The sequence below is a fragment of the Paraburkholderia sp. RL17-383-BIF-A genome (assembly GCF_046028015.1).
GTDB lineage: Bacteria > Pseudomonadota > Gammaproteobacteria > Burkholderiales > Burkholderiaceae > Paraburkholderia.
The window spans coordinates 57,672-114,523 of record NZ_JARESR010000026.1; the positions used below are offsets into that span (position 1 = coordinate 57,672).

Annotated in this window: 53 protein-coding genes and 4 tRNA genes (2 of these 57 cut by a window edge); 14 read left to right on the forward strand and 43 right to left on the reverse strand. The window is 62.3% G+C overall.

The features are described 5' to 3' along the window. From phoR to P0D71_RS25665, 11 genes are all read right to left on the reverse strand, one after another. On the reverse strand, positions 1-20 hold the start of the coding sequence (phoR, locus tag P0D71_RS25615) for a phosphate regulon sensor histidine kinase PhoR (protein WP_091792612.1). 1,294 nt of this gene lie to the left of the window's left edge; 20 of the gene's 1,314 nt are visible here — the first part of the coding sequence; its start codon is at positions 18-20; its stop codon lies beyond the left edge, outside the window. A 131-nt stretch (positions 21-151) separates the two neighbouring features. Then, the gene (phoB, locus tag P0D71_RS25620) at positions 152-853 is read right to left on the reverse strand and encodes a phosphate regulon transcriptional regulator PhoB (protein WP_091792611.1); all 702 of its coding nucleotides are present in this window, start codon (positions 851-853) and stop codon (positions 152-154) included. A gap of 26 nt (positions 854-879) precedes the next feature. Further along, complete coding sequence (gene phoU / locus P0D71_RS25625; RefSeq protein WP_091792610.1) at positions 880-1,584, reverse strand: phosphate signaling complex protein PhoU; 705 nt, start codon at positions 1,582-1,584, stop codon at positions 880-882. A 28-nt stretch (positions 1,585-1,612) separates the two neighbouring features. Continuing rightward, positions 1,613-2,461, reverse strand: coding sequence for a phosphate ABC transporter ATP-binding protein PstB (gene pstB, locus P0D71_RS25630; protein WP_091792609.1), 849 nt, complete (start codon positions 2,459-2,461; stop codon positions 1,613-1,615). Between the two features lie 17 nt (positions 2,462-2,478). Next, the gene (gene pstA / locus P0D71_RS25635) at positions 2,479-3,375 is read right to left on the reverse strand and encodes a phosphate ABC transporter permease PstA (protein ID WP_091792608.1); all 897 of its coding nucleotides are present in this window, start codon (positions 3,373-3,375) and stop codon (positions 2,479-2,481) included. Beyond that, positions 3,372-4,373, reverse strand: coding sequence for a phosphate ABC transporter permease PstC (pstC, locus tag P0D71_RS25640; RefSeq protein WP_408185379.1), 1,002 nt, complete (start codon positions 4,371-4,373; stop codon positions 3,372-3,374). The genes pstA and pstC overlap by 4 nt, the downstream gene beginning before the upstream one ends. Positions 4,374-4,509: 136 nt before the next feature. Beyond that, the gene (pstS, locus tag P0D71_RS25645) at positions 4,510-5,541 is read right to left on the reverse strand and encodes a phosphate ABC transporter substrate-binding protein PstS (protein ID WP_091792606.1); all 1,032 of its coding nucleotides are present in this window, start codon (positions 5,539-5,541) and stop codon (positions 4,510-4,512) included. Between the two features lie 390 nt (positions 5,542-5,931). Next, positions 5,932-7,290, reverse strand: a complete 1,359-nt coding sequence (gene glmM / locus P0D71_RS25650; RefSeq protein WP_408482720.1) for a phosphoglucosamine mutase — start codon at positions 7,288-7,290, stop codon at positions 5,932-5,934. A gap of 28 nt (positions 7,291-7,318) precedes the next feature. Beyond that, complete coding sequence (gene folP, locus P0D71_RS25655) at positions 7,319-8,131, reverse strand: dihydropteroate synthase (RefSeq protein WP_286161911.1); 813 nt, start codon at positions 8,129-8,131, stop codon at positions 7,319-7,321. A gap of 170 nt (positions 8,132-8,301) precedes the next feature. Further along, complete coding sequence (gene ftsH / locus P0D71_RS25660) at positions 8,302-10,191, reverse strand: ATP-dependent zinc metalloprotease FtsH (protein ID WP_006051983.1); 1,890 nt, start codon at positions 10,189-10,191, stop codon at positions 8,302-8,304. Between the two features lie 189 nt (positions 10,192-10,380). Next, positions 10,381-11,043, reverse strand: a complete 663-nt coding sequence (locus P0D71_RS25665; protein WP_091792604.1) for an RlmE family RNA methyltransferase — start codon at positions 11,041-11,043, stop codon at positions 10,381-10,383. A gap of 202 nt (positions 11,044-11,245) precedes the next feature. On the opposite strand from P0D71_RS25665, the gene P0D71_RS25670 reads away from it, so the two are divergent. Continuing rightward, a complete protein-coding gene (locus P0D71_RS25670) occupies positions 11,246-11,773 on the forward strand; it encodes a YhbY family RNA-binding protein (RefSeq protein ID WP_408482722.1) in 528 nt (175 codons plus the stop codon). A 146-nt stretch (positions 11,774-11,919) separates the two neighbouring features. On the opposite strand, the gene P0D71_RS25675 is transcribed toward P0D71_RS25670, so the two are convergent. From P0D71_RS25675 to gloB, 7 genes are all read right to left on the reverse strand, one after another. After that, a complete protein-coding gene (locus P0D71_RS25675; protein ID WP_091792602.1) occupies positions 11,920-12,429 on the reverse strand; it encodes a DUF4149 domain-containing protein in 510 nt (169 codons plus the stop codon). 20 nt (positions 12,430-12,449) lie between these two features. After that, positions 12,450-12,926 carry a transcription elongation factor GreA gene (gene greA, locus P0D71_RS25680; protein ID WP_091792601.1) on the reverse strand — a complete coding sequence of 159 codons (477 nt, stop codon included), beginning with the start codon at positions 12,924-12,926 and terminating at the stop codon, positions 12,450-12,452. 151 nt (positions 12,927-13,077) lie between these two features. Next, complete coding sequence (gene carB / locus P0D71_RS25685; protein WP_091792600.1) at positions 13,078-16,332, reverse strand: carbamoyl-phosphate synthase large subunit; 3,255 nt, start codon at positions 16,330-16,332, stop codon at positions 13,078-13,080. A 204-nt stretch (positions 16,333-16,536) separates the two neighbouring features. Beyond that, positions 16,537-17,691, reverse strand: a complete 1,155-nt coding sequence (carA, locus tag P0D71_RS25690) for a glutamine-hydrolyzing carbamoyl-phosphate synthase small subunit (RefSeq protein ID WP_408482724.1) — start codon at positions 17,689-17,691, stop codon at positions 16,537-16,539. A 502-nt stretch (positions 17,692-18,193) separates the two neighbouring features. Further along, entirely contained in the window at positions 18,194-19,438 is a 1,245-nt protein-coding gene (locus tag P0D71_RS25695) for an MFS transporter (protein WP_408482726.1), read from the reverse strand. Positions 19,439-19,650: 212 nt separating this feature from the next. Further along, positions 19,651-21,345 (reverse strand): transglycosylase SLT domain-containing protein, encoded by a 1,695-nt coding sequence (locus tag P0D71_RS25700; protein ID WP_408482728.1) that lies wholly within the window; start codon positions 21,343-21,345, stop codon positions 19,651-19,653. A 156-nt stretch (positions 21,346-21,501) separates the two neighbouring features. Then, positions 21,502-22,293 carry a hydroxyacylglutathione hydrolase gene (gloB, locus tag P0D71_RS25705; RefSeq protein WP_408482730.1) on the reverse strand — a complete coding sequence of 264 codons (792 nt, stop codon included), beginning with the start codon at positions 22,291-22,293 and terminating at the stop codon, positions 21,502-21,504. Positions 22,294-22,312: 19 nt separating this feature from the next. Here gloB and P0D71_RS25710 point away from each other — a divergent pair, with 19 nt between their 5' ends. From P0D71_RS25710 to P0D71_RS25730, 5 genes are all read left to right on the forward strand, one after another. Beyond that, positions 22,313-23,179, forward strand: a complete 867-nt coding sequence (locus P0D71_RS25710) for a class I SAM-dependent methyltransferase (RefSeq protein ID WP_408482732.1) — start codon at positions 22,313-22,315, stop codon at positions 23,177-23,179. Then, positions 23,176-23,622, forward strand: a complete 447-nt coding sequence (gene rnhA / locus P0D71_RS25715; protein ID WP_091792593.1) for a ribonuclease HI — start codon at positions 23,176-23,178, stop codon at positions 23,620-23,622. The genes P0D71_RS25710 and rnhA overlap by 4 nt, the downstream gene beginning before the upstream one ends. An 80-nt stretch (positions 23,623-23,702) precedes the next feature. Continuing rightward, positions 23,703-24,437: a DNA polymerase III subunit epsilon gene (gene dnaQ, locus P0D71_RS25720; protein ID WP_408353677.1), complete on the forward strand. Its 735-nt coding sequence runs from the start codon at positions 23,703-23,705 to the stop codon at positions 24,435-24,437. Positions 24,438-24,485: 48 nt separating this feature from the next. After that, positions 24,486-24,560: transfer RNA gene (locus P0D71_RS25725), tRNA-Val, on the forward strand. 589 nt (positions 24,561-25,149) lie between these two features. Then, positions 25,150-27,027, forward strand: a complete 1,878-nt coding sequence (locus P0D71_RS25730; RefSeq protein WP_408482735.1) for an ABC transporter ATP-binding protein — start codon at positions 25,150-25,152, stop codon at positions 27,025-27,027. A gap of 185 nt (positions 27,028-27,212) precedes the next feature. On the opposite strand, the gene P0D71_RS25735 is transcribed toward P0D71_RS25730, so the two are convergent. The 4 genes from P0D71_RS25735 to P0D71_RS25750 form a co-directional block, all read right to left on the reverse strand. Further along, positions 27,213-27,677 (reverse strand): DUF2214 family protein, encoded by a 465-nt coding sequence (locus P0D71_RS25735; RefSeq protein ID WP_408185390.1) that lies wholly within the window; start codon positions 27,675-27,677, stop codon positions 27,213-27,215. Positions 27,678-27,828: 151 nt separating this feature from the next. Continuing rightward, on the reverse strand, positions 27,829-28,683 hold the full coding sequence (locus P0D71_RS25740) for a hypothetical protein (RefSeq protein WP_091800193.1): 855 nt from the start codon (positions 28,681-28,683) through the stop codon (positions 27,829-27,831). A 250-nt stretch (positions 28,684-28,933) separates the two neighbouring features. Continuing rightward, a complete protein-coding gene (locus P0D71_RS25745; protein ID WP_091792589.1) occupies positions 28,934-29,998 on the reverse strand; it encodes a glycosyltransferase family 4 protein in 1,065 nt (354 codons plus the stop codon). 405 nt (positions 29,999-30,403) lie between these two features. Then, positions 30,404-30,700: a hypothetical protein gene (locus tag P0D71_RS25750; protein ID WP_408482763.1), complete on the reverse strand. Its 297-nt coding sequence runs from the start codon at positions 30,698-30,700 to the stop codon at positions 30,404-30,406. Between P0D71_RS25750 and P0D71_RS25755 the strand changes: the two genes are divergently transcribed. Then, positions 30,656-32,527: an ABC transporter ATP-binding protein gene (locus P0D71_RS25755; RefSeq protein ID WP_408185392.1), complete on the forward strand. Its 1,872-nt coding sequence runs from the start codon at positions 30,656-30,658 to the stop codon at positions 32,525-32,527. The two genes, P0D71_RS25750 and P0D71_RS25755, sit on opposite strands and share 45 nt — an antisense overlap. 140 nt (positions 32,528-32,667) lie before the next feature. Here the strand turns inward: P0D71_RS25755 and otsA are convergent, their stop codons facing one another. Continuing rightward, positions 32,668-34,125: an alpha,alpha-trehalose-phosphate synthase (UDP-forming) gene (gene otsA, locus P0D71_RS25760; protein WP_408185393.1), complete on the reverse strand. Its 1,458-nt coding sequence runs from the start codon at positions 34,123-34,125 to the stop codon at positions 32,668-32,670. 55 nt (positions 34,126-34,180) lie between these two features. Then, positions 34,181-34,930, reverse strand: coding sequence for a trehalose-phosphatase (gene otsB / locus P0D71_RS25765; RefSeq protein ID WP_091792587.1), 750 nt, complete (start codon positions 34,928-34,930; stop codon positions 34,181-34,183). A gap of 382 nt (positions 34,931-35,312) precedes the next feature. Between otsB and P0D71_RS25770 the strand changes: the two genes are divergently transcribed. Genes P0D71_RS25770 through P0D71_RS25780 form a run of 3 tightly spaced genes read left to right on the forward strand, consistent with a single transcriptional unit; the run spans position 35,313 to position 37,346 of the window. Further along, positions 35,313-35,972, forward strand: coding sequence for an SCO family protein (locus P0D71_RS25770; protein WP_408482737.1), 660 nt, complete (start codon positions 35,313-35,315; stop codon positions 35,970-35,972). Between the two features lie 18 nt (positions 35,973-35,990). Next, positions 35,991-36,452, forward strand: a complete 462-nt coding sequence (locus P0D71_RS25775) for a copper chaperone PCu(A)C (protein ID WP_091792585.1) — start codon at positions 35,991-35,993, stop codon at positions 36,450-36,452. Between the two features lie 9 nt (positions 36,453-36,461). After that, positions 36,462-37,346: a cytochrome c oxidase assembly protein gene (locus tag P0D71_RS25780; RefSeq protein WP_408185396.1), complete on the forward strand. Its 885-nt coding sequence runs from the start codon at positions 36,462-36,464 to the stop codon at positions 37,344-37,346. A gap of 68 nt (positions 37,347-37,414) precedes the next feature. On the opposite strand, the gene P0D71_RS25785 is transcribed toward P0D71_RS25780, so the two are convergent. From P0D71_RS25785 to uvrC, 10 genes are all read right to left on the reverse strand, one after another. Beyond that, the gene (locus P0D71_RS25785; protein WP_408300311.1) at positions 37,415-37,909 is read right to left on the reverse strand and encodes a GNAT family N-acetyltransferase; all 495 of its coding nucleotides are present in this window, start codon (positions 37,907-37,909) and stop codon (positions 37,415-37,417) included. 93 nt (positions 37,910-38,002) lie between these two features. Continuing rightward, entirely contained in the window at positions 38,003-38,983 is a 981-nt protein-coding gene (locus tag P0D71_RS25790) for a sensor domain-containing diguanylate cyclase (RefSeq protein WP_091792582.1), read from the reverse strand. A 189-nt stretch (positions 38,984-39,172) separates the two neighbouring features. After that, positions 39,173-39,931, reverse strand: coding sequence for a TraB/GumN family protein (locus P0D71_RS25795; RefSeq protein WP_408482739.1), 759 nt, complete (start codon positions 39,929-39,931; stop codon positions 39,173-39,175). Between the two features lie 48 nt (positions 39,932-39,979). Beyond that, positions 39,980-40,378, reverse strand: coding sequence for a hypothetical protein (locus P0D71_RS25800; RefSeq protein WP_408482741.1), 399 nt, complete (start codon positions 40,376-40,378; stop codon positions 39,980-39,982). A gap of 104 nt (positions 40,379-40,482) precedes the next feature. After that, entirely contained in the window at positions 40,483-41,217 is a 735-nt protein-coding gene (locus P0D71_RS25805) for a hypothetical protein (RefSeq protein ID WP_408482743.1), read from the reverse strand. 504 nt (positions 41,218-41,721) lie between these two features. Further along, positions 41,722-41,795: transfer RNA gene (locus tag P0D71_RS25810), tRNA-Cys, on the reverse strand. A gap of 105 nt (positions 41,796-41,900) precedes the next feature. Then, positions 41,901-41,976 (reverse strand) — tRNA-Gly (locus P0D71_RS25815). A 63-nt stretch (positions 41,977-42,039) separates the two neighbouring features. Continuing rightward, positions 42,040-42,115: transfer RNA gene (locus P0D71_RS25820), tRNA-Gly, on the reverse strand. Between the two features lie 228 nt (positions 42,116-42,343). Further along, positions 42,344-42,937: a CDP-diacylglycerol--glycerol-3-phosphate 3-phosphatidyltransferase gene (pgsA, locus tag P0D71_RS25825; protein WP_091792578.1), complete on the reverse strand. Its 594-nt coding sequence runs from the start codon at positions 42,935-42,937 to the stop codon at positions 42,344-42,346. A gap of 132 nt (positions 42,938-43,069) precedes the next feature. Next, complete coding sequence (gene uvrC / locus P0D71_RS25830; RefSeq protein WP_408482745.1) at positions 43,070-45,268, reverse strand: excinuclease ABC subunit UvrC; 2,199 nt, start codon at positions 45,266-45,268, stop codon at positions 43,070-43,072. A gap of 263 nt (positions 45,269-45,531) precedes the next feature. On the opposite strand from uvrC, the gene earP reads away from it, so the two are divergent. Both earP and efp read left to right on the forward strand, forming a co-directional pair. After that, positions 45,532-46,725 carry an elongation factor P maturation arginine rhamnosyltransferase EarP gene (gene earP / locus P0D71_RS25835; RefSeq protein WP_408482746.1) on the forward strand — a complete coding sequence of 398 codons (1,194 nt, stop codon included), beginning with the start codon at positions 45,532-45,534 and terminating at the stop codon, positions 46,723-46,725. Between the two features lie 409 nt (positions 46,726-47,134). Continuing rightward, positions 47,135-47,692: an elongation factor P gene (efp, locus tag P0D71_RS25840; RefSeq protein WP_115102259.1), complete on the forward strand. Its 558-nt coding sequence runs from the start codon at positions 47,135-47,137 to the stop codon at positions 47,690-47,692. Here efp and P0D71_RS25845 read toward each other — a convergent pair. After that, a complete protein-coding gene (locus tag P0D71_RS25845; protein WP_408300298.1) occupies positions 47,689-47,862 on the reverse strand; it encodes a hypothetical protein in 174 nt (57 codons plus the stop codon). The genes efp and P0D71_RS25845 overlap by 4 nt on opposite strands. Positions 47,863-47,974: 112 nt before the next feature. On the opposite strand from P0D71_RS25845, the gene P0D71_RS25850 reads away from it, so the two are divergent. Together P0D71_RS25850 and P0D71_RS25855 are read left to right on the forward strand one after the other, a co-directional pair. After that, a complete protein-coding gene (locus P0D71_RS25850; protein WP_062127806.1) occupies positions 47,975-48,181 on the forward strand; it encodes a CsbD family protein in 207 nt (68 codons plus the stop codon). Between the two features lie 312 nt (positions 48,182-48,493). After that, entirely contained in the window at positions 48,494-49,870 is a 1,377-nt protein-coding gene (locus P0D71_RS25855; RefSeq protein WP_091792573.1) for a sigma-54-dependent transcriptional regulator, read from the forward strand. 104 nt (positions 49,871-49,974) lie between these two features. On the opposite strand, the gene nagZ is transcribed toward P0D71_RS25855, so the two are convergent. The 8 genes from nagZ to lepA form a co-directional block, all read right to left on the reverse strand. Further along, complete coding sequence (gene nagZ, locus P0D71_RS25860; protein WP_408482748.1) at positions 49,975-51,003, reverse strand: beta-N-acetylhexosaminidase; 1,029 nt, start codon at positions 51,001-51,003, stop codon at positions 49,975-49,977. A 70-nt stretch (positions 51,004-51,073) separates the two neighbouring features. Next, positions 51,074-51,505, reverse strand: a complete 432-nt coding sequence (gene acpS, locus P0D71_RS25865) for a holo-ACP synthase (protein WP_408300293.1) — start codon at positions 51,503-51,505, stop codon at positions 51,074-51,076. A 22-nt stretch (positions 51,506-51,527) separates the two neighbouring features. Further along, positions 51,528-52,292 (reverse strand): pyridoxine 5'-phosphate synthase, encoded by a 765-nt coding sequence (pdxJ, locus tag P0D71_RS25870; protein WP_091792570.1) that lies wholly within the window; start codon positions 52,290-52,292, stop codon positions 51,528-51,530. Further along, the gene (recO, locus tag P0D71_RS25875) at positions 52,289-53,209 is read right to left on the reverse strand and encodes a DNA repair protein RecO (protein WP_091792569.1); all 921 of its coding nucleotides are present in this window, start codon (positions 53,207-53,209) and stop codon (positions 52,289-52,291) included. The genes pdxJ and recO overlap by 4 nt, the downstream gene beginning before the upstream one ends. Then, positions 53,196-54,095, reverse strand: a complete 900-nt coding sequence (gene era, locus P0D71_RS25880; RefSeq protein ID WP_408185409.1) for a GTPase Era — start codon at positions 54,093-54,095, stop codon at positions 53,196-53,198. Before era ends, recO begins: the two co-directional genes overlap by 14 nt. 54 nt (positions 54,096-54,149) lie before the next feature. Continuing rightward, positions 54,150-55,448 carry a ribonuclease III gene (gene rnc, locus P0D71_RS25885; protein ID WP_408482751.1) on the reverse strand — a complete coding sequence of 433 codons (1,299 nt, stop codon included), beginning with the start codon at positions 55,446-55,448 and terminating at the stop codon, positions 54,150-54,152. A 174-nt stretch (positions 55,449-55,622) separates the two neighbouring features. Next, positions 55,623-56,516, reverse strand: coding sequence for a signal peptidase I (lepB, locus tag P0D71_RS25890; protein WP_408482753.1), 894 nt, complete (start codon positions 56,514-56,516; stop codon positions 55,623-55,625). Positions 56,517-56,534: 18 nt separating this feature from the next. Then, positions 56,535-56,852, reverse strand: partial view of a translation elongation factor 4 gene (gene lepA / locus P0D71_RS25895; RefSeq protein ID WP_091792565.1) — the 3' portion only. 1,476 nt of this gene lie beyond the right edge of the window; 318 of the gene's 1,794 nt are visible here — the last part of the coding sequence; its start codon lies off the right edge, out of view; its stop codon occupies positions 56,535-56,537.

The following is a 56,852-nucleotide window of genomic DNA, read 5'->3' on the forward strand; positions in this document are numbered from 1 at the left end:
CGCGCCCAGATGATGTTCATGGTCTAGCGATCGAAGAAAAAAGCCTATGCGCCGGAATCGGAATCGCGGCGCCTAACGTAGCGAAGAGTGACGACGAGCAGCAAAGATCACGTACCTGATGCAGGCGGCCCCAACGCCGCCAGCGCAAGCGTCAGGCGCTCTTCGCGAGCCGGTAGCCGCTGCCGCGCACCGTCTCAATCATAGCATCGCACCCGGCCGGCTTGAGGGCCGCACGCAGGCGTTTGATATGCACGTCGACCGTGCGCTCTTCGACGAACACGTGATCGCCCCACACCTGATCGAGCAATTGCGTGCGGCTGTGCACGCGCTCCGGGTGCGTCATGAAGAAGTGCAGCAGACGGAATTCGGTCGGGCCGAGATCGAGCTTGATCTCGCTGCCTTCCGCTGCAGCGGCCACGCGGTGCGTCGCCGGATCGAGCTTGAGACCGTTGATCGCGACCACGTCTTCGGTCAGCTGCGGCGCGCGACGGCGCAACACCGCCTTGATGCGCGCCATCAATTCTTTCGGCGAGAACGGCTTGGTGACGTAGTCGTCGGCGCCGATTTCGAGGCCGAGCACCTTGTCCTGCTCGTCGCCACGCGCGGTCAGCATGATGATCGGGATATGCTTCGTGCGCTCGTTGTTGCGCAGATCACGCGCGAACGCAATGCCCGATTTTCCCGGCAACATCCAGTCGAGCAGCACGAGGTCGGGCAGTACGTCGCTGATCAGGTTTTGCGCCTGCTCCGCGTTGTACGCGCGAATCGGGCAGTGTCCGGCGTGTTGAAGATTGACCGAAATCAGTTCGGAAATGGCGGGCTCATCTTCAATGACGAGAATGCTGCTGGGCATCGGCACCTCTGGTCCTTATGTCTGGATTAACTGAGTGCTTCGCGTTCGAGCGCGTCGCGCGACTTGTGCCGCACGTCGGTGCCCTTCACGATGTAAATGATGAATTCCGCGATGTTCTTCGCGTGGTCGCCGATCCGCTCGATCGCCTTGGCGATGAAGAGGAAATCGAGGCCCACCGAAATCGAACGCGGATCTTCGGTCATGTACGAAATCAGCTTGCGCACGAACGCGCGGAATTCTTCGTCGATCGCTTTGTCGTCGCGCACGATCTGCGCGGCGGCCACCGTGTCGAGGCGCGCGAACGCATCCAATGCGCGGCGTAGAATCGACACCGCCATTTCGCCCGACAACTTGATCTCGGCGATGTTGATGGTGCGCGAGGCGCCGTCTTCCATCAAACGCTTGGTGCGCTTGGCGATTTTTTCGGCTTCGTCGCCGGCGCGCTCGAGATTCGTGATGGTCTTCGAAATCGCGATCAGGAGGCGCAGATCACGCGCGGCCGGCTGACGGCGCGCGATGATGTTGCTGCACTCTTCGTCGATCTCTACTTCCATCTTGTTCAGGCGCTCTTCGGCGGCGATCACCTGCTCGGCGATGTCGAGATCGAATTCGTTGAGTGCCTGCATGGCCTTGACGATTTGCGATTCGACCAGGCCGCCCATTTCGAGCACCTTGGAGGAGACCAGATTCAGGTCGGCGTCGAACTGGCTGGACAGGTGTTTGTCGGACATGTCGTACTCCCTTGTTTGACTCGGCGATTTAACCGAAGCGGCCAGTGATGTAGTCCTCGGTTTCCTTGCGGACCGGCTTGATGAAGATCTTTTCGGTGTCGCCGAACTCGATCAACTCGCCGAGGTACATATAGGCAGTGTAGTCCGAACAGCGGGCCGCCTGTTGCATGTTGTGCGTGACGATCACCACCGTGTAATCGCTCTTCAATTCAGCGATCAGCTCTTCGATGCGGCCCGTGGAAATCGGGTCGAGCGCGGAGCACGGCTCGTCGAGCAGCAGCACTTCCGGACGGATCGCGATACCGCGCGCAATGCACAGACGTTGCTGCTGGCCGCCCGACAGACCGTAGCCGCTCTGGCCGAGCTTGTCCTTCACTTCGTTCCACAACGCGGCCTTGGTCAGCGCCCATTCCACGCGGTCGTCCATTTCCGAGCGCGGCAGCGTTTCGAACATCTTCACGCCGAACGCGATGTTGTCGTAGATCGACATCGGAAACGGCGTCGGCTTCTGGAACACCATGCCGATCCGTGCGCGCAGCAGCGAGATATCGCGCTTGGTGGTCAGCAGATTTTCGCCGTCCATCAGGATCTCGCCCTCGGCGCGCTGCTCCGGATAGAGCGCGTACATCTTGTTGAGCGTGCGCAGCAACGTGGACTTACCGCAGCCCGACGGACCGATGAACGCGGTCACCTTGCCTTCCGGGATTTGCAGGTTGATGTTCTTCAGCGCGTGATACTTGCCGTAGAAGAAGTTCAGGTCGTTGATCTCGATCTTCGGGCGCGACGGCGCTTGCGATTGGCCGCTTTGGGCGGGGTCGAAACCGGCGGGCGCCGTGGAGCGCTCGATCGGATTGAGTTGAGTTTCTGCCATATTCATCGGATTACACTCCGCCCTTACTTGTTCGTGAAGATCGTGCGCGCGAGGATATTCAATCCCAGCACCGCGAGCGTGATCAGGAAGACGCCGGCCCACGCAAGCGATTGCCACTGCGCGAACGGGCTCATCGCAAACTTGTAGATCGTGACCGGCAGGTTCGCGACCGGCTGGCCCATGTCCATCGAGAAGAACTGATTTGACAACGCCGTGAAGAGCAGCGGCGCGGTTTCGCCTGCGATACGCGCCACGCCGAGCAACACACCGGTGACGATACCCGCGATGGAAGCCTTCAGCGTGATCGACAGCACCATCTTCCACTTCGGCGTGCCGAGTGCGAAGGCGGCTTCACGCAGCGCATTCGGCACGAGTTTCAGCATGTTTTCCGTGGTGCGGATCACAATTGGAATCTGCAGCAAGGCGAGTGCGAACACACCGGCCCAGCCGCTGAAGTGGCCCATCTTCGCGACGACGAGCGCATACACGAACAGACCCACCACGATCGAAGGCGCCGACAACAGAATGTCGTTGATAAAACGCGTGATGCTCGCGAGCCAGCCCTTCTGCCCATATTCGGCGAGATAGACGCCCGCCAGAATGCCGATCGGCGTGCCGACGAAAGTGGCGAGCCCGACCAGCATCAAACTGCCGACGATCGCGTTGGCAAGACCACCGCCATCGGTATTCGGCGGCGGCGTGGATTGCGTGAACAGTTCCACCGACAAGCCGCCGACACCCAGGCGCAAGGTCGTGTACAGAATCCAGATCAGCCACACGAGGCCGAATGCCATCGCGGCGAGCGACATGGTCAGCGCGATCGCGTTCTTCATGCGGCGGCGGCCTTGCAGACGCACGCGCATGGCTTCGAGCGCGGCGGCGTCGGTCGAACCCGGCATATTCAAAGTGGGCTGGCTCATTTCGCGCCCTCCCCTTTTTCGAGGCGAAGCAGCATGACTTTGGAGATCGCCAGCACGATGAAAGTGATCACGAACAGAATGAGGCCGAGCTCCATCAACGCCGACGTATGCAGGCCCGGATCCGCTTCGGCGAATTCGTTGGCGAGCGCCGACGTAATGCTGTTGCCCGGCGAAAAGAGTGAGACGTTATCGAGCAGATTGGTGTTGCCGATCACGAACGTGACCGCCATGGTCTCGCCGAGCGCGCGGCCGAGACCCAGCATGACGCCGCCGATCACGCCGCTCTTCGTAAAGGGCAGCACGATCTTCCACATCACTTCCCACGTCGTGCAGCCGATGCCGTACGCCGACTCTTTCAGCAACACCGGCGTGACTTCGAACACGTCGCGCATCACCGAGGCGATGTACGGAATGATCATGATCGCGAGAATCACGCCCGCGCACAAAATGCCGATGCCGATCGGCGCGCCCTGAAACAGCGCACCCACTACCGGAATGCCGCCGAGCACCACGCCGAGCGGCTTTTCGAAATACGTCGCGAAGATCGGCGCGAACACGAGCAGACCCCACATGCCGTACACGATCGACGGAATCGCGGCGAGCAGTTCGATCGCGATACCGAGCGGCCGGCGCAGCCACGCGGGCGCGAGTTCGGTCAGGAAAAGCGCGATGCCGAAGCTCACAGGCACCGCGATGATGAGTGCAATGATCGAGGTGGCGATCGTGCCGTAGATCGGCACCAGTGCGCCAAATTGCTTGCTGGGTGGATCCCAGTCGGCGGTCCACAGGAAGCTGAGACCGAACTGCCTGATCGACGGCATGGACGCGACGATCAGCGAAACAATGATGCCGCCCAGTAGCAACAAGGTGATGATGGCGGCGAGGCGCGCGAGACCGCCGAAGATCACGTCGCCGGCGCGGCCAGGCGCTTTCTGCTGCGATGCGCTGCCGGGCGGGGTCGACCTGCTCGCGCCGGACGCTAATTGGATATCGGACATGAGAGCCTGATGGACCTGTTTCCAGTTGCCGTATGACACGTGTCGTGCGGCCGGTAATGCCGAGGGTTAAAGCCATTGGCCGTCCTCACATGAGGACGGCCAACGTGTTACGTACTGCTGATGCTGACCGCCTGACTTACTCGGCGATTGCCTTGCCCGAAGCGTCCTTCACCTTTGCCTTCCATTGCGTGCGGATTTCCGCCACGACCGAATCCGGCAGCGAGATGTAATCCAGATCGTTCGCAGCTTGCGTGCCGTTCTTGAATGCCCAGTCGAAGAACTTCAGCGTTTCCGTTCCTTGCGCCGGCTTGTCCTGCGCCGTGTGCAACAGCACGAACGTCGCGCCGACGATCGGCCATGCGTTCTTGCCCGGCTCGTTCGTCAGGATCTGGTAGAACGACTTCGACCAGTCCGCGCCTGCTGCCGCTGCCTTGAAGGTGTCCGTCTTCGGCTCGACCACCGTGCCCGACGAGTTCTTCAGCGCGACGTACGTCATGTGGTTCTGCTTCGCGTACGCCCATTCCACGTAGCCGATTGCGCCCGGCAGACGTTGCACGAAGGCTGCGACGCCGTCGTTGCCCTTGCCGCCCGTACCGGTCGGCCAGTTGACCGTCGAACCTTCACCGACCTTCGACTTCCAGTCCGCGTTGACCTTCGACAGATAGTTCGTCCAGATGAAGCTGGTGCCCGAACCATCGGCGCGGCGAACCACGGCGATGTCGGTATCCGGCAGCTTGACCTTCGGGTTCAGTGCAACGATCGCCGGATCGTTCCACTTCTTGATCTTGCCCAGGTAGATGTCGCCGAGCACTTCGCCCGACAGCGTCAGTTCAGCCGGCTTCACGCCCGGCACGTTGACGACCGGCACCACGCCGCCGACCACCGTCGGGAACTGGAACAGGCCTTCCTTGGCGAGTTCGTCGTCCTTCAGCGGAGCGTCCGAACCGGCGAAGTCGACGGTCTTCGCGACGATCTGCTTCACGCCACCCGACGAACCGATACCCTGATAGTTAACCTTGCCGCCACCGGACTTCTGATAGGCGTCGGCCCACTTCGTGTAAATCGGTGCTGCGAAGGTGCTGCCCGCGCCGGTGATGTCTGCGGCTTGCGCTGCGATCGCGAAAAGCGCGCCAGCGACGCCAGCGAACACGGTTTGCATCAATTTCATGAGACCTCCAAGGTGTGAGCGGTGTGAGCGAGTAACACGAACACCGCGAAGCTTAGGGTCTCTTTGTGACAGTAACGTGACTAACCGTGAAACGGATGTGACAGTGGGATTACTAGGGTGAAAGGCTTTTGGGGTGGGGAATTGCCGGTTTTGCTGAACTGGGCGGCTTCATTCTACAGATTAGACGAAAAAGATGGGGCGCGAACGTTTGCGCGTGGAAGGCGGGGTGGGGAAAGGTTCAGATATGTGGCCCGCATGACGCCGATTGGTTTGGCGGGTTTGGCGGGTTTGGCGGGTTTGGCGGGTTTGGCGGGTTTGGCGGGTTTGGCGGGTTTGGCGGCGGGACAATATGGCCATGTCCCGCCGCGCTGCCCTACTGACGCGCGCAGCTTACGCCGTAGCCAGCTTCACGGCGCTGGCAATCGATTCCGCATGATGAACCGCGTCGGCTACATTTTCCGCTTCCACCATCACGCGCAGCACCGGCTCGGTACCGGACGCGCGGATCAGCACGCGGCCGCGGCCGTTCAGCGCGTCTTCGGCCTTGGCAATGGCGCGGCGAATCACGTCGCTGCCCTTCCAGTCCGCGTCGGGCTTCATCCGCACGTTGATCAGCTTCTGCGGGAACAGCGTCACGCCGTCGAGCAGATCAGCGAGCGTCTTGTCGCTGCGCTTCATGGCCGCCAGCACGAGCAACGCGGAGACGATGCCGTCGCCCGTGGAATGGCGGTCAAGCGAGAGAATATGGCCGGAGCCTTCGGCTCCGAGCTGCCAGCCGTGCTCGCGCAACTGTTCGAGCACGTAACGGTCGCCGACCGCCGCGCGGACGAACTTCACGCCGGCCTTCTGCAGCGCGACTTCCACCGCCATGTTCGTCATCAAGGTGCCGACCGCGCCCTCCACCTTGCCCTCGGTCGCAATACGGTCCTTGACGAGGATGTACAGCAACTCATCGCCGTTATAGAGCCGGCCCGCGGCATCGACCACCTGCAAGCGGTCGGCGTCGCCGTCGAGCGCGATGCCGAGGTCGGCATGGTTCGCTCGCACGGCGCGCACCAGCGCATCCGGCGCGGTCGCGCCGACTCCGTCGTTGATGTTGAAGCCGTTCGGCGCAACGCCGATTGGAATCACGTCCGCGCCCAGTTCATGGAAGACGTGCGGCGCGACGTCATACGCGGCGCCGTGCGCGCAGTCGACCACCAGCTTCAGCCCGCGCAGGTCGAACGCAGCCGGGAAAGTGCTCTTGCAGAACTCGATGTAGCGGCCCGCCGCGTCGTCCAGACGCCGCGCCTTACCGAGTTGCTCGGATGCCGCACAGTTCAGCGGCTGATCGAGTTGCTCTTCGATCTGCGCTTCCACTTCGTCCGGCAGCTTGTTGCCGTCGGCGGAGAAAAATTTGATGCCGTTGTCGTAGTACGGGTTGTGCGACGCGCTGATCACCACGCCCGCGGCCAGCCGCAACGCGCGCGTCAAATAGGCGATGCCGGGGGTCGGCATCGGGCCGGCCAGCATCACGTCCACACCTGCCGCGGAGAAGCCCGCTTCCAGCGCCGCTTCGAGCATATAGCCCGACACCCGCGTGTCTTTGCCGATCAGCACGGTTGGCCGCGTGCCCGTCCTCGCCCAGCGGTCCGCGCCCACCAGCACCTTGCCGGCCGCGTAACCGAGCCGCAATACAAATTCCGGCGTGATAGGTCCTTCGCCGACTTTGCCCCGAATGCCGTCCGTTCCGAAATAACGACGTGCCATGTTTTATATTCCTCCTTGGCTTGTGGGCTCAGCCGCGCGCGCGACTGTGATTCGCCGCTTCGCGCATGGCTGCCCAGACTTTCAATGCATCTACTGTTTGCGCGACGTCGTGCACGCGCAGAATCGCAGCGCCCCGTTCAGCGGCGCACACCGCCGCCGCAATACTGCCAGCAACGCGTTCCGGCGCCGGCCGACCCACCACCGCGCCGATCATCGACTTGCGCGACATGCCGGCAAGAATGGGATACGGCGGCTCGGCTCGCGGCGCCGTATCCGGCAGGTGGGCAAGCAGCGCATAATTGTGCTCGACCACGGCCTTGCCGAAGCCGAAACCTGGATCCACGCTGATGCGAGCACGCGCGATGCCAGCCTGTTCAAGCGTTGCGACGCGCTCCTCGAGAAACTCCCGAACGGCACTCACCACGTCATCATAGAGAGGCTCGCCGAGTTGCATGGTCTGCGGCTCACCGAGCATATGCATGACGCACAGGCCGCATTGGCTGTCGCGCACCGCGTCGATTGCGCCGGCCATCCGGAAGCCCCAGATGTCATTGATCAGATCGGCGCCCGCGGCCAATGCGTGGCGCATCACTTCAGGCTTGTATGTGTCGACCGACAGCGGCACATTCGCGCCGCGCAATTGCTCGACGAGAGGGATCACCCGCTCGAGTTCTTCGTCGAGCGGCACTGGCGGCGCACCGGGCCGCGTCGATTCGCCGCCGATGTCGATGATGTCCGCGCCGTCGAGCATCATACGCTCGGCCTGGCGCAACGCATCGCCGCGCATTGCGTATTTGCCGCCGTCGGAAAAAGAATCGGGTGTGACGTTCAGAATGCCCATGACCAACGGGCGTTCAAAGGTCAGCTTGAAACGGCCACACTGCAACGGTTCCGGAACTGGTAAAGCAGAAAATTCGACTTTCGACACGAGGAGATACTTCACGCAAACGAATAAATGCAAAACGGGCCGGTGTGAAAACACACCGGCCCGCACCTTCTAGTGGTCGCCGATCAGGCCGGAGCTGTTGCGCTACCCGGCTTGACCTCGGTACCCGGGCTGCCGCCCGATGAGGCGTCGCTTGCCGACGGCGGCGAGCTCTTCGGCGAGCGCGGCGGACGGCCAGCCATGATGTCGTTGATTTGATCGGCGTCGATCGTTTCCCACTCCATCAGTGCGGCGGTCATTGCCTCGACCTTGTCGCGGTTCTCGTCCAGCAGGCGCTTCGCGAGGTTGTACTGCTCGTCCAGCACACGGCGGATTTCGGCATCGACCTTCTGCTGCGTCGCTTCCGAAATGGTGCGAGTGAAGCCTCGGCCAAACGGCGTCGCGTCGTTTTCGTCGTCGACGTAGACCATTGGTCCGAGCGCATCCGTCATGCCGAAGCGGGCCACCATGGCACGCGCCGTTTGCGTCGCCTTGTTGAAGTCGTCCGACGCGCCGGTGCTGATCAGGTTCAGGAACAACTCTTCCGCAACGCGGCCACCGAACAGGATCGCGAGACGATCCAGCAGGTAGTCCTTCGAATACGTTTCGTTGTCATGCTCCGGCAACTGCCACGTCACGCCCAGCGCACGGCCGCGCGGAATGATCGTAACCTTATGCACCGGATCAGCCTTTGGCAGAAGCTTGGCGATCACCGCATGGCCCGACTCGTGGTACGCCGTTGCGCGCTTCGATTCTTCGCGAATCACGGCCGACTTACGCTCCGGACCCATGAAGATCTTGTCCTTCGCGTCTTCGAAGTCCGTCATTTCGACGATGCGCTTACCGCGGCGAGCCGCGAACAAGGCCGCTTCGTTCACGAGATTCGCGAGATCGGCGCCCGAGAAGCCCGGCGTGCCACGTGCGATCACTGCTGCATCGACGTCGTTCGAAATCGGCACCTTGCGCAGGTGGACCTTCATGATGTGTTCACGGCCGCGAATGTCCGGCAGACCGACATACACCTGACGGTCGAAACGGCCCGGACGCAACAGCGCCTTGTCGAGCACGTCCGAACGGTTGGTTGCAGCGATCACGATTACGCCCGAGTTCGCTTCGAAGCCGTCCATCTCGACGAGCATCTGGTTCAGCGTCTGTTCACGTTCGTCGTTACCGCCGCCCATGCCGGCGCCGCGATGACGGCCAACCGCGTCGATTTCGTCGATGAACACGATGCATGGCGCATGCTTCTTGGCTTGCTCGAACATATCGCGAACTCGAGCCGCACCGACACCCACGAACATTTCAACGAAGTCCGAACCCGAGATGCTGAAGAACGGCACTTTCGCTTCACCGGCGATAGCACGTGCCAGCAGCGTCTTACCGGTTCCCGGCGGCCCGACCAGCAGCACACCACGCGGAATACGGCCGCCCAGTTTCTGAAATTTCTGCGGATCGCGCAGGAAGTCGACCAGTTCGGAGACTTCTTCCTTGGCTTCGTCGCAACCGGCGACATCGGTGAAATTGATTGCGTTGTTGTTTTCGTCGATCAGACGTGCACGGGATTTACCGAACGAGAACGCACCGCCTTTCCCGCCTCCCTGCATCTGTCGCATCATGTAGAACCAGAAACCGATGATCAGGATCGTCGGCCCGAGGTAATACAGTGCGGACACCAGCGCATTGGGTTCGTCATCAGCCTTGCCGCTCACCTGAACGCCGTACTTCATCAGATCGCCGACCATCCAGATGTCGCCGGGCGACACGATCTGGTACTTCTGGCCGTCTGCTGGAGTGACCGTGAGGTTCCGCCCCTGGACAATGACGTTCTTGACTTTGCCGTTCTTTGCGTCGTCCATGAACTGCGAATAGGAAACGCCTTCCTGGACACGGGGCTTGTCGAACTGCTTGAACACCGTAAACAGCACCAGTGCGATAACCAGCCACACTGCTGCTTTCGAAAACATATTGTTGTTCAAAGCACCACTCCTTCACTTAGACGGGCGCCTACATTTGCCTTGCGGCACCACGAAAGCATTCTAATCCAGTCCGCAGACCCCTGCCATAAGGTTTCACTACCACAGAAATAGGACAGCGTGCCATTGCAGCACCCGTTTCTGAAGTCGTGATCGCATTAACGGCAGATGCGGAACCTTCCTGCAGCGCCTCTATGCGGGCCGCTTGAGATGCTTACCCAAAATAAACGTTTCTGACGATTTGTCCCGCGACGCTTTCGGCTTGCGGGCCCCCACTACCTTGAACTGATGCTTGAACTTTTCGACAATCTGGCTGTAACCGCTGCCATGAAAACATTTGACTAAAAGGGCACCATCCGGTTTCAGGTGATTTTGTGAGAATTCCAGCGCGAGATCGCATAGGTGCTCGATTCGCGCGGCATCCGCCACCGCCACTCCCGACAGGTTGGGCGCCATATCCGAAATTACAAGATCTACCTGACGTTCGCCGACCAATTCTTCCAGTTGCGCCAGAACCGAGTCTTCGCGGAAGTCACCCTGAATGAAGTGAACGTCGGCGACCGGCTCCATTGGCAGCAGGTCGAGCGCGATGATCGTGCCGTCGATCCCGCCTTCGCGCTCGGCGTCGCGCTGGGCGCCCTTGGCAAGTTTGTTGCGCGCATACTGGCTCCAGCTACCCGGCGTCGAGCCAAGGTCGACGATGACCTGCCCCGGGCGGATCAGCTTGTCCTGTTCGTCGATTTCCTTGAGTTTGTAGGCTGCGCGGGCGCGATAGCCCTCCCGCTGCGCCATTTTTACGTAAGGATCGTTGATGTGGTCATGCAGCCACGCGGTGTTGAACTTGTTTTTTGCCATTAAACGTTGAACTCTTGCTGCGTGATGTCACGCTTTAGCGGATAATACGCGGTTAATTCGCGCGGCCACCGCCAAAACTGGCGGCCATCCGCGATTCTGTTGTTCTGACGCGCCGCCCTGCCGAATCGCCTCGATCAAGTCAATCGAACGACTGTACCGGGGAACGCAGGTGCCGCCATTTTAGTCGAGTCTCCCACTTTCCATGCCCGCCCTCAAAGTCTCTTCCGACCAACGCGCCGAGTTGCGCTCCCAGGCACATGCGCTCAAACCGGTCGTACTCGTCGGCGCCGAAGGCTTGACCGACGCCGTGCTCTCCGAGATCAAGGTCCACCTTGGCGCTCATCAGCTCATCAAAATCCGCGTGTTCGGCGACGAGCGCGAAGCGCGCCTTGCGATCTACGAAGAAATCTGTGACAAGCTGAACGCCGCGCCGATCCAGCATATCGGCAAGCTGCTGGTGATCTGGAAGCCGGAAGCCACACAACCGGCGGCGAAGGCCAAACGCGGCGCACTGCCGAGCGCGCGCGAAGCCGCGGTGGAAGCCAAACCGGGCAAAGGCCGCGCGCCACGCGTCGTAACGGTCGTCAAGCCCAGCGAAATCCCGATGCGCAAACCGAAGGCAAAAGCAGTCGTGGTGCGCGGCAATGAACGTGTTACCCAAGGCGGCAACATCAAGCGCGCCAAGAAGCGCCAAAGCAGCGCGAAGCGCGCGCATCAGTCGTCGAAATAAGCGATTGATGAGAGGTGCGGGCGAGTCCCGCATCTCGGCGTTGCCCGCCGAACGCGTCTTGCAAGCTCAACATCGTGCTCAACGAAAGAAACCGCCGCCGAGTCGATTTGCCGGGACGCTGCGAAGCGCCCCACTGGTTCGCAACGTCAGCCAGTGACCTTGCCCGCCGTGTTGCGGGTACCTTGCTCCGCCGCCGCAACGCCTGCGCCCGCAGGTAACTTCCACACGAGCGCCACGCCCAGCAGGCTTTCGATCAGATAAAACAGACTCGACACGCCGTGCAGGATGCCAAAGCGCGTCGCATAAGCCGAATGGCCGACGTCGCTGCCCGCTTCGAGCGCGGCAATGCGCATGGCATTCATGAACGGCTGCAACGCGAAGTAGCCAACGAGCACGCAAACAAGCATGCCGGCGATCAGCCAGCGCAAGCGTCGATAGGCATCGCCGCCGCGGCGAACCAGTACGTTCGCAAGACCGAGCAGCAAAATGCCGCACACCGCACCCAGCACGCCTTCAATGCGAAACAGTTGCGCCGCGACCGCGCCCGCCGTCACTCGGTCGAGCGAGCTGAACAGCACGGGTGCGACGGCATAGCCGATAGTCAGCAGACTACCGACCCACACCACCGTCAATAACCGGAACAATCGATGCGGCATCTGGGGCACCAGGGGCGCGTTCAAACGTAGCTGACTGCGATGATTTCGTATTCGCGCACGCCGCCCGGTGCCTGCACCGACGCAACGTCGCCTTCCGACTTGCCGATCAAGGCACGCGCGATCGGCGAGCTGATCGAGATCAGGCCATGATCGATGTCCGCTTCGTCGTCGCCGACGATCTGATATTTGACGGACGCGCCCGAATCCAGGTCTTCCAGTTCCACCGTTGCACCGAACACCACGCGACCGTCCGCTTCCACCGCTGACGGGTCGATCACTTGCGCACCGGCCAGCTTCGATTCGATTTCGGCGATACGGCCTTCGATGAAGCCCTGCTTTTCCTTCGCCGCGTCGTACTCTGCATTTTCCGACAGATCGCCCTGGGCACGCGCTTCCGCGATCGAATTGATCACCGAGGGACGCTCAACCGATTTCAGGCGCTGCAATTCATCGCGCAACATTTCCGCGCCGCGCTTAGTCAATGGAACAGTGCTCATAAACAACTCTATGCAAAAAACAGCCGTAAAAAAAATCACCGCGGTTAAGTGCATTCCGCGGGGGCCAGAGCGCCGGGCAAAACCCGGTGCCAAGCACCTGCGGAACGCCGCTTAACCGCGGCACTTACATCTTGGACAGGTATTCGAAGCCTTAGTTTAGGCGAGCGTGCAGGCCTTGTAAATCATAGACTTCCAGGTCCTTCAAATAGCGCAAACCTTCCACTGCGGCCCGCGCGCCGGACATGGTCGTGTAGTACGTGACCTTGTTCGCCTGGGCGCTCATGCGGATCGAACGCGAGTCGGCGATCGCGGCGCGGGTTTCATCAACGGTCGTGAAGACCAGCGCGATTTCACCGTTCTTGATCATGTCGACGATGTGCGGACGGCCGTCCTTCACCTTGTTGACGACCTTGACCGGCACACCGGCCGCTTCGATGGCCGCGGCCGTACCCTTGGTCGCGACGATCGGATAACCGAGTTCGTGCAGCATGCGTGCGACTTCGACGGCCTTCGGCTTATCGGCGTCCATCACAGTCAACAGCACCGTGCCCGACTCCGGCAAACGCGAACCCGCCGCGAGTTGCGACTTGAACAAGGCTTCGCCGAAGGTCTGACCCACGCCCATCACTTCGCCGGTCGAACGCATTTCCGGTCCGAGCACCGGATCGACTGCCGGGAACTTGACGAACGGGAACACGGCTTCCTTCACGCTGAAGTACGGCGGGTCGATCTCTTTCGTCACGCCTTGCTGCGCCAGCGTCTGGCCGACCATTGCACGCGCGGCGATTTTCGCGAGCGGCAGGCTGGTCGCCTTCGACACGTACGGCACCGTACGCGAAGCACGAGGATTCACTTCGAGCACGTAGATGATGTCTTCTTTCGAACCGTCCGCCTGCGGCACCTGCTGGATCGCGAACTGCACGTTCATCAGGCCGACCACGTTCAGTGCCTTCGCCATGGCGCCCGTTTGACGCTTCAGTTCCGCGACGGTTTCCTTCGACAGCGAATACGGCGGCAGCGAGCACGCCGAGTCGCCCGAGTGCACGCCGGCCTGTTCGATGTGCTCCATCACGCCGCCGATGAACACGGCTTCACCGTCGGAGATGCAATCCACGTCGCATTCGATCGCGTCGTTCAGGAAGCGGTCGAGCAGCACCGGCGAGTCGTTCGACACCTTCACGGCCTCGCGCATGTAGCGCTCCAGGTCGCGCGGCTCGTGGACGATTTCCATCGCGCGGCCACCCAGCACGTACGACGGACGCACCACCAGCGGATAGCCGATTTCGTCGGCGAGCTTGAGCGCTTCGTCTTCGGCGCGCGCGGTGCGATTCGGCGGCTGACGCAGACCGAGGTCCTGCAGCAGCTTCTGGAAACGCTCGCGGTCTTCCGCGGCGTCGATCATGTCCGGCGACGTGCCGACGATCGGCACACCGTTGGCTTCGAGATCGAGCGCGAGCTTCAAAGGCGTTTGACCGCCGTATTGCACGATCACGCCGACCGGCTTCTCCTTGTCGACGATTTCGAGCACGTCTTCGAGCGTCAGCGATTCGAAGTACAGACGATCGGACGTGTCGTAGTCGGTCGAAACGGTTTCAGGGTTGCAGTTGACCATGATCGTTTCGTAGCCGTCTTCGCGCATGGCGAGCGCGGCGTGCACGCAGCAGTAGTCGAACTCGATGCCCTGCCCGATCCGGTTCGGGCCACCGCCCAGCACCATGATCTTCTTGTTGTTGGTCGGGTTCGCTTCGCACTCTTCCTCATAGGTCGAGTACATGTAAGCGGTTTTCGTTGCGAACTCGGCCGCGCAGGTGTCGACGCGCTTGTACACCGGGCGCACGTTCAACTCGATACGGCGTTGACGCACTTCCGCAGGCTTCGCGCCGAGCAGTTTCGCGAGACGCCGATCCGAGAAGCCGCTTTGCTTCAGGTACTTCAGCTCTTCCTTCGAAAGGCTCCCGAGTGTGCGGCCGGCCAGCGCCTTTTCCTTCAGGATGATCTGTTCGATCTGCGCGAGGAACCACGGGTCGATCGAGGTTTCCTCGAAAATCTCTTCAGCCGTCATGCCGACACGGAACGCGTCGCCCACGTACCAGATACGATCCGGGCCGGCTTCGCCGATCTCGCGGATGATCTCGTCACGGTTATCGGTCTTTTCGTCCAGACCGTCCACGCCGACTTCGAGACCGCGCAGCGCCTTCTGGAAAGACTCCTGGAAGGTGCGGCCGATTGCCATCACTTCGCCGACCGACTTCATTTGCGTGGTCAGACGCGAATCGGCTTCGCGGAATTTTTCGAACGCGAAACGCGGGATCTTGGTGACGACGTAGTCGATCGTCGGTTCGAACGACGCCGGGGTCTGGCCGCCGGTGATTTCGTTCTTCAATTCGTCCAGCGTGTAGCCGACGGCGAGCTTGGCCGCGACCTTGGCGATCGGGAAACCCGTTGCCTTCGAAGCCAATGCCGACGAACGCGACACACGCGGATTCATTTCGATCACGATCATCCGGCCGTCTTTCGGATTGATCGAGAACTGCACGTTCGAACCGCCGGTGTCGACGCCGATCTCGCGCAGCACCGCGAGCGATGCGTTCCGCAGGACCTGATATTCCTTGTCGGTGAGCGTTTGCGCCGGAGCAACCGTGATCGAGTCGCCGGTGTGGATGCCCATCGGGTCCAGGTTTTCGATCGAGCAGACGATGATGCAGTTGTCCTTCCTGTCGCGGACCACTTCCATCTCGTACTCTTTCCAGCCGAGCAGCGACTCTTCGATCAGCAGTTCGCGCGTGGGCGACAGGTCGAGACCGCGCTTGCAGATCTCTTCGAACTCGTCGCGGTTATACGCGATACCGCCGCCCGAGCCGCCCAGCGTGAACGACGGACGAATCACCACCGGATAACCGCCGCTGCCGGTTTGCGCGGCGATGTCGGCCTGCACCTGCAGCGCTTCTTCCATGGAATGCGCGGTGCCCGATTTGGCCGAACCGAGGCCGATCTTGGTCATCGCGTCTTTGAACTTCTGGCGGTCTTCCGCCTTGTCGATCGCTTCCGGCGACGCGCCGATCAGTTCGACCTTGTACTTTTCCAGCACGCCGTGCGCGTGCAGATCGAGCGCGCAGTTCAGCGCGGTCTGGCCGCCCATCGTCGGCAGGATCGCGTCGGGGCGCTCCTTCGCGATGATGCGCTCGACCACTTCCCACGTGATCGGCTCGATGTAGGTCACGTCGGCCGTGTTCGGGTCGGTCATGATCGTCGCCGGATTGCTGTTGACGAGAATGACCTTGTAGCCTTCCTCACGCAGCGCCTTGCATGCCTGCGCGCCCGAGTAGTCGAACTCGCACGCCTGGCCGATGATGATCGGACCCGCGCCGATGATGAGGATGCTCTTGATGTCTGTCCGCTTGGGCATAACGCTCTCGCTAATGTATTCCTGAATTCTTTCCGTCGGCGCGCGTCGCGGTTACGCTGCGCGCGCTCTGCTCTGTCTGGTCCGGCTCGCCGCGTGTTCGCCGCGTGTTGGTCGCGTGTTGGTCGCGTGTTCGTCGCGCATACGCCGCTTGTGCGTCGATCACGCGCGGCGCGAGCCGTGCGCCGCCGAGACTTTGATGCCGCTTTATGCCGCAGCGGTCTTGCCGGCCTTCTTCGTGTCCATCAACGCCGTGAAGCGGTCGAACAGATAGGCGATGTCATGCGGGCCAGGCGACGCTTCCGGGTGACCCTGGAAGCAGAACGCCGGCTTGTCGGTCAGCGCGAAGCCCTGCAGCGTGCCGTCGAACAGCGAGACGTGCGTGGCGCGGGCGTTGGCGGGCAACGTGTCGGCGTCGACCGCGAAGCCGTGGTTCTGCGACGTGATCACCACACGGCCGTTGTCCAGATCCTTCACGGGATGGTTCGCGCCGTGGTGGCCGGTCTTCATCTTCATGGTTTTGGCGCCGACCGCGAGTCCCATGATCTGATGGCCGAGGCAGATGCCGAAGGTCGGAATGCCACGCTCGATCAGCTCCTTCGTGGCGCGAATCGCGTAGTCGCACGGTTCCGGATCGCCCGGGCCGTTCGACAGGAATACGCCGTCCGGATTGAGCGCGAGCGCGTCGGCCGCAGTGGCTTGCGCCGGCAGCACCGTGACGTGGCAGCCGCGTTCAGCCAGCATGCGCAGGATGTTGTACTTGACGCCGTAATCGAACGCCACGACGCGGTACTTCGGCGCGGTTTGCGTTCCGTAGCCCTCGCCCAGACGCCATTCGGTCTGGGTCCACTCGTACGATTCCTTCGTCGACACGACCTTCGCGAGGTCCATGCCCGCGAGGCCCGGGAACGAGCGTGCGAGTTCGATGGCGCGGGCTTCGTCGTCCGAGCCGGCGAGGATCGCGCCGTTCTGCGCACCCTTGTCGCGCAGAACGCGAGTCAGCATGCGGGTATCGAGACCGGCGATGGCGACCACGCCTTCGTCCTGCAGATATTGCTGGAGCGTGCGCTCCATGCGGAAGTTCGACGCGAGAACCGGCAGATCACGAATGATCAGGCCGGCGGCATGGACTTTCGTTGCTTCGACGTCTTCGGCGTTCACGCCGACGTTGCCGATATGCGGATACGTGAGGGTCACGATCTGGCGCGCGTAGCTCGGGTCAGTCAGGATTTCCTGATAGCCGGTGATAGCGGTGTTGAACACGACTTCGCCGATGGTATGCCCGGGGGCGCCGATCGAGTAACCACGAAAGACCGTGCCGTCGGCGAGCGCGAGCAGAGCGGGAGAAAATGACGGCAACACGGGAGACTCCTTGGGGAACACCCTGTTGCCGACCTGTCTATCCGACTGCGAGCCGCAGCGAGACGCATCCGGGATGCGCGCGCAGACTCGCTCGCGAACTGCCGTTGACGTTGCAAGGGGCGCGATGGGTCCATTGTGTGGACGGATCGGCTGGGGGCGAAGCCCGGCTTGCTACGCCAGTGGCGCGCGGCGGATGAACGGTATGGGAGAGGTAGGCGCTAGGGTGCGGGTTGATAAGCTCAAACCTTGGAATTATAGCGTGAAAACGCCCTTCCGTCCAAATCCGAGATGGCAAGCGAGCTTGGGAAAGCACGCCTGAAAGCCGCTCAAAGCCTTGCTGCGTCTGGCGCGGCCGACATTCGACATAATTTCCACGGGTTCGAATCGGGATAGTCCGAGCCTGGTGGCGACGGTCACCAGAATTACGCCGGCGGACTGCTCAGAGTGGCGAATCGACGCGGCTGGCAGCATCGAGGCGTGCTCGAGACAGTGTTTAGCGAACTCAAGCTTCCTGTTCGAGGTGGACTTCAGGCGGACACAGCTGTTTTTTGCGGCCAGGCAATACGTACCAGATCGCGCTCAGCATCTGCAGCGCGACCAGAATGCCCCACGCGGTCAAATGCGCGGCCGCCGGATAATGGCCACCACTCGCAGGCCAACGTGAAAGCACCGCGCCCACGCCGATCTGGAAGCCGAAAATCAGCAGGAAGATGATCAACGTCAGTGTGGTGTTCACCCGGCCGATCATCTGCGCGGGGAAGTGCCGGGCCATGACCGCGTAGCTGAGAATGCCCGTGCCACCAAAGATCCCGTACGCCGCCCACAAGAGAGCCGCGGGCAGCGGCGCCTTGAACATGATCAGCAACTGCGTCAGCACATACAGCGCCATGCCGATGCCGCAAAACGCATGGAGCGAGATGCCGCGCCGCTCGAGACCGCGCGCCGCCGCGCCGAAGCCCACGCAGCCGGCCATCATCGCGAAGCCGAGAACCGACACGAGCGCTGCCGCCTCGCGCGGCCCGAAGCCCTGCACGTCACGCAACCACGCGCCGACCCAAAGCGACTGCATTGCATAGAAGACGCCTTGCGTGACGACCGAGAACGACGCGATCTTCCAGAACGCCGCGCTGCGCAAAATATGCAGCGTGCCTTTGAACTGCGCGCCGAGACTCGCCTGGTGATGGGTTTCCTTCGTGTCCGGCGCGAGCGTCCATTGCGCCAGCGCGACGAGCACGGTCAGCAAGCCCAGCCCGACGCAGACCATGCGCCAACTGGCAAACGTCAGCACCCACGTCAGCGGCGAGCCGACCATCACGCCGCCGAAGCCGCCGATCGCCATCACCAGTCCGTTCATTAACGGCAGGCGTGCCGGCGCAAAGTGTTGCGCCAATGCCTTGAAGGCGGCGCCGAGACAGACGGAGACACCCACGCCGATCAGCAGCCGCCCCGCCATCATCGCGCCGACGCCCTGCGCGGCGCCGAACACGCCGATGCCGAGCGCAGCAAACAGCAGCGTGGCGGCCGTGACCCGCCGCGCGCCGAAGTGATCGAGCAGGACGCCGGCTGGAATCTGAGCGCCCGCAAAGCCAAGAAAATAGAGACTGGTGAGCAAGCCCAGATCAGCCGCCGACAAGCCGAGATCACGCGTAATGAACGGCGCAAAGCCGAGGTTGACGCCGCGAAACACGTAGGAAACGAAATAACCGGCGGAAAACAGCAAAAAGACGCGCAGCTGGGTCGACGACATAAGCTCCTGGATCAGGCGGCTGGCCGGATCAATTTGATCCAAAGCACGAACGATAAAGGAAAAGCGCCGGCTTTACCCAAAATGATCTGCAGAATGAAAAACGCCGTCACCACAGGTGACGGCGTTGGAAAAAGCACGGTGCGTGATCGGAGCGCAATTCATGCGCTGCCCCCGCAACGCATGTGGTCACTACCGTGTGAGCCGCTATTGGTCTACTTACCCTTCTTCGCGTTGGCCGCGGTCTTCGGGCGGCTCTCTGCCGCAGCCTTCGACGCCTTGCTGGACGCGGAAGCCGACACCTTGGTCACCTTGCCCTTACTGGCGCTCGATGCCGTCGGCTTGCTGACTTTGCCTGCCGGTTCGGAAACCTTCACCACGCCTGACCGGCCACGACCCTTCTTGTTATCGTAGCGCGAATCGGTTCTCGTGTCCGCGACACGGGTGCCGATCTTCTCGACGCCGCCGCCCTGCACGTCCGTCGCGATGCGCTCAGGGCCCGGTTCGCTCGGCATCGCCTTGCCGACCGGCACGTGCAGCACGATCACCTGGCCGCGCGAGACGCTGTCCCGGTGCGTGCGGTTCCATGCTTTCAACTGACCGATCGACACGCCGTAACGCACGGCAATGGCAGCCATGGTCTGATTGCGGCGCACGCGAATCAGCATCTTGCGCGTGTCGGGGACGTCAGGTTCCATTGCCAGCACCGCGCTTTCAGCCACGTCCGCGCTGATGTCTTCGTCGTCGTCCGAACCGCGCGGCACGACGATCGTGGAGCCGGGCTTCAGGCGCATGCCGACGGGAATCTTGTTCACTTCCATCAGCGTGTCGGCATCGACACCGATTTTCTGCGCGATCGCCGCCGGCGCCGCGCGCTCGGTGACCGTATACGTGGTCCACGACGACAGCGAGCCGGAGTAGGTCTTCAGATTGCGTTCGAACGCGCTGGCGTTGTCGAACGGCAGCAGGATCTGCGGCTGCGTGGCGCCGAGAATGACCGGCTTTCTGAACGACGGATTCAACGAGCGGAACTCGTCCGTGGAGAGATTCGCAAGCTTGGCGGCCATGTCCACGTCGATATCGTGCGAGGTGGTCACCGTCACGAAATACGGGTGGTTCGGAATGGACGGCAGCGCGAGCCCGTACATTTGCGGGTTCATCACGATGTTCTTCACCGCCTGCAGCTTGGGCACGTAGTTACGTGTCTCGTTCGGCATGCGCAGGCTCAGGTAATCAGTCGGTAGGCCCGCCGCTTCGTTACGCGCGATCGCGCGCTGCACGTTGCCCTCGCCCCAGTTGTACGCCGCGAGCGCCAACTGCCAGTCGCCGAACATGTCATGCAGACGCGACAAATAATCGAGCGCGGCACTGGTCGAGGCCAGCACGTCGCGGCGCTCGTCCTGCCACATGTTCTGCTTGAGATTGTAGGTGCGCCCCGTGCCCGGCATGAACTGCCACATGCCGGCCGCCTTCGCTACCGACAAAGCCTGCGGGCTATACGCCGACTCGATGAACGGCAGCAACGCGAGCTCGGTCGGCATATGGCGCGCTTCGAGCTCTTCGACGATGTGGTACAGATACTTCTGCGAGCGCTCGGTCATGCGCTGCACGTAATCGGGACGCTGCGCATACCAGTTCACCTGCATGTCGACGAGGTCGGTTTGCAGGTCCGGCATCTGGAAACCACGGCGAATACGGCCCCAAAGATCGGCGTCGGCGCTCGTCAACTGCGCGACGGAGCCCTGGTCGACGTTAATCGTTTCTTTGGCGGTGGCGCTCTTACGAAGGGCGTCGGCTACGGCTTGCTGACTGGCGGGATTTGTTGCGGTGGAAAGGCTACTCGTCGTTGGTCCCTGGCTCGCGCAGGCGGCGAGCGTCAGAACCAGCAACGCACTTAAGATAAATCGCATGAACGTCTCGGCTTCCACAAGGGCTGGAATTTGCAGCCGATAGTACGAAACGGCAACGTTTACGTCAATCGGAAAATTACGAAAAAATCAAGTAAATCTTGGGCTTGGCGAATTTTTCCGATTCTTCGCGTGAACAACACCCTTCATTGGAACGGGTCAACGGAAGCGGTTTTTCCATTCGCGCATCAACGTAAAGGCCGTCAATCGATCGGACACTTTTTCGTGTAACTGCTGTTGCAGGCTCGCCTGGACTGCCGGATTATCCGCGCGCAAAAACGGATTCACCGCGCGTTCATGGGCGATCGTGGTGGGCAGTGTCGGCACGCCCCGCGCGCGCAATTCGCTCGCCTTATCCCGCCAGGCTTGCAGTTCGACGTTGGCGGGTTCGCAGGCGAGCGCGAAGCGGATATTCGAGAGCGTGTACTCGTGGGCGCAATGAACCTCGGTCGCGCCGGGCAGCGCGGCAAGCGCGTCCAGCGAAGCGAGCATCTGCTTCGGCGTGCCTTCGAACAGCCGGCCGCAACCGCAGGCGAACAGCGTGTCGCCGCAAAAAACGTGCGGCGTGCCGCGCGGGTCGGCCGCCTGAAAATAAGCGATGTGCCCGCTCGTATGACCCGGCACATCGAGCACGCTCAATTCGAGCGCGGGGGCCGCAATCGACACGTGATCACCATTTTTCAGACGGCGCGTGAGATGCTCGATCGCCTCGCCCGCCGGGCCGTAGACGGGCACGTCCTGGCCGTTCAGCAGATCGGCCACCCCACCGACGTGGTCTTGATGATGGTGCGTGAGTAAAATAGCGCTCAGCCGCCAACCCCGCTTCGCCAGATAAGCTTGCACGGGGGCGGCCTCACCCGGATCGACGACGACCGCATTGTGTCCGTCGGAGACGACCCAGATGTAATTGTCATCAAACGCCGGGACCGGTACGTACTCGAGCGCATTCATAGGCGACGCATTCTCTGATATGACTGATCGAGCGATTATAGACTGGCCCGCGTGGACCGATTCGCCGCCTGGCCGCTACGTGCTCGAGTGGGAACAGACCCAGCTCGATCGCGTGGTGTCGGACGTGTTCGGTTACCATGCGCTGCAACTCGGCCTGCCGCAGCTCGACGCATTGCGCGAAAACCGCATGCCGTGCCGCGGGCTCGTGCTCGACGCCGCGAGCGGTGCGAGCGCGCCTTACGCTTTTCCGCGCGGGCTGGGACATGGGGTCAGCAACGGCGCGCGCAACGGTTTGAGCAACGGCGGCGCACAAGGCGGACTTGCAGGCCTGCCGGCGCCGGTCGGGCGCAGTGCCGTGTGGTGCGACCTGCTGGACTTGCCGTTCGAAGCACAGAGCGTCGATCTGATCGTGATGCCGCACACGCTGGAATTCACGAGCGATCCTCACCGTCTTCTGCGCGAAGCCGAGCGCGTGCTGATGCCCGAGGGCCAGTTGATTATTTTGGGCTTCAACTCGCTGTCGCTCTGGGGCGCGCGGCAGTCGGTCGGCAAGATGACCGGCCGGCCTTTCGTGCCGGCGGCTGTCGACCTGATTGCCTTCACGCGCCTGAAAGACTGGATCAAACTGCTGGGCTTCGACCTTGAACGCGGGCGCTTCGGCTGCTATCGTCCGCCGCTTGGCAGCGAACAATGGCTGTCGCGCTACGGTTTCATGGAAGCCGCCGGCGACCGCTGGTGGCCGATCTTCGGCGCCACCTACATGATCAAGGCGATCAAGCGCGTGCGCGGCATGCGCCTCATCGGCCCGTTGAAAGTGAAGAAACCCGTCCTCGCCGCAGGCCTCGCGCCCGCCGCCACACCGAATACACGCAACCACACTCAATGACTTCCGATCTCATCGATATTTATACCGACGGCGCCTGCAAGGGCAATCCCGGCCCCGGCGGCTGGGGCGCGCTGCTGCGCTTCGGCGACCAGGAAAAAGAACTGTTCGGCGGTGAACCCAACACCACCAACAACCGCATGGAACTGATGGGCGTGATCGCCGCGCTCGAAGCGCTCAAACGCCCCTGCAAGGCGGTCGTGCACACCGACTCGCAGTACGTGCAGAAAGGCATCAGCGAATGGATCCACGGCTGGAAGAAAAAAGGCTGGATCACCGCCGCCAAGCAGCCGGTGAAGAACGCCGATCTGTGGAAGCGGCTCGACGCGCTCGTCGCGCAACACGAAATCGAATGGCGTTGGGTGCGCGGGCATAATGGCCACCCGGAAAACGAGCGCGCCGATCAGCTGGCCAATCGCGGCGTCGCATCACTCGCGCAGATTTGATTCTTGCTGCGACGGCCGTGCCGGCTAGCCGCGCGTGCCATCTTTTTTTGCTGCAATTTTCTGAGGCAGGCTAATCCGACATGCGTCAACTCATCCTCGATACCGAAACCACCGGCCTGAATCCCCGCACCGGCGACCGGATTCTCGAACTCGGCTGTGTCGAACTGGTGAACCGCCGGCTCACCGGCAACAACCTGCATTTCTATATTAACCCTGAACGCGACAGCGATCCGGGTGCATTGGCCGTTCACGGCCTCACCACCGAATTCCTGAGCGACAAGCCGAAGTTCGGCGAGATCGCCGATCAGTTCCGCGATTTCATCCAGGGCGCGGACCTGATCATTCACAACGCACCGTTCGATATCGGCTTTCTGGATGTCGAGTTCGCCCTGCTCGGCTTGCCGCCGGTGAACACCTACTGCGGCGAAATCATCGACACACTGGCGCGCGCCAAGCAGATGTTCCCTGGCAAGCGCAATTCCCTCGACGCGCTGTGCGATCGCTTCGGCATCAGCAACGCGCACCGCACGCTGCACGGCGCGCTGCTCGACTCGGAACTGCTCGCCGAAGTCTATCTGGCGATGACGCGCGGCCAGGAAAGCCTCGTCATCGACATGCTCGGCGATTCACATGCCGGCGGCGATGCGCGCGCACCGCGTGTCGCGCTCGACTCGCTGGATCTGGTCGTGCTCGCCGCCAGCGACGACGAACTGGCCGCGCACCAGGCGGTACTCGACGGTCTCGACAAGGCGATCAAGGGCACGAGCGTGTGGCGACTCGAACCCGCGCCGACCGCGGATGAGCAAACCGCTTAAAAAGTACTGGACGAGTGCAAAAATCCCTGACATAATTCGGCTCTCTTCGGGTGGTTAGCTCAGCGGTAGAGCACTGCCTTCACACGGCAGGGGTCACTGGTTCGATCCCAGTACTACCCACCAGAATTTTGGTGTGTCGATCACCGAAGACTAAAGGGCTTACGCAGAAATGCGTAAGCCCTTTTTCATTTGCGGCCGTTGGTCGCTGTGCGCTGCTGCGAGCTTTTGCTGCACGCCGAAAACCGTATGGAATGCCAGGTAGATCTCGGCGTGCTCTGCAGCGGTTGAGCCACTCGCCTCGCTCCAAACGATTTGCATCGATCAGATCGAAGCAGCGTCACAAGACCTCGCATCGCGCTTTGCCGTCAACACCGAATCTTCGTACGTTTGCGGGCGCCGAATACTGCTGATATAGTTGGCACTCGGGCATTCGCCCCGTCCTTTTTCTTCACTTCATTCGACCACAGGGAGGCGCCCCATGTTTGCAATGCGTATCGCCGCCCCTGGCATGGTTTCGCGAGCGTTGTCGCGACCTTAAGTTTCTCAGGTTGCTCATTCGCTGCTCACGCGGTTCCGCCTGAAAAGGCGCTCCGCGCAATTCCCAGACAGTCCGCAGTTCCATCGCCCGTGCATAGCGGCGCGTTTTGACTGTCTCGTCCTTTCGCTTCTGACTGGAACCTCGGTGCGCTCATGCGTCACCGGGTCGTGGCAAATGACCAGAAAAAAACTCGACTTTCGCGGACAGGCCTTCAAGGACGTCCTCGGCTTTACCTTCCATCATTGGGCGCAGCAGCCCTGGCGCATTCTCGTGATTACGGGGCTGGTGCTGCTCTCCGCGTTGGCCGACGTGCTCACGCCGATGTTCGCCGGACGTCTCGTCGACGCCATCGCGTCGGGCGCGGCCAGCAACGCAGTGGCCTGGCACGCGGCAGTGACGGCGTTCTGCGTGCTGAGTGCGCTCGGCCTCGGCGCCACGCTGCTGCGGCAAGGCGTGTACTTCAATATCATCAGGCTCACGCTCAAGATGATGAGCGAGATCGCCGCGAACGCGTTTCATCGGGTGCAACGCTTCTCGACCGACTGGCACGCGAACAGCTTCGCCGGCTCCACGGTGCGCAAGATCACGCGCGGCATGTGGGCGCTCGACCTGCTCAACGACACGCTGCTGATCGCGTTGTTGCCGTCGCTCGTCATGCTGGTCGGCGCCACGACCCTGCTCGGCTGGCGCTGGCCGATGATGGGCGCGGTGGTCGGCATCGGCTCGGTGCTGTATATCGCGGTGACCGTGGCCATGTCGCTCGGCTTCGTGGCGCCGGCTGCGCGCCTCGCAAACGCATGGGATACGCGCATGGGCGGCGCGCTCGCCGACGCAGTCAGCTGCAACGGCGTAGTCAAGGCATTCGGCGCAGAAGAGCGCGAAGAAGCGCTGCTCGCGCGCGTGATCGGCAAATGGCGGCATCGTACGCGCCGCACGTGGATGCGCGGCACGATCAACGGCGGCATCCAGGGCGGCATGCTGGTGGCAATCCAGGCCGCCATTCTCGGCGCGGCGCTGCTGTTGTGGGCGCGCGGCGAGGCAAGCGTCGGCGACATCACGTTCGCGCTAACCATGTTTTTCATGCTGCAAGGCTATCTGCGCGACGTGGGCATGCACATCCGCAACCTGCAACGCTCGGTCAACGACATGGAAGAACTGGTGTCGCTGGAAAGCCAGCCGCTCGGTATCGAGGACCGGCCCGGCGCAGGTCCGATCGTGATCGGCAAAGGCGAGATCCGTTTCGAGCACGTCACCTTCCATTACGGCGCGAGCGGCCAGCCGCTGTACGACAACTTCTCCGTGCGTATCGCGCCGGGCGAGCGCGTCGGACTGGTCGGGCATTCGGGCTCGGGGAAAACTACGTTCATCAAGCTGATCCAGCGGCTCTATGACATTTCGGAAGGCCGCATCACGATCGACGGTCAGGACATCGCCCGGGTGCGGCAGGCGTCGCTGCGCAGCCAGATCGCGATCGTTCAGCAGGAGCCGGTGCTGTTTCACCGCTCGCTTGCCGAGAACATTGCGTATGCGCGGCCCGGTGCGAGCCGCGCCGAGATCGAACGCGCCGCGAAGCTCGCGAGCGCGCACGACTTCATCGCGGCGCTGCCCCAAGGCTACGACACGCTGGTCGGTGAACGCGGCGTCAAGCTGTCGGGCGGCGAACGTCAGCGCGTGGCCATCGCACGGGCATTTCTCGTCGACGCACCGATCCTGATTCTGGACGAGGCGACGTCGAGTCTCGACAGCGAAAGCGAAGTGCTGATCCAGCAAGCCATGGAGCGGCTGATGATGGGCCGCACGACGTTGGTGGTGGCGCACCGTCTTTCCACCGTGCGCGCGCTGGACCGCTTGCTGGTGCTGGATAAAGGCAAGGTGATCGAGGAAGGCAGTCACGACGCGCTGATCCGACTCGAAAACGGCCTCTACCGGCGGCTGTTCGAGCGTCAGGCACTGGAACTGATCAAGGGGCTGGGCGAGCCGGAACTCGCGAATCATGCCTCGCGGCCGAGTGCGATCCGCACGGACGATTCCAGCTTGCTGGTCGGGAAGTAAATGATGCTAGTCGTGTGGGATGTCCGCTGGAAACCGCCGGTGTAAGCCGGCGGTTTTTGGGGGCGTTGGGGCGGCTTTTAGGCAGTTTTTAGGCAGCGTTTTGCCGCCAATCGTTTTCCCATGCACTCAACGATCTCCTGAGCGCCGCTCTCCGCAAGCGTCCAACCACCCTTCGGCAGCCCCGGCTACACCACGCCCGCCGGCAACCCTACCCCGCGCGCCATCCCGGTGGCCGCCAACACCACAACCACCATCAATATCGTCTGGATCACGCTGAAGCGTGCGTACGAGCGCGCCTTGTGCAGATCGGGCGCGGCGCCTTTTCTGATGGCGGCCCGCCAGCGCATCAGCGCAAGCATCGACGGCACTTCGAGGATAAGAATGACCACGACCAAGGTCATCTTGAGGTGAAAGAGCGGCTCGTGGAGATAGTAATCGGCGCCCTTTTCAAACCCACCGAAAGCGCGCATCAACCCGGTGACGATCAGCACCAACGCCGAGATGCCCCAGCCGGTATCCGCCCGGAAAACGGATCGTAGCGCGGCTGGCACCGTGGCGCGGCGCAGCGCCCACGTGCGCCGCAGAATCGACGCGAGTGCGAAGCCATAAGCAAGCAGATGGATGGCGGCAAGCAACCAGCGAACCAGCATGGCGACTCCTGCAAAGGACGCAATACGATCGTTGTATGTCTCACTCGCCCGCGCTGAAGCGCCGGGCGCCATGACTTCATTATCGACTACGGCTCAATTTACAACGCCTGCTTCGACCACAGGGTGTGGCCAACTGCACAAACCGGCAGATTCAGACCTGCTGCAAGGATGTGTCAAGCGCACGGGCGGCGACCCGATCGCGCTCGGTCGTCAGTGCGGTACGGAACACGGTTTGGCGATTGTGACCCGCCGCAGCCGGCGAATCCCACAACAATTCGATTTTCGGACGGCGACCGAACGCGCCACGCGCAAGCGACGGCGCAGCGGCCGCCCCGAGTGACGCGCCGGAGCCGCCCGGCTCGCCTGCGGCGCTGAACGCCACTGCGGGCGTGGGCGTCGGCGTGGGTCGCGCGGCTTGCCCGGCAGCCCAGCGCACGGACAATTCGCGCGCGTCGTACTGCCCCACTTTGCGGCGCTCCGCCCACACAATGACCGTGCGCGTGACCGGGTCGAGCGAAACGGCATAGCGGCCGATCGCAAACCGGCGCGCGGCGATATTGGTACGCCACAGCGCGCGCGGGCGGCAGATCCACAGCACGGCCGCATACAGCGCCGGCGCGGCCAGCAACCAGCCGTTGGACGCCGCCACCGCGTTGGCGGCGCGGCGCCAGCCGGCGCTCGCCGCGAACGCACCGACCGACCAGACTGCAAAGAGGAAGCCGAGAAAAGCAAACAGACGCAACGCTTGCCGCAGCCATTGCGGCAGCGGATGAAACGGACGCTCGGCGACAGCGCGCGCGCCCGGCAGGAAAATCAGAAGGAACAGGAAGACGAGGTTGATGCACGCCCAAGGCGAGGACACCATGGCCAGCAGCGATGCGCCCGCATCCATCTGCGCCATGGAAAAGAGCCAGCGAGCGAGGAGCACGAGACCGATGGCGCGCAACGCGAAAATCGTTCCGGCGCCAGGCGCCGCGTTCGCACGCGTCTCTTTCGTTCTCGCCAAGGCATCCTCCTGTCGTCGGCGGCGCCGCAGCCAAATTTGCGGCACGGCCATTATAGGGATTTTACGGAGAGCGGCTCATTCTTAACGGCCGAAACCGCTCACTTTCGTCGGTTCATTGAAAAAAGCGCGGCGCGCTTGCAACAACGCCCCGTGGGCCGGTGGCACACGGGGCGTTGCTGGAGGCTGGCAGAGCACCGCAAAGCGCTCCTCAACCGAATCGACTCATCTGTTGCGCATGAACCGACGGCGATTAGCCGGCGTTGACTTCGCGCAGCACGGTGCGGTGCTTCTGACGCAGCAGTTCTTCGTAGGTGGCAACGTAGTTCTGCGCCATGACCTTCGACGAAAAGCGCGATTCGAACGCCTTGCGCACGTTGGCGCGCGACAGCGTGTGCAGACGCTTGACCGCGGCGACCGCGCTGATTTCGTCTTCGACGACGAAGCCCGACACGCCGTTTTCGATCACTTCCGGCACCGAACCGCGGTTAAACGCGATCGCCGGCGTACCGCACGCCATCGCTTCGATCATGACCAGACCGAAGGGCTCCGGCCAGTCGATCGGGAACACCAGTGCGTGCGCATTGCCGAGGAACTCACGCTTTTCGGCTTCGCCGATTTCGCCGATGTACTCGACGTGCGGGAGCGCCATCAGCGGCTTGATCACTTCTTCGTAATAGGCACGGTCGGCCTTGTCGATCTTGGCGGCGACCTTGAGCTTCATGCCTGCCTGGCCGGCGATGCGGATCGCGCGGTCGAGGCCCTTCTCCGGCGAGACGCGGCCGAGGAACGCGAGGTAGCCCGGCTCGACGTTGTCGATCGGCGTGAGCACGTTTTCCGGCAGGCCGTGATAAACGGTTTGCAGCCAGTTCGCCTGTTGCAGCGGAATACGCTGGTTGTCCGAAATCGACACCACCGGCACGTCGCTGAACGTATTGAAGATCGGCTGCAGTTCCGGCAGGTCGAGACGGCCGTGCAGCGTGGTCAGGAACGGCACCGGCTGGCGGGCGAACAACGAGAACGGGTAGTAGTCGATGTGGAAATGCAGCACGTCGAATTCGTCCGCGCGGCGGCGCACTTCTTCCAGAAGCAGCATGTGCGGCGCCATCACGTCACGGATGGTCGGGTCGAGGCGCAGCGCCTGCGGCCAGAAAGCTTCGAGTTTCGCGGAGGTTTGCGAATCGCCGCTCGCAAAGAGCGTGACGTCGTGGCCCTGCTCGACCAAAGCCTCGGTCAGGTAGGACACCACACGTTCCGTACCACCATACAGCTTGGGAGGAACCGCCTCGTGCAACGGAGCGATTTGAGCGATTCGCATAATGAAGAACTCCTCGTAAAAAATCAGGCAAAGGTACTGCGTTTGGTAAAAGCGACTCGCTTGCTCGCCAGGGCAGTCTGGCCGGATATGCCGGCGCGGGCCTGATTCTTTCGAGAAATCCTGCGATGGATCGCTTGGGTAGTGAGCCCAGACTGGTTGTCAGCGTCTGTGCATGTGCCGGTAAACGCACGCAAGACACCTACGTTGACAAACTGTCAGAAATTTCGGTGGGCCTACAGAGCATGCATTATCAATGCCGGGATTCTCGCTGCACCACAACATTTCAAAGTCTTTACGTTGTTACAAAGGCGAAACACTTTGCAAACCCTTGTTTTCTAAGACAGTTCTACAGTGTCAACTGGTTTGCAGCGCAGCAACGCCAGAACGGCGCGGTAAGGTCCCGAGTCAACTTTGCCGGCAAACATTGAAGAAATGCCGCGCCGCAGTTGAATGCAATTTGTAATTATATCCTGAATTGGTTCCGCGGCCTGCGGCAACCTGACCCGCCGGCGGGTCGTGTCGCGGCAGGTTTCGAACGTCCATCGCGAGATCAATCGCGCCAAGGCCCGATAACACAGGGCGCAATCGCTTTTGCATGTTTACAATGCGAAGCATCGGCTTCGCGGCGAACCGTTTCTGACGTGGCCCGCGCTTTGCATGCACAACCCCGAACCCATCGACCTTCACGATCAATTGGAACATTTAACCGTCGCCCAGCGTAATGCCCAGGACGCAAAGCTCGCGAGCTATGCGCACCGGCCGCTCGCGTTTCTTTTCCGCTTCATTCGCCGCCATCCGCTCGCGCATGCGATCGTGCTGTGCAGCGTGTTCGCGGCCGTCGGCTGCGCGCTCGCTTCTCAGTATGCGATCAAGCATCTGATCGACGTGCTCGGCGAAGGCCGGCATCATCCCGGTCCGCTGTGGGGCGCATTCGCCATCCTCGTCGGCCTGATCGCCGCCGACAACCTGTTGTGGCGTGTCGGCGGCTGGGTCGCCGCGCATACGTTCGTCGCAGTGACCGGCGATCTGCGGCGCGACCTGTTCCAGTATTTGAGCGGCCATTCGCCGACCTATTACTCCGAGAAACAGCCGGGCATGCTCGCAAGCCGGATCACGGCCACCTCGAATGCGGTCTACACGGCGGAGAACACCACCGCCTGGAACGTGCTGCCGCCGTGCATCGCGGTGCTCGGCGCCATCGTCATGATCACCGCCGTGAATCCGCTGATGGCCGGCGGCCTCATGCTGTGCTCGGCGATTCTGTCGGTCGTGCTGTACAAGCTCGCCGGCCGCGGGTCGGCGCGCCATCACCATTTCGCCACCAAGGCGGCTTCGGTGGACGGCGAGCTGGTCGACGTGATCAGCAACATGGGCCTCGTGCGCGCTTTCGGCATGACCTTTCGCGAGCAGCAGCGTTTCGGCGCAACGGTCAAGGCCGAGATGGACGCACGCCAGCAAAGCCTGCTGTATCTGGAAAAGCTGCGCCTGCTGCATGCCGTGATCACCGCGCTGCTGTCGGCGGGCTTGCTGGGCTGGGCGTTGCACCTGTGGGATCAAGGCCGGGCGACCTCCGGCGACATCGTGCTCGTCAGCTCGCTCGGCTTCACGATCCTGCACGGCACGCGCGACCTGGCCGTGGCGCTCGTGGATGTCACGCAACACGTGGCGCGCCTCGCGGAGGCCGTCCGGACGCTGCTCGAGCCGCACGGCATGCCGGACCGCGACGATGCGACCGAACTGGTGCCGCAAGGCGGGCGCATCGATTTCGAAAGTGTCACGTTCGCCTATCCGCGCCGCCGCCCGATTCTCGACCATTTCGACCTGCATATCCAACCCGGGCAGCGCGTCGGCCTGATCGGCAAGTCGGGCGCGGGCAAATCCACGGTGCTGGCACTGCTGCAGCGTTTCTATGAAACCCAGGGCGGCGCGATCAAGGTGGACGGCCAGGATATCGCCACGGTCACGCAGGACAGCCTGCGCCACGCGATCGCGCTGGTGCCGCAGGACATCTCGCTGTTCCATCGCACGGTGTACGAAAACATCGCCTATGGGCGTCCGGAGGCAACCCGCGAAGAAGTGCTCACGGCCGCTCGCGAGGCGCGCTGCGCGGACTTCATCGAGGCCATGCCGGAAGGCTACGACACGATCGTCGGCGATCGGGGCGTGAAGTTGTCCGGCGGACAGCGTCAGCGGATCGCGATCGCGCGCGCAATCCTCAAGAACGCGCCGATCCTGCTGCTCGACGAAGCGACCTCGGCGCTCGACAGCGCCTCGGAAGAAGCCATTCAGAAGGCGCTCGACCGGTTGATGGTCGGCCGTACCGTGGTTGCGATTGCGCACCGTCTGTCCACGCTGAACAACTTCGACCGGATCATCGTGATGAGCGCCGGCAAAGTCATCGACGACGGCAGCCCGGACGAGTTGCGCCAGCGCCCGGGCCTGTACCGCGATCTGCTCACCAAGCAGTATGGCAAAGGCACGACGCTGCATATCGGCGGCAAGAAGGTCGACGAACAACACGTGGTCTGAACCCGGGCGCGGGTATGCTTCGAGCCGCTGTCGCAACGACAGCGCGCCCAGCGCCAACGCCCCAGCGCCAAAAGAAAAGCCGCTCGAAGAGCGGCTTTTCTGCTTTTCACACCGCCGGTTGCCGGCGGCTCCGAACGCGCCTACCCGGCCCGAGTATCGCGTGCCTTTTTCCCCGGCACTGCGCGCGACTTCCCGCTTCGGGTGCTCTTTGCACCAGCAACGCCCTGCAGATCGCGCATGAAATTATCGCGCCACACGGACACATTGTTCTCGCGCAACTGCACCATCATGTCCCGATGACGTGCCTGACGCTCCGCGAGCGGCATCTCCAGCGCCCTCGCGAGCGCCTCGGCCATGCCGTCGATGTCGACCGGATTGACGATCAGCGCGCCGTCCAGTTCCTGCGCGGCGCCGGCAAAACGCGACAGCACGAGCACGCCGGGATTCTCCGGGTCCTGCGCCGATACGTACTCCTTGGCGACCAGGTTCATGCCATCGCGCAACGGCGTGACATAGCCGACGTGCGCGGTGCGAAAAAGTGCGGCCAGCACCGAGCGTTCGTATTGCTTATGGATGTAGAGAATCGGCGTCCAGTCGAGTTCGGCGAAACGCCCATTGATACGCCCCGACTCCCCTTCAAGCTGCAAGCGGATGTCCTGATACGCATGCATGTCGGCGCGCGTCGGCGGAGCGATTTGCAGGAACGACACCTTGTTGCGTTGCGCGGTCGCATGTTCGAGCAGACGCTCGAAGGCGCGAAAACGCTCGACCAGTCCTTTCGAATAATCGAGCCGGTCCACGCTCATGATCAGCTTGCGCGAATGCAGCGTCGCCTTCATCGTGCGCACCGGTTTGCCGCGCTCGCCCGCTTTCGCGAGTTCGGCGATCTCGTCCGGATAGACACCGATCGGATAGGCGGCCGCGCGCAGCGTGCGACCGAATGCGTGGATCGTCAGCGGGCCTTTCGCCGATGCGTCGACGGTGCCGTTCGCCTCGTTGACGATGTAGTCGCAGAACGCACGCAAATCCGGCGCCGTCTGGAAGCCGAGCAAATCGAACGAACACAGTGCTTCGACGAGTTCGCGATGCGGCGGCACCGCCAGCAGTACCTGCGAAGCTGGAAACGGAATGTGCAGGAAAAAACCGATGCGATTCTTTACGCCCGCCGCACGCAAAGCCTGCGCAAACGGAATCAGGTGATAGTCGTGAACCCAGATCACGTCGTCTTCGCGCAGCAGCGGCACGAGTTGTTGCGCGAGCCACGCATTGACGCGGCAGTAGCCCTCGAAGTCGTGCCGGTCGTATTGCAACAGGTCGGCGCGATAGTGGAACGCCGGCCACAGCGTGGCGTTCGAGAAACCGCGGTAGTACTGGTCGTAATCGCGGCGCATCAGCGCGATGGTCGCGAACGTCACCGGGCCGCGCTCCTCGACCTTGATCTGCGGCTGGCCCGAGCCGAGCACGTCGCCGCTCCAGCCGAACCACATGCCGCCGGTTTCCTTCAGCGCGTCGTACACGCCGACCGCCAGACCGCCCGCCGCCGGGCCGCCCTCCGAGATCGGCGCGACCCGGTTCGATACGATGATCAGTCGACTCATGAAGCGCGTTTCCCGATGCAGTACGTTGTTTTCTTTGAGCGATGCGGCATGGCCATCAGACCGAGCGCGCCGCCGTGACGACCGACGCCAGCCAGTCGAGCAGCGCCGGGACGGAGTCGATACGCGTTTGCGCCAGCGTCTCGCCCGGACCGACCTTGATCGACACCCCGCCGCGCTCGTTGACGACGGCAAAGCCTTTCTCGTCGGTCAGATCGTCGCCGGCAAAGACCGGCTGGCGGCCGACGAAAGGCGGCTCGTCGAGGAACGCGCGCAACGCGCGGCCCTTGTCGACATCTTTGGGTTTGATTTCATAGACCATCTTGCCCGGCTGCAGCACGTAGGAGCCGGCGTAATCGGCCACCAGCCGCCCGGTTGCCTCGCGCGCCACCGGCTCGCGATCCGGCGCATTGCGGTAATGCAGCGCCACGGCCGCGCCCTTGATTTCGAGCAGCATGCCGGGATTTTCGTTGACCACCTGCGCGAGCACCTGCTCCATGCGCAGGAGCCGCTCGTCATGAAAGCCGATACGCTGCGTGTCGCCGTTCGCGTCGCGCCGTTCGGCGCCGTGCAGACCGGCAATCGGCAAATCGGGCATGCCGAGAAAACCGTCGATACTGTCGATACCGCGGCCCGACACGACCGCGACCGCACCGTTGGTCAGGCTGCGCAGCTCGCTCAACAGATCGACCACGCGGGGTTCCACCAGCACGCCGTCCGGCGTGGAAGCGAGTTCGACGAGCGTACCGTCGAAATCGAAGAAAAATGCAGTCTCGCCTGGAGACAGAACAGCCGGAAGTGCTTGCATCGGTTAGTTTTGCCTTTCAGCCTTGTGCGGCCGGAAAAGTGAGCGCATCTTACCGCGCATCCACCAATTTTTCGAGAAAGTAAGGCTGGACACAAGCCCGGCCGAACGCCGCGAGCGAACACCGTCGGCGATTGCGTTCAAAAAGAAAACAATCCGGCTTCATGCAGCTTTCAGCCGCCTGCGTCAAATTGCCTCGCAAAACGTGCGCCCGTCGGCGCTGCGCGACGCCATCAGCGATTTTGCGCTACAGTCGCTGCCACGCAGATATTGCCGTTACGACCAGTTTTGCACACTATGACGGCCCGCGCGAAACGCCCCAATCGCGCAGCGCCGCTCGCGCGCGCACTGGCGCCGCCATTCAATCGAGTAACTGAACCCTGCTTTGTTCCCGATCTTCTCATTCCGGCATTCGCAAACGCACCTGGCGTCTTCACACGGGCTGCGCCGCGCGCGCCTGTTGGCGCTGACGCTCGCGTTGGGCGCGCTCGCGGCGCTTGCCGGCTGCACGCATCGCCAGGACACGTGGCAGTTGACCAATGTGACCGGCCACCTGCCGGATCTCGACTTCAACCTGACCGGCGACGATGGCCGCGCCGTCAACGGCGAATCGTTCAAGGGCCGCACCTCGCTGGTCTATTTCGGCTACACGCATTGCCCGGACGTCTGTCCTGAAACGATGGGCCGGTTGATGCAGGTGCTCGGCAAACTCGGCCCCGACGCGCAGAAGGTGCGCATTCTGTTCATCACCGTCGATCCCGCGCGCGACACGGCGCAAGCCTTGCACGACTACGTCGGCGCTTTCGACTCGCAACACGCCGAAGGGCTGACCGGCACCGACTGGCAGATCGAGTCGCTCGCCAAGCGTTACCGCGTTGCCTATCAGATGGAAAAGCGCGATCCCAGCGGCAACTACGAGGTCACCCATAGTTCCGCCGTCTACGTGTTCGACAGCCAGGGGCACGCGCGCCTGCTGGCCACCGACCGCGACACGCCCGATGCGATCGCAGAAGACCTGCGCCGTATCATTGAAGACCGTTCCTGACCTTTCCCGAGTCCATTCATGTCGATCAAGATCAAAACGTTCGCTGCACTGAGTTGCGCCCTCGCCCTCTCGTTCGGTGTTGCCACGACCGCGCAAGCCGCGGGCGCCAACGCGGTCAGCGCGAAAAACGCGTGGGTCCGCTGGCTGCCCAATAACCTGCCCGCCGCCGGCTATGTGACGCTCGTCAACGCGAGCGACAAACCGGTCGATCTCGTCGACATCTCCAGCAACGACTACGGCGACGCAATGCTGCATCAGACGGTGTCGAACGGTTCGTCGCAGAAGATGGTGATGGTCGACAAGCTGACCGTGCCCGCGCACGGCCAGGTCGCCATCGCGCCCGGCGGCTACCACGTGATGCTCGAAGATGCGAAGCACAAGATCGCGCCGGGCGACACCGTGCACCTCACGCTCAAGTTCTCCGACGGCGAAACGCTCGACACGCCGTTCGCCGTCAAGTCACCGGCGCAGACGAAGTAACCTGCCGCGATGAATCTGCTCTACTGGCTCGATCCCTGGGAGTTTTCGCCGACCGTCGTGATCGCCTTGCTGGTGCCGGCGATCCTCTTCGTGCGCGGCGCGCGCAAGGCGAAGATGTCGGTCGCGCGGCGTATCTCCTTCTGGTTCGGGCTGGTGGCGCTGTATGTCGCGTTGCATACGCGGCTCGACTATTTCTTCGAGCATGAGTTTTTCATGCATCGCGCGCAGCACCTGGTGCTGCATCATCTCGGGCCGTTCTTCATTGCACTGTCGTATCCGGGTGCCGCGTTGCGCGCGGGTATTCCGTTCAGTTGGCGGCAACGCTTCGTGCGGCCCGCGCTCGAGACGCCGGTCGTGCGCAAGCTGCTCGACGTGGTGATGCATCCGGTCGTTGCAGTGACGCTGTTCGTCGGGTTGATTTACTTCTGGCTGATGTCGCCGATTCATTTCGTCGCGATGCTCGACTGGCGGCTGTATCGCGTGATGAACTGGAGCATGGTGATCGACGGCCTGCTGTTCTGGTGGCTCGTGCTCGATCCGCGCCCCGCGCCGCCGGCGCGTTTGTCGCCCGGCAAGCGCGTGCTGGTGGTGATCGCCGCGATTCCGCCGCAGATCATTCTCGGCGCGTTCATCTTCTTCACGCCACGCGAGTTGTATCCGATCTACTCGATCTGCGGCCGTGCGTTTACATGGTTGAGCCCAATGCGCGATCAGCAGATCGGCGGGTTGCTGCTGTGGATTCCGGGTTCGATGATGAGCGTGATCGGCGCGCTAGTGGCCTTGCGTCACTGGATGCGGTTGTCGGCACGCGGACGCTTGCGCGGCGAACGGCGCGCGAAGGCGACGCACGCTTTGGCGAACGCGGCTGCAACGCCTGCGGGCAATCGCCACTGATCCCATAGTTTGCAACGGTCGCCGGAAACTCCGCGCGCGTACAACTTGCGCGGAGGATGTGCGCCGCTTCAGGCCGAACGCATCCAGACATGCGGGATGCCGTCTTCTTCGTGGACTTCCGACACCGGCGCGAAGCCGAACGCACCGTAAAAGCCTTGCAGATGGGCCTGCGCATGCAAGCGGATCGGCGTGCCCGGCCACTGCGCGCGAATATGCGTAAGCGCCCGTTCGAGCATCGCATTGCCCAAACCGATGCCGCGGAATTCCGCTGTCGTGAGCACACGGCCAATGCGGATATCCGTGTCGTCCGCATCAGGCAGTAGCACGCGCAGATAACCCGCGAGCGGCGGCCGCTTTTCACCGGGACCATAGGCCAGCAGATGCCAGGCGTCCACATCGAGCCCGTCGATATCGCCATACACGCAGTTCTGCTCGACGACGAACACCGCGCTGCGCGCCCCCAGCATCGTATAGACCTCGATACTCGTGAGCTCGTCGAAGTATTTCCAGCGCCAGTCGAGTTGCGCGAGCCGCGTGGCGGCGCTTTGCTGCAGTTCAGTCATGACAACGTTCAATAGAAAAAAGGCGCACCGCACGAATAACGGTGAGGCGAGATTATGCCGCATGGCACGTCACGGCTTCGCCGCCGTGCCGGCTCAGTTGTGATGCGCGGCGCGCGCCTTCGACGCCTGTTTATGGCTGTACATCGCAGCGTCGGCCGCCGCCAGCAGATCGGCAACCGATCGATGCCGGGCGGGATCGTACTGAATCTGCCCGACGCTATAGCGAATGTCGTAGCCACGCTGGGCTTCGGCGTTGCGCTCGTCCAGCAGTTGCGCAAGTCGGTGCGTCACTTCCTGCGTGGCGCCGCGGTCCGAATCGGTGAGCAGCACGACGAACTCGTCGCCGCCGAGCCGCCCGATCACATCGCTTTCACGCAGCGCGGTGCGCAGGACGTCGGCGAAGTTCTTCAGCGCGTGATCGCCTTCGGCGTGGCCGAGCGTGTCGTTGATCTGCTTGAAATCGTTCAGATCGAAGAACAGCAGCGACGCCGGCTTTTGCATTCGCTTGCAGACGTTGAGCGCATGTTGCGCGAGTGACTCGAACCCGCGCCGGTTCGACAGAAGCGTCAGATCGTCGAGCGTGGCCAATTGCACCGCCGCCAGTTCCTGCTCGGCCATGCGCGCCAGATCACGCAGCAATTCGCGCTCTTCTTCGTCGAGGCCGCGCGGCTTGGTGTCGATCAGACAGAGCGTGCCGAGCTTGCTGCCGTTGGGCACTGTCAGCGGGCAGCCGGCGTAGAAACGGATATTCGGGCTGTCCGTGACGAGCGGATTGTCGTGAAACCGCTCGTCCGCGAACGTGTCGGGCACCATCAGGATCTCGTCGCCAACGATGGCGTGCGCGCAGAACGACACGTCACGCGAGGTCTCGCTCACGTTCAGGCCGACGCACGACTTGAACCACTGACGATCCGCGTCGACAAGACTCACGAGGGCGATAGGCACACCGAAGAGTCGCTTGGCGAGCCGGGTCAGGCGATCGAAGCGCTCTTCCGGCAATGTATCGAGAATATGCAGCGCACGCAGGGTGTCGAGACGGGCGCTTTCGTCAATGGGCGTCGGTGGCACATGCATGTAGTAGTCCCCAAGGCGACCGGTGTGGCCGAAGTGGCAGGCGGTTAGTGTATAGCGACATACGTCACTTGGGGCAAGACCAGAGCGCGAGAGTTCCCTCGGATTGCGTGCCCGCTGCATCCGCATTCGCGCCGATGCAGGCCGCGCCGAGCCGAGACGCTCGCGCGGCAAGGTGTGACGGCGGCCTGACTACGAGCTTTCAAAGACCGGCTCTACGGGCCGCGCAAGACAGTCGATCAGGTTGTCGGGTCCGCATAGATGCAGCGCGCCAACGACCACCAACGTGCGCTCAGGCCGCGACAGCAAGTCCCTCAGGCGCGCCGCCCATGCGCGATTGCGCGCGTCGAGAATCGCATGCCGGATGCCTGGCAGATTGAACATCGGCGACTCGTTGGCGATGCGGTGCACGGCGGCCAGATCGCCCTCCAGCCACGCGGCATGCATGCGTTCGAGCGTGCGCTGCGGTTCATCGAGATCGGCCATCAGCAGACCGAGCGCCGCGCCGACAGCATCGAGCGGAATCGATTCGAGCGCCGCCGCCACTTCCTGCGCGGTCTCGAGATAGCGATAGGGTTTGGCCTGCGCGATCGCCGAGCGCAGCATGCGCGGCTCGACGCCTTCGACGACCTGCTGGAACAGCGTCGGCGCAACGATCAGCGCGGCCCACGGGCACAGATCGACGAGCGGCGCCAGCGGGCCTTCAACGGGCCAGGCCGCCTGAAGACGCTGCCATGCGTCGGCGGATAGCAAGGGCTGCAGGCAAGCGGCGCCGCCCTGGCCGGCGGCCTTCAGAAACGGGAGGATCGTCGGCGGATCGGACTCGAAGACGAGCGCCTCGGCCCAGTCATACGCTTCCGCGATCCATGGCGGCGTTCGGCGGCTCGTCGCCGGAAAGAGATGCATCGAGCCGAGCAGGCGAACCTGAGTGCCGGTGAGTTGTAGGTACATGCAGCCTCGGTGTGGACAAGCAATGATGCAAAGAAGCTGGGGCGCCGTTCAACCGATCACGTGCGGCGCGGCGCACCGGCTCGCCGCGCCTCGCCAGGCCGTACGCACGGTGAAGGCGACGAACAGCAGAAAGACGATCTGCGACAAATACAGATCCATACGGATCGCGTGATGCAGCGCGAACCACGAATTGTGCGCCACATCCGTGACGATAACGGCAATGCAAAGAATCACCCCTATTACCGGAGAGACTAGCAGCAGCAACGCGGTGACAGGATCGATGAAGAGCAGAGAAGTCCAGTAGATGCGCGTAAAGAGCGCGGCGTTGCAGTAGTCCCACGAGAGGCCAGGCATCAGCACCGCCTGAAGATGCGTCCACGTGGCGCCGGCCAGGCAAAGCGCATAAATCACGCGTAAATAAAGCGAGCGGCGCACGATATCCTGCATACGCATTTCCGGTAAATTTCGAAGTGGTCAACAAAAATAAAGCCCCGGATTGCCGGGGCTTCTCGCAGGGAAAATCCTTCCGCTTGATACTCACACGCGGCTGATTATTCGGCGCTTCTTTTGAACGACTCCAGTTCGCTCGTATAGCGCTCGTTTCGCACTCCATTGCTGGCGTAATACTCTTCCACTGATTTTACCCACCGGCCAATTTCGGGCACATACCAGATTGCTTTATAAGTACGCCCGGTTGCCTGAACCGGGCCGGTTTTCTGTGCATGCGTCACCATGGCCGTATCGCCCTGCTGAACCTGCACGGCCTGGGTAACGGTCTGCGTCGGCTCGATTTGCGCGGTCCAGTCCCCCTCCGCTTCGACCTTGATCGCCTGGAATTTGCCCGCCGGCACTTCGACCGTTTCCGTGTCCACGACCCGATATTGGGTGCGCCACTTCTCCAAGGCGTGCATCTTGTTTGGATGCAGTTCCGCGTAGTCGATGCTCCACGTTTTACCCGGCGATAACGGGAACGCGAGTGGCCGGTTGACCACCATTTCGGTGCCGTTCACGCTGCGCTCGCGACTCCAGTCCGCGCCCGCGATCAATTCGTTCGGCGCCTGAGTCGAACCCGACGGCTTCGACGCATAGTAAATGTGCGACGACGTGGCGCGCAAAACGGTCACCTCATCGTGCGTCTGGCGCCAGACCGAAGGCGCTTTTTCAAACGTATTGACGTAAGTCCAGGTGTCGCCGGTCTTGAGGACCGGAGGCGGCGCCGACTGAGCAATGGCCAATATCGGCAAACAGACGGTCAACAGCACGGCTGCGGTTATCGTTTTTTTCATTGGTCGAGATGTAGTAGTTGTAGCGGGTTTGCATTGCCCCATTCATTCACGATGAAAAAACATCGCCATCCATTCAGGTAGATAGCCGCCATGCTTTAAATGCGCGAATGTGCATTGCCACTGTACATTATCTGCAATTACCGATAGCAATCAATACTGCAAACCGAGCGCAGTTCCACTACTAAAATAAATATGAAAGCCAATTAAATAAAAACGAAAGTACGCGAGAAGCGATTGGCAAACGGCATAAGGTTCAGGCGAGCGGTGTCGCGTTGGCTATGACTCGGTAGGCATGAGATTCGCGGGACCGGTTCGAGGTTGGCTGCAAGCAAGGATGGACTCGCGCTGAACCCGCTGATGATCGCGCGGGCCGACGCTGATATGTGCAGCACCAGAGGTGAGACCGCTACACATGCGTAGCGTGAGCATCTGCATCCGCGCTGACGGAGCGCGCACAAAAAAGAAAAGCCCCGACAAGTCGGGGCTTTTCTTTGCATCAACTACTGGAGGCGCGAGCCGGAGTCGAACCGGCCTAAACGGCTTTGCAGGCCGCTGCATAACCGCTTTGCTATCGCGCCGCAAGCGGACTGGAACCTAGCAACAGATTCGCAGATTCTGTCTGGCGGACAACCGGAAGGACCGGACCACCAAACAAAAAGGGAAGCACTGCTTCCCCTTATGTATGGAGCGGGAGACGAGGCTCGAACTCGCGACCTCAACCTTGGCAAGGTTGCGCTCTACCAACTGAGCTACTCCCGCATTGCACTGCTTCACAACGCGCTGCCTTTTTACTTCGCCAAACAACGCACTGCTTTAAAAATTTGGAGCGGGAGACGAGGCTCGAACTCGCGACCTCAACCTTGGCAAGGTTGCGCTCTACCAACTGAGCTACTCCCGCATTGTGCTGCTTTTGCCTGCTTATTACTTACTAACTGCTGCCTTGTTACTGCAACTACTCTCTTACTGCCACCGACGTTTCGAACTGCGTGCATCGGAGAAACGAGATTATGGAGAAACGACTGAAACGTGTCAACCCCCTTTTGCGAATCTCTTTTGCTGAACAGATTTCACTCATGTTGCCGCGAAGTTCGGACACGCACCGGACGTCTTCCGCCACGGCGAGCGATCAGGCCACACCGCTCCTCTCGCGAATCTGCGGCCATGCGAGCTTCATGTAGTAGAGCATCGACCAGATCGTCAGGAACGCGGCCAGATAGATGAGCCACAGGCCCCACACGCGCGTATCGATCACCACGCCCCCACCGAACGGCAGTGGCCCATAAAACAGCAGCATGGGAATCGCGACCATCTGACAAACGGTCTTGAACTTGCCGAGAGAATTGACCGCGACGCTCTTCGACGCGCCGATCTGCGCCATCCACTCACGCAGCGCCGAAATCGCGATCTCGCGTCCGACGATCACGAGCGCAATGGCCGAATCGATTCGCGCGAGCTGCACGAGCACCAGCAACGCGGCGGTCACCATCAGCTTGTCGGCGACCGGGTCGAGAAACGCGCCGAATGCCGAAGTCTGATTCCATTTGCGCGCCAGAAAGCCGTCGAACCAGTCGGTCAACGCCGCCAGAATGAAGATCGTCGCGGCCGCCAGATTGCGGTGCGCGGGGCTCATCATCATGTCGGGCAAATAGAACACACCGACGACGAGCGGAATCAGGACGATCCGCAGCCAAGTCAGGAAAATCGGGAAATTAAACGGCATGGGCAGGCGCAGCGTCTGACGAGGGAGATGCAATTGTGCCGTGTCACAGGGCCTGCCACAAGCAAAGCGGCGCGCGGATCCTCGCGCACGCGCCGCTCGAAAGGCGCGAGCGGCCGGCCGGACCCACCGCAATCAGTGCAACTGGCGGTAGATCTGCTCCGCGAGCGCCTGCGAAATGCCTTCGACGCTCGCCAGATCGTCGACACTGGCGGCGACCACGCCGCGCAGTCCGCCAAAGCGCGCGAGCAGCCGCTGGCGCCGCTTCGCGCCCACCCCTTCGAGCTCTTCGAGCCGCGAGGTCTGGCGCGTTTTGCCGCGCTTCGCGCGCATGCCGGTGATTGCGAAGCGGTGCGCTTCGTCGCGGATCTGCGCGACCAGCATCAGCGCGGCGCTTTCCTTGCCGAGTTCGAGCGGCCCGCGGCCGTCGGCGAAGATGAGCGTTTCGAGGCCGACCTTGCGTCCCTCGCCCTTCGCGACGCCGACCAGCATGCCGGTATCGAGACCCAGTTCCGTGAACACCTGGCGCGCGATTTCGACCTGACCCTTGCCGCCGTCGATCAGCACGATGGTCGGCAAGACGCCGCCGGCCGCGACCGGCTCCGCGGCGTCCGACGCGAGCGACGGATCCGCGGCCGCGTCGTTTTGCAATTCGGCGGCTTCATCGGCGGCATTCGCGGCGGCTTGCGCCACCATCTTCTCGTAGCGGCGCGTGAGGACCTGGCGCATCGCGGCGTAATCGTCGCCGGGCGTAATGCCGGTGATGTTGTACCGACGATATTCCGAGGACTGCATCTTGTGATGGTGATACACCACGCACGATGCCTGCGTCGCCTCGCCCATGGTGTGGCTGATGTCGAAACATTCGATGCGCAGATGCGCAAGATCATCGCACTCCATGCCGAGCGTGTCGGTGAGCGCGCGCGTGCGGGCCTGCTGCGAACCCTGTTCCGAGAGCAGGCGCGCGAGCGCGAGCCGCGCATTCTGCTCGGCCATGGCAAGCCAGGCGCGCCGCTGTCCTTGCGGCTGACGCAGCACGGTTACCTTGTGCCCGGCCTGCTCGATCAGCACGTCGACCAGTTCGCGTGTAGCGGGCGCGTGGCTGACCACCAGCACCGGCGGCACGCGATTGCCCAGGTAGTGCTGCGCGATGAACGCTTCGAGGACCTCGGATTCGATGCCGCCGGCCGCGCGGGCGCGGCCTTTGCGCGGCTTCGCGGGTTCGGAGTCCGATTCGGGTTCTTCGGGTTCTTCGGGTTCGCCGTCCTGTTCGTCCTGCTCGTCAGTTTCGCGCTCTTCGTCTTCCGGCGGCATATCTTGCGCGATTGCCAGCGCGTCCGCGGTAGCAGCTGATTTCGCCGCATCGTCCACGCCCGCTTCACCGAGCGAGCCTGGTGCAGCAGCCAACGCCTCGCCGTCTTCTTCCAGACCACCCTCATCCGCCGTCAGCGCGCTTTCCACATGCGCCGGGAAATAGGCCTTGTCACCCAGATGCCGTCCGCCGCGCACCATCGCCAGATTCACGCACACACGCCCGCCCAGCGCGACCACCGCGAGAATATCGACGTCGCTGTCGCTGCCGACTTCGATTGCCTGCTGATGCAGCACCGTCGACAGCGAACTCATCTGGTTACGCACCGCCGCGGCCTGCTCGAACTTCAGTTCGCTCGCGAAGGCATGCATCTTCTGCTCGAGTTCGCTCATCACTTCGCCTTGCCGGCCGAGCAGAAAGCGCGACGCGTTGGCGACGTCGCGCGCGTAATCCTCTTCGCTGATGGCCGCGACGCACGGCGCCGTACAACGGCCGATCTGATGCAGCAAACAGGGCCGCGTGCGATTGTTGAACACCGAGTCTTCGCAGGTGCGCAACTGGAACACGCGCTGCAGAATCTGGATGCTCTCGCGCACCGCCCATGCACTCGGAAACGGACCGAAGTACTGATTCTTGCGATCCACCGCGCCACGGTAATACGCCATGCGCGGAAACTTGTGCCCGGTGAGCTTGAGGTACGGATACGACTTGTCGTCGCGAAACAGAATGTTGTAGCGCGGCGCCAGCGCCTTGATCAGATTGTTTTCGAGCAGCAGCGCTTCGGCCTCGGAGCGCGTGACGGTCGTCTCGATGCGCGCAATGCGCGTCACCATCATCGCGATGCGCGGCGACAGTTGCGTCTTCGTGAAATAGCTCGAGACGCGCTTTTTCAGGTCGCGTGCCTTACCCACGTAAAGCACCGCGCCGTGCGTATCGTAATAGCGATAGACGCCGGGCAGATGCGGCAGTTGGGTGAGCACTTTTTTCGGCTCGAAAGCGTCGGTTGCTTCGGGTTCAGTCATGCAGAATCGGTTGGGTGGGACGGTCTTGCGAAGCGTTGCCCCGCGTGCCGCGCGCGTCGGCGAACCTCAATGTGCGTCGCGCGCGCAATCGTGAACGGGTGCTTTAGAATCGCCAGTTTAGAACATTCCGCGTGCGTTCGAACCCTGTTGCCCCGAATCGGGCCACGCACCCGCGGCAGCCGGTCACGCCGCGACGCAGCAGGTTCAGACGGCTCGAACCGTACCGCTCCCTCCATCCGTTCCAATCCGCGACTCAGGCCATCATGTCCTCCGCCCCGCCTCTTCCCGACCACGCTGCTGGCGCCTCCACGGCAATCGCTTGCGACATCTTCTGCGCGGTGATCGACAATTTCGGCGACATCGGTGTGTGCTGGCGACTTGCGCGCCAACTCGCGAGCGAACACGGCTGGCAGGTGCGCGTGTTCGTCGACGACCTGCATGCGTTTCAGAAGCTGTGCCCAGCCCTGACGCTGGAGCGCGCCCGCCAGACGGTGAGCGGCATCGTCGTCGAACACTGGCGCGAGCCGGCCCATGCGGGCGATACGCTCGAAGTGGCCGACGTCGTGATCGAAGCATTCGGCTGCGAACTGCCACCTGTCTATGTCGCCGCAATGGCCGCGCGCACGCGCACGCCCGTCTGGATCAACCTCGAATATTTGAGCGCCGAGGACTGGGTGGCGGATTTTCATTTACGGCCCTCACCTCACCCGCGCTATGCGCTGACCAAGACTTTCTTTTTCCCCGGCCTGGGCCCGGGCACCGGCGGCGTACTGAAGGAACGGCATCTCGACGGCGCGCGCGCCGCGTTCAAGAGTTCGCCCACCGCGCGCGAAGCGTGGTGGCGTGAAGCCACCGGCCACGCGCCGCCGCCCGCCGCGGCCACCGTCGTGTCGCTGTTCGCCTACGAGAACCCGGCCGTCGACAGCCTGCTCGAACAATGGCGCGACGGCGCCAGCCCGGTCGTGCTGCTGGTGCCCGAAGGCCGCATCTCCGGGGCGCTCGCGCGCTTCTTCGACCTGCCCTCGTTCGCTGCCGGTTCGCACGTCGTGCGCGGAAACCTCAGCGCGCACGCGCTCGCCTTTACCGACCAGACCGGCTACGACACGCTGCTATGGGTCAGCGACATCAATTTCGTGCGCGGCGAAGACTCGTTCGTTCGGGCTCAATGGGCCGCCAAACCGTTCGTCTGGCACATCTACCCGCAAGCCGACGACGCCCATCTGCCGAAGCTCGACGCGGCGCTCGCGCACTACGCGCGCACCCTGCCCGCCGACGCGCGCGACGCCCTTGGCCGCTTCTGGCACGCGTGGAACGGCGCGGGCCGACCGGACTGGGCGCAATTGCAGCGCCACGCCCCGGCGCTCGAGCGCCGTGCAGGCGAATGGGCCGGCGAGCTGGCTCAAGTGGGCGACCTCGCCGGAAATCTGGCCTTGTTCGCAAAAACTCAGTTAAAATAAGCGGTTATCCAACGGCCGACGACGCAAGCGCGGCCCGATCGCAGCGGCAGAATCCGGCCATTTGGCTTGACCGGCCCGTCGACCCCGTATCGAAAGATGCGAGACAGTCCCCACATCAAAGTCTGAATGGCGGAAATGTCAAAAAAGGGACGTATGTTGCGGATCGGCGCCACTCGTGTACCCGCCCGCACAGGGTAAAAAGCAGGTAACGGATTGCTGGGAATGGCACAGGCCGAAGGTTGCGGCCCGAGAGCCAGACTCCGCGGCAAGCCGGCCACGCCTTGATTCGCCCGCAACCCGCCGAGCCATTCCAGTCGGCGCGGCGCGCAGTGGGCGAAACGCCGAAGCCGCTTGCGCCGTATGCCGTTGAGCAAAAGTTGAAGCTACTTATTTCGTACAGGACAGTTTTATGAAGACCGCACAGGAACTCCGCACCGGTAACGTCGTGATGATCGGCGCAGACGCAATGGTTGTGCAAAAGGCCGAATACAACAAATCGGGCCGCAACTCCGCCGTCGTCAAGATGAAGTTCAAGAACCTGCTGACCGGCGCAGGCATGGAAAGCGTGTATAAGGCTGACGACAAGTTCGACGTCGTCGTGCTGGAACGCAAGGAAGTCACGTACTCGTACTTCGCTGACCCGATGTACGTGTTCATGGACGCCGACTACAACCAGTTCGAAGTCGAAAACGAAATGATGGGCGACGCCCTTCATTACCTCGAAGACGGCATGGCTTGCGAAGTCGTGTTTTACAACGAGAAAGCCATCTCGGTCGAACTGCCGACCACGCTGGTCCGCGAAATCATCTATACGGAACCGGCTGTCAAGGGCGATACGTCGTCGGGCAAGGTGTTGAAGAACGCGAAGCTGAACACCGGTTTCGAACTGCAAGTGCCGCTCTTCTGCAACATCGGCGACAAGATCGAAATCGACACGCGTACGCACGAGTACCGCAGCCGCGCTTAAGCGCCCTGCTCGCCTGAATCCAGCGCCGCAACCCCGGCGCTGAGAAAAAAATGGCAAAAAAAAGCGCCCACATTGGGCGCTTTTTCTTTTTCGTGCTGCCGTGTATGGTTGAGGAAAACTTTACCGGCGATATTCTCGGATTTGCACACCGGCATCCCAATTTTTCCCATGATCCGCTCGGCAAACCATTGATTAGTTTAAGTAAATCATGGTGGTACAGTTCATGCTTATCTTGGGTGTAGGCCAATAAGGCTTTAATTTCTTCAACTCGGGAGATGCCATATGAATAACGACATCGCTGAAGGCAAGTGGAAGCAGATGGTCGGCAAGGCCAAGACGGCGTGGGGCGAACTGACGGACGATGAATTGACCAAGGCCGAGGGTCGCGCCGACAAGCTTGCGGGTCTGATTCAGGAACGCTACGGCAAGACGCGCGAACAGGCGGAACTGGAAGTACGCCGGTTTTTCGATAGCAATCGGGATTTCTGACAGGCCGAGTGAAGGAAATACAGGTGCCCGCCCAAGCTTACAAGAGGTCAGGATGGGCTCCGCAGTGTGATAACGCAAAGGACCAGAAGTACTCGAATTGAATCGCCGAGCGCCTCCCTGACTGTCTGATGGTTGGACGCGCTACGGAGCCAGACGGTGTCGTCCGGCTCCTCTTGCAGCGCGCAAGACGAGTTTGGGAGCGCGACACTCGATTCGATCGGAGATACCGGCCTGCATCGCGCCTCGTGCCGCGCGCCGAATTATTGGCGCAGCGGGCTGGGGATTCCATCCATTTAAAAAATTGCGCTCGCCATGCCACACGCCCTGATTGTTGAAGACGATCCTAATAGCCTGTCAGGCCTGTCCGCCATCCTCGCCGCCGACGGCTTCTCTGTCGACACGGCGACCACCATCGCGGAGGCCCGGGCCGCCTTGACACGCTTCATTCCCGACGTCGTGCTGGTCGACCTGAACCTGCCGGACGGCAGCGGGCTCGACCTGCTGCAGCATCTGCCCGCGCATCCGCCCGGCGGCGCCTTGCCCGTGATCGTAATGACCGGCAATGCGACGGTGGAAAGCGCGATCGAAGGTTTGCGGCACGGCATCTGGGACTACCTCCTGAAGCCGGTCAACATTCCACGCTTGCGCAGTTTGCTCGCGCGCATTCCTCGGCCGTACGAACTGACCGAGGAAGTGCAGACGCTGCGTGCGTCGCTACGCCAACTTGGCCGTTTCGGTTCCATGCTCGGCCGTAGCAGCGCGATTCAGCATGTCTATGACACGATCGAGCACATTGCGCCGACTGAAGCCGCTGTGCTGATTTCCGGCGAAACCGGCACCGGCAAGCAGATGGCCGCGCGCACCATCCACGATATGAGCCGTCGCCGTAAAGGCCCGTTCGTCACGCTCGATTGCCGGACGGCCAACAGCGCGAATCGCTCGCTCGACAGTCTGCTGTTCGGCCACGAACGCGGTGCGTTCAGCGGCGCCGAGCAGCGCGAGCCGGGCCTCTTCGAGCAGGCGAGCGGCGGCACGCTGTTCATCGACGAAATCGCGGAATTGCCGCGCGATCAGCAGGAAGCGCTGTTGCGCGCGCTCGATTCGCAAACCTTCATGCGTGTCGGCGGCACGAATCAGGTCGTGACGGATTTCCGGCTGATCGCCTCGACGCGCAAGGTGCCGCGCGAGGCAGTGGCTGACGGCAGCCTGCACGCAGATCTGGCGCTGCGGCTCGAAGCGGCCGCCGTGACGCTGCCGCCGCTGCGGGAGCGCGGCGAAGATCCGGCGCTAATCGCTCAGGCGGTCGTCGACGAGCAGAATCACGAAGGAGCCACGCGCGGCACGCTGGAGGCCGCCAAGCAGATCGGGCCGAATTTTCTGCGCGAGTGTCTCACCTATGAATGGCCCGGCAATGTGCGCGAGCTGCACGACCGCGTGCGGCGCGCGTATCACGCGTCCGGCGATGTGCTGGAGTCGTTGCGCGCCGACGAAGCGGGCTCGGCAAATGGCCGCGATCTGAACGGCAGCCGCGTGCAGGTCACGGTGGGCACACCGCTCGCGGACGTCGAGGAAATGCTGATTCGGGCCACGCTTGATGCAGTGGGCGGTACACGTCACCGGGCGGCGTCGCTTCTGGGTATCAGTCCGAAGACGCTGTACAACAAGCTGCAGCGCATGCGCTTGAACTGAGCGCCGCCGCGGCGGTTCGAGGTGGGAGCCTTGTCGATAAGGTTAAAAAAACGGCACCTTCGAGGTGCCGTTTTTCCAGCTCGCGTGTCCGTCGCTCGCGCGACTCAGGCAAACGCGCTGCGCAACAATGCCTGCGCTTGAAGATATTGAGGCTCCGCGACCAGCTTGCTCCACTTCAAGGCTTTGCCCCGCGGCCGCATGCGCTTGAGCCGCTGTTGCGATTCCTTCGACGGCGTGAAGCGCAGCGCATTCAGCACCTTTTCCGCCTCGTCCGGCTGATTACAGATCAGCACCATGTCACAGCCGGCTTGCAGCGCGGCGGTAGCGCCTTCGGTCAGCGTGCCGCCCTGGCGCGCGGCTTCCATGGAAAGATCGTCACTAAAGATCGCGCCTTCGAAGCGCAACTTGTTGCGCAGAATTTCCTGCAGCCAGATACGCGAGAAACCCGCGGGCTTCGAATCGATTTTTGGATAGACCACATGCGCGGGAATGACCGATCCCAAAGACAACCCGAGCCAGTCGTAAGGCGCTACGTCATCGCGCAGGATTTCTTCGAGCGAACGATCGTCGACCGGCATCGCGACGTGTGAATCCGCCTGCGCGAAACCGTGCCCCGGAAAGTGCTTCCCGCAATTGCTCATGCCGGCCAGCGCGAGTCCATGATTGAGGCTCTTCGCCAGCAAGGTCACCACACGCGGATCGCGGTGGAACGAGCGGTCGCCAATCACCTGCGACTGGCCGTAGTTCAGGTCGAGCACCGGTGTGAAGCTCATATCGATACCGCACGCGCGCAATTCCGCCGCGAGGATATAGCCGACGGCCGTCGTCACTTTGGTGGCGTGCAGTACATCGCTGTCCCACAACGCGCCGAGCTTGCCCATGGCCGGCAGCACCGTGAAACCGTCGGTGCGAAACCGCTGCACGCGTCCGCCCTCGTGATCGACGGCGATCAGCAGATCCTCGCGGATCGCTCGGATCGATTCGGTCAGCGCGATCAGTTGCGCGCGGCTCTCGTAGTGGCGCGCGAACAGGATCACGCCGCCGGTCATGGGATGCGCAAGGCGGCGTTTGTCGTCGTCGTTCAGCGTTTTGCCGACCACGTCGAGCATCACCGGTCCGGGAATGGTTTTCATCGATTTCCGCTAGAAAAAAGCCTGGAACAAAGGAAGACGCGGCCGGCGTGCGCCGCGTTCAAAGTATTTTTTATTCGGCGGCGCCGGGTGCCGCTGCTTGCGTGGCTTCCCGTGTTTCCGCGATCACGAACGACACCGCGTAATCACGCTCGTCGCTGATCGTGACGCGCGCCGTGATACCGCGCGCGTCGAGCCATTCGGCCAGCTCACCGGATGCGACCACCATCGGTTCGCCGCTCGGCTTGTTGAGCGTTTGCAGCGCGCGCCACGTCATCGGCCAGCGCATGCCGAGGCCGATCGCTTTCGAGAACGCTTCTTTCGCCGAGAACCGGGTGGCGAGAAACGCGAGACCGCGCGCCGCCGAGCGGGCGTGCCGCGCGTGATAGACGCGCAGTTCGTCCGGCCCGAGCACCTTTTCGGCGAAGCGGCCGTTGGTGCGCGTCATGACCGCGCCGACGCGGCTGACCTGAACGATGTCCGTACCGATGCCGTAGATCGTCATGCGCGGGGCCCCTCAGGTTGCATCAGGAGCGCGCGCCGAGACGCGCGGCGACCATGATCGCCTTCATCTCGCGCACCGCATTGTCCCAGCCGGCGAAGATCGCATGCGCGACGATCGCGTGGCCGATGTTCAACTCAACGATGCCCTCGATCGCGGCAATCTGCTGGACGTTCGTGTAGTGCAGACCGTGGCCCGCGTTGACCTTGATGCCGAGCGTCGCGCCGAATTCGACGGCGCGCACCACGCGCTCGAATTCGCGTTGCTGTTCGGCGGGATCGTGCGCTTCGGCGTAACGGCCGGTATGCAATTCGATCACCGGGGCGCCGGCTTCATGCGCGGCACGAATCTGCGTTTCGTCCGGATCGATGAAGAGCGACACCCGCGAGTTCGCTTCTGCGAGCTGCCTGCAAGCGGCGCGCACGGCTTCGAACTGGCCGGCGACGTCGAGCCCGCCTTCCGTCGTCAACTCCTGGCGTTTTTCCGGCACGAGGCAAACGTCGTGCGGCTGCACTTCACACGCGATATCGAGCATTTCCTGCGTGACCGCGCATTCGAGATTCATGCGCGTTTTCAGGAGCGGGCGCAGCTTGCGCACGTCGGCATCGACGATATGACGGCGGTCTTCGCGCAGATGCAGCGTGATGACGTCCGCGCCGGCCTCTTCGGCCATTAGCGCGGCGCGGATCGGATCGGGGTAGGAAGTGCCGCGTGCGTTGCGCAGCGTGGCGACGTGATCGATGTTCACGCCCAGGTCAATCACATTCGGCGACGTAAGAAAGAAGCTCATAAGTTCTGCAAGTCGATCAGGATCTGGCGCGTCGCGAGCGGCGTGCCGCCAAGGTAAGTGTTGAGCAGAAAGCGCATCAGCGTCTTGCTTTGCGCCACGGTCTGCGCTCGATGGTAATCGTCCTGCTCCATGTCGAGCAAGGTTTGTCCGCCGATCACGGGCCATTGCGCGGGCAGATCGTCGGAAGCTTCGCGCACGCCGCGCTCCGGGTCGAACACGTAGCGGCCGTCGGCCCGCACCGCCTTGCGCGCGACGGTGCGATCCAACGCCATCGCGTAGCCGGTTTCGCGCAGCAGCACGCGCTCGAACGAACGGAGCACCTGCACAGGCGGTTCGTCGTGCGCGAGACGCGTCATCGTAACAACGTAGTGATGGAACAGTTGCGGATGCGGGTCTTCGCGCGCACAAAACTTGACCAGCAGTTCGTTGACGTAGAAGCCGCACAGCAGCGCGTCACCGGCCAGCGGCAACATGCCGCCGACCCACTCGGCGCCGGTCAGCGTGCGAACTTCGGATTTGCCCGACCATGACAGCGCGAGCGGCTGGAAGGTCTGCAACACGCCGCGCAGCGCGGAGTGCGGACGCTTCGCGCCCTTCGCGACGAGCGCAAGACGACCATGATCGCGCGAGAGCACGTCGATGATCAGACTGGTCTCGCGATACGGATAGCTGTGGAGAACGAATGCGGGTTGCTCCGCGATCCGGTAGTCGGATGCGGAGGTGCGCGGTGCGCGGCGAGGCGGCGCTTTGCGTGGTTCGCCTTCGGCGCCCTGGGCGCTTTTGGTCGATGAAGTTTTTCTGGTGCTACGAGCGGGTTTGGACGCGGGTTGGGACAAATCGCGTGCCGGCGCGGCCGGCTCCGAGTCGTCCGGATCAGCGTCGGAATTCAGCGTCATCCACGCGTCATTCGTACCCATACGCACGAAGTCCGGCTTCGTTGTCGGCCCAACCGCTCTTCACCTTGATAAAGGTTTCCAGATACACCGGACCGTCGAACAGCTTTTCCATGTCGAGGCGTGCTTCGGTGCTGATCTGCTTCAGCTTGGCGCCCTTCTGGCCGATGATCATCGCCTTGTGCGTATCGCGTTCGACCATGATGGTCGCGAAAATGCGGCGCAGGCGCCCTTCCGTTTCGAACTTGTCGATCAGCACGGTGCTCGTGTACGGCAGTTCGTCGCCGGTCCAGCGAAACACTTTTTCACGCAGAATTTCCGCGGCGAGGAAACGCTCGCTGCGATCGGTCAGGTCGTCTTCGCCGTAGATCGGCGCGCCTTCCGGCAGGAACGGCTTGACGGTCGCCATCAAACGTTTGATGTCGTCGATATTTTTCGCCGACAGCGGCACGATCTCGGCAAACTTGTGCAGCGTGCTGACCTGCTGCATGAACGGGAACAGCGAGTCTTTATCCGACACGCGATCGAGCTTGTTCGCGATCAGCAGCGTGGGCACCGACGGCGGAATCAGGTCGAGCACTTTCTGGTCGTCCGGGCCGAAGCGGCCGGCTTCGATCACGAACAGGATCGCATCCACCGAAGTCAGCGTGGACGTGACCGCGCGATTGAGCGAACGGTTCAGCGCGCCGCTGTGCTTGGTCTGGAAACCCGGCGTGTCGACGAAAATATACTGCGCGTCTTCGAGCGTATGGATGCCCGTGATGCGATGGCGCGTGGTCTGCGCCTTGCGCGACGTGATACTGACTTTCTGGCCGACCAGCGCGTTCATCAGCGTGGACTTGCCGACGTTGGGGCGGCCGACGATCGCGACCATGCCGCAGCGAAAACCAGTGGGAGTGGGAGCGTTCATATTCGGGCTACGGCAAGTTCAGATCGACACGCAGGAATGGCGCGCCGATGGCAATCAATGGCCCGCGTCGGCGACGCGCGTTTGCACCGCGTCGGCTACGCCGGGTTCGTGTTCGGTCGGTGCCGCCGCTGCGCTCGGCGCGGGCACGGCGGGACCGGGTGTGACTTCGCGGCCGCGGTGTTTGTCGACACTGCGGACCGCAGCGGCGTCCGGCCTGGCTTCTGGTTTCGCGTCCGGTTTGGCCTCGGCGGGCTTGGTTTCGGCGGGCTTGGCTTCCGGTTTGGCTTCGGCGAGTTTCGCGTCAGCGGCCTTGGTGTCGAGCCTTTCTGAGGCTTTTTCCGCTGCGGCTTTATCTGTGGACTTGTCGCCCGCGTGAGCGGCCGTCTTCTCCGCCTTCTCCGCGCGCTCGGCTTTGTCCTGTCCGCTGTACTCCACGTGCGCGGCGCGAATCACCGCCAACGGCGCGGCTGCGGCTGTCAGCGTAGGGCGTTCGGCTGCCGGCTCCGCAGTGGCCGCCGCTCCGCGGGCCTCGCCGCGCCCGGCTGCGCGCTCGCTCTTGCGATCCGGGCTGCGCAAATCCAGCGCGGCTTGCACGCCGGTCACGCCGGGCACGATCTCCGGCTCGACATGCTTCGCCGCGCGGGCGCTTTTCGAGCGCTTGGGTTTAGCGACCATGGCGGGCGCCGCGGCCATCACTTCGTCGAGTGCCTTCTTGGCCGCCGCCTGCTCCGCCGCGCGCCGGCTCGCGCCGGAACCGGACACTTTCACTTCCAGCTTCGGCACCGTGCATTCGACTTCGAACTGCTGATTGTGCGCCGCACCATGAGTAGCGACGACGGTGTACGTCGGCAGCGCGATCTTGTGACCTTGCAGATATTCCTGGAGCAACGTCTTGGCGTCCTTGCCGAGTGTGCGCGGGTCGATGTGATCGAGAATCGGCACGTAAAGACGTTTGATGACCGTCTGGGCGGCCTCGAAGCCGCCGTCGAGGAACACCGCGCCCAGCACGGCTTCGAGCGTGTCAGCAAGGATGGAGGGCCGGCGGAAGCCACCGCTGCGCAACTCGCCTTCGCCCAGCCGCAAGCCTTCGGAAATATTGAGGGCCTGAGCGATTTCGTAAAGCGACTGCTGTTTGACCAGATTGGCCCGGACGCGCGACAGGTCGCCCTCGTCCAGCTTGCTGAAACGTTGGAACAAAAGCGCAGCCACCGCGCAATTTAGAACGGAATCGCCAAGAAACTCGAGCCGTTCGTTATGCGTGGAACTGTGACTGCGGTGCGTTAAAGCCTGGCGCAACAATTCCGCATTGCGAAATTCATAGTGCAGACGGCTTTCCAACGGAGATAGGGGCATGGGCAGAGTATAACGCGGGCGCCTGACCCGGCGAAAACGCGGGGCGGCCAGCGGAAAAAGCGTGGTGAAGCGACGTTACCGCGGAATCTTAAAGTAGCGTGATAACACGCCGCGGCTGCGTGACCTGTGTAAAGGCCAACCGCGCGGCGTGTCGTGCAATGAACGCACACGAACTCAGTTGAATGAGCCGATGCGTTTCAGATTGCTGAAGTTCATCCAGATAAAAAACGCGCGTCCGACGACATTGTTGTCCGGCGCAAAACCCCAGTAACGGCTATCCGCGCTGTTGTCGCGGTTGTCGCCCATCATGAAGTAGTTGCCCGGCGGTACCTTGCAGATCACACCGCGCGCGTTGTACGTGCAGTTGTCGCGATACGGATAATCTTCCGCGCCGACGATAAACGGCGGCACCGCAGGATTGTTCAGGATTGCGTTCTTGCGGCCATCGAGATCTTCTTCGAACTGCTTCGCGTAACCCATGCGTTCGTCGTCGAGGTAATCGGGCAGCGGCGTTTCCGGCACCGGCTTGCCGTTGATCGTGAGCTGCTTGTCCTGATACGCGACCGTGTCGCCAGGCAGACCGATCACGCGCTTGATGTAGTCGACGGATTCGTCTTTCGGGTAGCGGAACACCACCACGTCGCCGCGTTCGAGCGGACGGCCTGCGGTGATCTTCGTGTTGGTGATCGGCAGACGGATGCCGTAGTCGAATTTATTGACGAGAATGAAGTCGCCCACCAGCAGCGTCGGCACCATCGAACCCGACGGAATCTTGAACGGCTCGACCACGAACGAGCGCACCACGAAAACCACCAGAATCACCGGGAAAAAGCTCGCCGAATATTCGAGCCACCACGGTTGGCGCAACTTGTCGTCACGCAAACGGGCGCGCGTTTGCGCCGCGTTCTCGTCGGCGAAACGCTCGCCGACGCGTGCCTGCTGGCGGTCGAACTCGGCGACCGCGGCTTCCGCCGCGCGGCGCCGTTGCGGCATGAAAACCAGTTTGTCTGCGACCCATGCGACGCCCGTCAAAATGACGAGCACAAAAAGAATCAGCGCAAAATTCATAGGGTTCCGTTGTTCGTCTTATTTGTCTTCGACACGCAGGATAGCGAGGAAAGCCTCTTGCGGAATCTCGACCGATCCCACTTGCTTCATTCGCTTCTTGCCTGCCTTTTGCTTTTCCAGCAGCTTCTTTTTACGTGAAATGTCGCCGCCGTAGCATTTTGCCAGCACGTTCTTACGCAACGCTTTAATGTTTTCGCGCGCAATGATGTTCGCGCCGATCGTGGCCTGAATCGCCACGTCGTACATTTGACGCGGAATCAGTTCACGCATTTTCGCCGCGACTTCGCGGCCGCGATACTGGCTTTGCGAACGGTGCACGATGACCGACAGCGCGTC

What these genes read in the sequence shown, in the direction of transcription:
- phoB (WP_091792611.1), bottom strand. Translation starts at nt 853, where the DNA reads ATGCCCAGCAGCATTCTCGTCATTGAAGATGAGCCCGCCATTTCCGAA.
- phoU (WP_091792610.1), bottom strand. Translation starts at nt 1,584, where the DNA reads ATGTCCGACAAACACCTGTCCAGCCAGTTCGACGCCGACCTGAATCTG.
- pstB (WP_091792609.1), bottom strand. Translation starts at nt 2,461, where the DNA reads ATGAATATGGCAGAAACTCAACTCAATCCGATCGAGCGCTCCACGGCG.
- pstA (WP_091792608.1), bottom strand. Translation starts at nt 3,375, where the DNA reads ATGAGCCAGCCCACTTTGAATATGCCGGGTTCGACCGACGCCGCCGCG.
- pstC (WP_408185379.1), bottom strand. Translation starts at nt 4,373, where the DNA reads ATGTCCGATATCCAATTAGCGTCCGGCGCGAGCAGGTCGACCCCGCCC.
- pstS (WP_091792606.1), bottom strand. Translation starts at nt 5,541, where the DNA reads ATGAAATTGATGCAAACCGTGTTCGCTGGCGTCGCTGGCGCGCTTTTC.
- glmM (WP_408482720.1), bottom strand. Translation starts at nt 7,290, where the DNA reads ATGGCACGTCGTTATTTCGGAACGGACGGCATTCGGGGCAAAGTCGGC.
- folP (WP_286161911.1), bottom strand. Translation starts at nt 8,131, where the DNA reads ATGGGCATTCTGAACGTCACACCCGATTCTTTTTCCGACGGCGGCAAA.
- P0D71_RS25665 (WP_091792604.1), bottom strand. Translation starts at nt 11,043, where the DNA reads ATGGCAAAAAACAAGTTCAACACCGCGTGGCTGCATGACCACATCAAC.
- P0D71_RS25670 (WP_408482722.1), top strand. Translation starts at nt 11,246, where the DNA reads ATGCCCGCCCTCAAAGTCTCTTCCGACCAACGCGCCGAGTTGCGCTCC.
- P0D71_RS25675 (WP_091792602.1), bottom strand. Translation starts at nt 12,429, where the DNA reads ATGCCGCATCGATTGTTCCGGTTATTGACGGTGGTGTGGGTCGGTAGT.
- greA (WP_091792601.1), bottom strand. Translation starts at nt 12,926, where the DNA reads ATGAGCACTGTTCCATTGACTAAGCGCGGCGCGGAAATGTTGCGCGAT.
- carB (WP_091792600.1), bottom strand. Translation starts at nt 16,332, where the DNA reads ATGCCCAAGCGGACAGACATCAAGAGCATCCTCATCATCGGCGCGGGT.
- P0D71_RS25695 (WP_408482726.1), bottom strand. Translation starts at nt 19,438, where the DNA reads ATGTCGTCGACCCAGCTGCGCGTCTTTTTGCTGTTTTCCGCCGGTTAT.
- P0D71_RS25700 (WP_408482728.1), bottom strand. Translation starts at nt 21,345, where the DNA reads ATGCGATTTATCTTAAGTGCGTTGCTGGTTCTGACGCTCGCCGCCTGC.
- gloB (WP_408482730.1), bottom strand. Translation starts at nt 22,293, where the DNA reads ATGAATGCGCTCGAGTACGTACCGGTCCCGGCGTTTGATGACAATTAC.
- P0D71_RS25710 (WP_408482732.1), top strand. Translation starts at nt 22,313, where the DNA reads ATGACTGATCGAGCGATTATAGACTGGCCCGCGTGGACCGATTCGCCG.
- rnhA (WP_091792593.1), top strand. Translation starts at nt 23,176, where the DNA reads ATGACTTCCGATCTCATCGATATTTATACCGACGGCGCCTGCAAGGGC.
- dnaQ (WP_408353677.1), top strand. Translation starts at nt 23,703, where the DNA reads ATGCGTCAACTCATCCTCGATACCGAAACCACCGGCCTGAATCCCCGC.
- P0D71_RS25730 (WP_408482735.1), top strand. Translation starts at nt 25,150, where the DNA reads ATGACCAGAAAAAAACTCGACTTTCGCGGACAGGCCTTCAAGGACGTC.
- P0D71_RS25735 (WP_408185390.1), bottom strand. Translation starts at nt 27,677, where the DNA reads ATGCTGGTTCGCTGGTTGCTTGCCGCCATCCATCTGCTTGCTTATGGC.
- P0D71_RS25745 (WP_091792589.1), bottom strand. Translation starts at nt 29,998, where the DNA reads ATGCGAATCGCTCAAATCGCTCCGTTGCACGAGGCGGTTCCTCCCAAG.
- P0D71_RS25755 (WP_408185392.1), top strand. Translation starts at nt 30,656, where the DNA reads ATGCACAACCCCGAACCCATCGACCTTCACGATCAATTGGAACATTTA.
- P0D71_RS25750 (WP_408482763.1), bottom strand. Translation starts at nt 30,700, where the DNA reads ATGTTCCAATTGATCGTGAAGGTCGATGGGTTCGGGGTTGTGCATGCA.
- otsA (WP_408185393.1), bottom strand. Translation starts at nt 34,125, where the DNA reads ATGAGTCGACTGATCATCGTATCGAACCGGGTCGCGCCGATCTCGGAG.
- otsB (WP_091792587.1), bottom strand. Translation starts at nt 34,930, where the DNA reads ATGCAAGCACTTCCGGCTGTTCTGTCTCCAGGCGAGACTGCATTTTTC.
- P0D71_RS25775 (WP_091792585.1), top strand. Translation starts at nt 35,991, where the DNA reads ATGTCGATCAAGATCAAAACGTTCGCTGCACTGAGTTGCGCCCTCGCC.
- P0D71_RS25780 (WP_408185396.1), top strand. Translation starts at nt 36,462, where the DNA reads ATGAATCTGCTCTACTGGCTCGATCCCTGGGAGTTTTCGCCGACCGTC.
- P0D71_RS25785 (WP_408300311.1), bottom strand. Translation starts at nt 37,909, where the DNA reads ATGACTGAACTGCAGCAAAGCGCCGCCACGCGGCTCGCGCAACTCGAC.
- P0D71_RS25790 (WP_091792582.1), bottom strand. Translation starts at nt 38,983, where the DNA reads ATGCATGTGCCACCGACGCCCATTGACGAAAGCGCCCGTCTCGACACC.
- P0D71_RS25795 (WP_408482739.1), bottom strand. Translation starts at nt 39,931, where the DNA reads ATGTACCTACAACTCACCGGCACTCAGGTTCGCCTGCTCGGCTCGATG.
- P0D71_RS25800 (WP_408482741.1), bottom strand. Translation starts at nt 40,378, where the DNA reads ATGCAGGATATCGTGCGCCGCTCGCTTTATTTACGCGTGATTTATGCG.
- P0D71_RS25805 (WP_408482743.1), bottom strand. Translation starts at nt 41,217, where the DNA reads ATGAAAAAAACGATAACCGCAGCCGTGCTGTTGACCGTCTGTTTGCCG.
- pgsA (WP_091792578.1), bottom strand. Translation starts at nt 42,937, where the DNA reads ATGCCGTTTAATTTCCCGATTTTCCTGACTTGGCTGCGGATCGTCCTG.
- uvrC (WP_408482745.1), bottom strand. Translation starts at nt 45,268, where the DNA reads ATGACTGAACCCGAAGCAACCGACGCTTTCGAGCCGAAAAAAGTGCTC.
- earP (WP_408482746.1), top strand. Translation starts at nt 45,532, where the DNA reads ATGTCCTCCGCCCCGCCTCTTCCCGACCACGCTGCTGGCGCCTCCACG.
- efp (WP_115102259.1), top strand. Translation starts at nt 47,135, where the DNA reads ATGAAGACCGCACAGGAACTCCGCACCGGTAACGTCGTGATGATCGGC.
- P0D71_RS25845 (WP_408300298.1), bottom strand. Translation starts at nt 47,862, where the DNA reads ATGGGAAAAATTGGGATGCCGGTGTGCAAATCCGAGAATATCGCCGGT.
- P0D71_RS25850 (WP_062127806.1), top strand. Translation starts at nt 47,975, where the DNA reads ATGAATAACGACATCGCTGAAGGCAAGTGGAAGCAGATGGTCGGCAAG.
- P0D71_RS25855 (WP_091792573.1), top strand. Translation starts at nt 48,494, where the DNA reads ATGCCACACGCCCTGATTGTTGAAGACGATCCTAATAGCCTGTCAGGC.
- nagZ (WP_408482748.1), bottom strand. Translation starts at nt 51,003, where the DNA reads ATGAAAACCATTCCCGGACCGGTGATGCTCGACGTGGTCGGCAAAACG.
- acpS (WP_408300293.1), bottom strand. Translation starts at nt 51,505, where the DNA reads ATGACGATCTACGGCATCGGTACGGACATCGTTCAGGTCAGCCGCGTC.
- pdxJ (WP_091792570.1), bottom strand. Translation starts at nt 52,292, where the DNA reads ATGAGCTTCTTTCTTACGTCGCCGAATGTGATTGACCTGGGCGTGAAC.
- recO (WP_091792569.1), bottom strand. Translation starts at nt 53,209, where the DNA reads ATGGGTACGAATGACGCGTGGATGACGCTGAATTCCGACGCTGATCCG.
- era (WP_408185409.1), bottom strand. Translation starts at nt 54,095, where the DNA reads ATGAACGCTCCCACTCCCACTGGTTTTCGCTGCGGCATGGTCGCGATC.
- rnc (WP_408482751.1), bottom strand. Translation starts at nt 55,448, where the DNA reads ATGCCCCTATCTCCGTTGGAAAGCCGTCTGCACTATGAATTTCGCAAT.
- lepB (WP_408482753.1), bottom strand. Translation starts at nt 56,516, where the DNA reads ATGAATTTTGCGCTGATTCTTTTTGTGCTCGTCATTTTGACGGGCGTC.